The organism is Pseudomonas sp. NBRC 111132 (genome assembly GCF_001320565.1).
Lineage (GTDB): Bacteria > Pseudomonadota > Gammaproteobacteria > Pseudomonadales > Pseudomonadaceae > Aquipseudomonas > Aquipseudomonas putida_P.
The window spans coordinates 1-54,581 of sequence record NZ_BCBI01000038.1 but is presented as its reverse complement, the minus strand read 5'-3'; the positions used below and the strand labels follow the sequence as shown (position 1 = coordinate 54,581).

Genomic DNA, 54,581 nt, shown 5'->3' with positions numbered 1-54,581 from the left:
CAGATGACTGGCCACAACCGTGGTCTGGCACTGCGCGGTAGCAAAGTCAGCTTCGGCGAATTCGCTCTGAAAGCTGTTGCTCGCGGTCGCCTCACCGCTCGCCAGATCGAGTCCGCACGTCGTGCGCTGACCCGTCACGTTAAACGTGGCGGTAAGATCTGGATCCGTGTGTTCCCGGACAAGCCGATCTCCAAGAAGCCTCTCGAGGTTCGTATGGGTAAAGGTAAGGGCTCCGTGGAATACTGGGTTGCCCAGATTCAGCCAGGCAAAGTCCTGTACGAGATCGAGGGTGTTTCTGAAGAGCTGGCGCGCGAAGCTTTCGCCCTGGCTGCTGCAAAGCTGCCTCTCGCCACCTCCTTTGTTAAGCGGACGGTGATGTGATGAAAGCGAATGAACTTCGTGAAAAATCGGCACAGCAGCTGAACGAGCAACTGCTCGGCTTGCTGCGCGACCAGTTCAATCTGCGTATGCAGAAAGCAACTGGCCAGTTGGGGCAGTCGCACCTGCTCTCGCAAGTTAAGCGTGACATCGCTCGCGTGAAAACTGTGCTCAACCAGCAGGCAGGTAAGTGATCATGGCTGAAGCTGAAAAAACCGTCCGTACGCTGACTGGCCGTGTCGTCAGCGACAAAATGGACAAGACCATCACCGTACTGATCGAGCGTCGCGTAAAGCACCCGATCTACGGTAAATACGTTAAGCGTTCGACTAAGCTGCACGCGCACGACGAATCCAACCAGTGCAAGATCGGCGACAAGGTTTCCATCCGTGAAACCCGTCCGCTGGCCAAGACCAAGTCCTGGGCACTGGTTGAAGTCCTCGAACGCGCTGTTGAAGTCTAAGGGCTAGGGGTCGGAGAAATTTTATGATTCAGACTCAATCCATGCTCGATGTGGCCGATAACAGCGGCGCTCGTCGCGTCATGTGCATCAAGGTGCTCGGCGGTTCGCACCGTCGTTACGCCGGCATCGGTGACATCATCAAGGTTACCGTCAAGGAAGCAATTCCACGCGGTAAGGTCAAAAAAGGCCAAGTGATGACCGCTGTTGTCGTGCGCACCCGTCACGGTGTTCGTCGCGCTGACGGTTCCATCATTCGTTTCGACGGCAACGCTGCTGTTCTGCTGAACAACAAGCAAGAGCCGATCGGCACTCGCATCTTCGGGCCAGTGACCCGTGAACTTCGTACTGAGAAGTTCATGAAGATCGTCTCGCTCGCCCCTGAAGTGCTGTAAGGAGATCCGACATGCAAAAGATTCGTCGTGACGACGAGATCATCGTGATCGCCGGCAAAGACAAAGGTAAGCGCGGTAAGGTGCTGAAGGTTCTCGCTGATGACCGTCTGGTCATCGGTGGTGTGAACCTGGTCAAGCGTCATACCAAGCCTAACCCGATGGCGGGCGTACAGGGCGGTATCGTCGAGAAAGAAGCGCCTCTGCACGCTTCCAACGTTGCCATCTTCAACGGCGAAACCAACAAGGCTGACCGCGTTGGTTTCAAAGTAGAAGACGGTAAAAAAATTCGTGTCTTCAAGTCGACCCAAAAAGCGGTTGATGCTTGAACACTGCTAGGTAGAAGACCATGGCACGACTGAAAGAGATTTACCGGAACGAAATCGCTCCTAAGCTTAAGGAAGAACTTAAGCTGTCGAACGTGATGGAAGTTCCGCGCGTTACCAAGATCACCCTGAACATGGGTCTGGGCGAAGCGATCGGCGACAAGAAAGTCATCGAGCACGCTGTTGCCGACCTGGAAAAGATCACCGGTCAAAAGCCGGTCGTGACTTTCGCTCGCAAATCCATCGCTGGCTTCAAAGTCCGCGAAGGCTGGCCGATCGGCGTCAAGGTGACCCTGCGTAGCGACAAGATGTACGAATTCCTGGACCGCCTGCTGGCGATCTCCCTGCCTCGGGTTCGCGACTTCCGCGGCCTGAATGCCAAGTCCTTCGATGGCCGTGGCAACTACAGCATGGGCGTGAAAGAGCAGATCATCTTCCCGGAAATCGATTACGACAAGATCGATGCTCTGCGCGGTTTGGACATCACCCTGACCACCACTGCTCGTTCGGACGACGAAGGCCGCGCTCTGCTGCGTGCTTTCAAGTTCCCGTTCCGCAACTGATTGGAGTAGGAAAATGGCCAAGAAGAGCATGAAAAACCGCGAGCTGAAGCGTCAGCTCACGGTAGCCAAGTTCGCTAAGAAGCGTGCTGAGCTGAAAGCGACCATCGTCAACGTTAACGCCTCTCCAGAAGAGCGTTTCGCTGCCGTTGTCGCTCTGCAGAAGCAGCCGCGTGATGCCAGCGCTGCGCGCCTGCGCAACCGTTGCCGCCTGACCGGTCGTCCTCACGGTGTATACCGTAAGTTCGGCCTGGGCCGTAACATGCTGCGTCAAGCTGCAATGCGCGGTGACGTACCAGGTCTGGTTAAAGCCTCCTGGTAATCGCTGCAGGCAAGATCCTGGTGGAAGGGGAGCAATCTTCCGACCGCCGGTGACCTTGCCATCAAACAAGCCCCTATATGGGGCTTGTTTCGTTTCTGCCTTGTGTCTAGAATGACCGGCTCACCTGAGCCTGGGTTTTTTGCCCAATCCGCTCGGGTGGTTGTCATAGCCGCAAGGCTAATAATTCTTGTATCAGGAGCATCTAGCCCATGAGTATGCAGGACCCGTTAGCGGACATGCTAACTCGCATCCGTAATGCCCAGATGGCTGAAAAGTCCGTCGTAAGCATGCCTTCCTCTACCCTGAAGGTCGCGGTTGCCAAAGTTCTGAAGGACGAAGGTTACATCGCTGGCTACCAGGTAACTGGTGAGGCCAAGCCTTCCCTGTCGATCGAACTGAAGTACTTCGAAGGCCGTCCGGTCATCGAGGAACTGAAGCGCTCCAGCCGTCCAGGCCTGCGCCAGTACAAGGCCGTCACCGATCTGCCGAAAGTACGTGGCGGTCTGGGCGTGTCTATCGTCTCCACCAACAAAGGTGTGATGACTGATCGCGCTGCGCGCGCTGCCGGTGTCGGCGGCGAAGTTCTGTGCACAGTGTTCTAAGGGGGGATAGACATGTCTCGCGTCGCTAAGAACCCCGTTAAGCTGCCATCCGGTGTCGAAGTCAAATTCGCTGGCCAGCAGCTTTCGGTGAAGGGTGCTAAAGGCACTCTCGAACTGAACGTTCACTCGTCTGTTGAAGTTACCGAAGAGTCTGGTGAGCTGCGTTTCGTCGCTCGCAATGGTGACCAGCAAGCTCGTGCCATGGCCGGTACTACCCGTGCCCTGGTCAACAACATGGTCCAAGGCGTAAGCCAAGGCTTCGAGCGTAAGCTCCAGCTGGTCGGTGTTGGTTACAAGGCACAGGCCAAGGGCACCGTCCTGAACCTGGCCCTGGGCTTCTCTCACCCAGTGGACTACGAACTGCCAGCCGGTATCACCGCTGAAACACCTAGCCAGACCGACATCCTGATCAAGGGTATCGATAAGCAGCTGGTAGGTCAGGTGGCCGCTGAAATCCGCGACTTCCGTCCGCCAGAGCCTTACAAAGGTAAAGGTGTGCGTTACGCGGACGAAGTAGTCCGTCGTAAAGAAGCCAAGAAGAAGTAGGGCCTAGTAAATGACCGACAAAAAAGTTATTCGACTGCGTCGCGCTCGCAAAGCACGTCTCAAGATGCACGAACTCGAAGTCGTGCGCCTGTGCGTGTTCCGCTCCTCGCAGCACATCTACGCCCAGGTCATTTCGGCCGACGGCAGCAAGGTTCTGGCAAGCGCCTCGACCTTGGACAAAGACCTGCGTGATGGCGCCACTGGCAACATCGACGCGGCCACTAAGGTTGGCAAGCTGGTAGCTGAGCGTGCGAAAGCCGCCGGTGTATCTCAAGTTGCCTTTGACCGTTCCGGCTTCAAGTACCATGGCCGCGTCAAAGCGCTGGCTGATGCTGCTCGTGAAGGCGGGCTGGAGTTCTAAGTTATGGCAAATAACGATCAAAAGCGCGACGAAGGCTACATCGAGAAGCTGGTTCAAGTTAACCGCGTTGCCAAAACCGTAAAAGGCGGCCGTATCTTCACCTTCACCGCGCTGACCGTGGTAGGTGATGGTAAAGGTCGTGTTGGCTTCGGCCGTGGCAAGTCGCGCGAAGTACCAGCCGCGATCCAGAAAGCCATGGAAGCTGCTCGCCGCAACATGATTCAGGTTGACCTGAAGGGCACCACCCTGCAGTACGCCACCAAGGCTGCCCACGGCGCCTCGAAGGTTTACATGCAGCCTGCCTCGGAAGGTACCGGTATCATCGCCGGTGGCGCAATGCGTGCTGTCCTGGAAGTTGCTGGTGTTCAGAACGTTCTGGCCAAGTGCTACGGTTCGACCAACCCAGTGAACGTGGTTTACGCCACCTTCAAGGGTCTGAAAGCCATGCAATCTCCTGAATCCATTGCTGCCAAGCGCGGCAAGAGCGTCGAGGAGATCTTCTGATCATGGCAACCGTAAAAGTAACGCTGATCAAGAGCGTCTCGGGCCGTCTGCCTAACCACAAGCTGTGCGTTAAAGGCCTGGGTCTGCGTCGTATCGGTCACACTGTAGAAGTCCAGGATACTCCCGAGAACCGCGGGATGATCAACAAGGCTTACTACATGCTGAAGGTCGAGGGCTAATCGATGAAACTCAATGATCTGAGTCCAGCGCCGGGTTCCCGTCGCGAGAAGCATCGTCCAGGTCGTGGTATCGGTAGCGGTCTGGGTAAGACCGGCGGCCGTGGCCACAAAGGTCAGACTTCCCGTTCGGGTGGTTCGATCGCTCCTGGCTTCGAAGGCGGTCAACAGCCGCTGCACCGTCGTCTGCCGAAGTTCGGCTTCGTTTCCCTGAAAGCCATGGACCGCGCAGAAGTGCGTCTGTCCGAGCTGGCCAAAGTGGAAGGCGACGTGATCTCCGTGCAATCCCTGAAGGATGCCAACGTGATCAACCAGCACATTCAGCGTGTGAAAATCATGCTGTCTGGCGAAGTTACTCGCGCAGTCACCATCAAGGGCATCGCAGCCACCAAGGGTGCGCGTGCGGCTATCGAAGCAGCTGGCGGCAAATTCGAGGAATAAATGGCTAAGCAAGGTGCTCTCTCTTCGCTCGGTAAGGGCGGGATGTCGGAACTCTGGGCTCGTCTGCGCTTTCTGTTCATGGCGATCATCGTCTATCGGATAGGTGCGCATATCCCGGTTCCCGGCATCAATCCGGACCGTCTGGCGGATCTGTTTCGGCAGAATGAGGGGACCATTCTTAGCTTGTTCAACATGTTTTCCGGTGGCGCGCTCGAGCGCATGAGCATCTTTGCACTGGGGATCATGCCGTACATTTCGGCATCGATCATCATGCAGCTGATGACCGCGGTCAGCCCGCAACTGGAGCAGTTGAAGAAGGAAGGTGAAGCTGGCCGTCGCAAGATCAGCCAGTACACCCGCTACGGCACCGTTATCCTGGCACTGGTTCAAGCCATTGGCATGTCCATTGGCCTGGCCAACCAGGGCGTGGCGTTTTCTGTGGGCCTGGGCTTCCATGTCGTCGCCGTCTCCACCTTCGTGGCAGGCGCGATGTTCATGATGTGGCTGGGCGAGCAGATCACCGAGCGCGGTGTGGGCAACGGTATCTCGATGTTGATCTTCGCAGGTATCGTTGCCGGTCTTCCGAGAGCAATCGGGCAGTCTTTCGAGTCTGCACGCACAGGCGATATCAACATTTTCGCCTTGGTCGCTATCGGTTTGCTGGCAGTAGCGATTATCGGTTTCGTGGTGTTCATTGAGCGTGGTCAGCGTCGTATCGCCGTTCACTACGCCAAGCGTCAGCAGGGCCGCAAGGTCTTCGCTGCGCAGACCAGCCACTTGCCGTTGAAGGTGAACATGGCGGGGGTTATCCCGGCCATTTTCGCGAGCAGCATTTTGCTGTTCCCGGCTTCGCTGGGTGCCTGGTTCGGTCAGTCCGAAGGTATGGGCTGGCTGCAGGACATCTCGCAGTCGATCGCTCCTGGTCAGCCGTTGAACATTCTGCTGTTTAGTGCAGGGATCATTTTCTTCTGCTTCTTCTACACAGCATTGATGTTCAATCCGAAAGACGTAGCGGAAAACCTGAAGAAGTCCGGTGCCTTTATTCCGGGTATCCGTCCTGGTGAGCAGTCGGCGCGCTACATTGATGGCGTTCTGACCCGTTTGACCATGTTCGGTGCTCTTTACATGATGGCCGTCTGCCTTCTGCCCCAGTTCCTGGTGGTGGCAGCAAATGTGCCGTTCTACCTTGGCGGGACCTCGTTGCTGATTGTGGTAGTGGTTGTGATGGACTTCATGTCCCAAGTACAATCGCACCTCGTTTCGCACCAGTACGAATCCCTGATGAAGAAAGCCAACCTGAAAGGCTACGGTGGCAGCGGTCTGCTGCGCTGATACGCCCCTAAGGTTCGAGGAGTCGGTAATGAAAGTTCGTGCATCGGTGAAAAAGCTGTGCCGTAACTGCAAGATCATCCGTCGCGAAGGCGTCGTACGAGTGATCTGCAGCGCGGAACCGCGTCACAAACAGCGCCAAGGCTGAGTGTGATCTGCGCTTCAAACCCAGCAGCTAGTGTGCTGCTGGGTTGATTATTCGTTTCTACAGCGATATTATCTCGCGCCCTATTTCTTGGCTTCCGGGGCGTAGGTAGCTGTCAATTGGAGTCCCACTGAATGGCCCGTATTGCAGGCGTCAACATTCCAGATAACAAGCATACTGTTATCTCGCTGACCTACATCTATGGTGTCGGTCGCACAACTGCACAGAAGATCTGTGCAGACGCTGGTGTAAATCCAGCCGCTAAGATCAAGGATCTGAGCGACGAGCAAATCGAAACCCTGCGTGGCGAAGTTGCGAAGTTCACCACCGAAGGTGACCTGCGTCGTGACATCAACATGAAGATCAAGCGCTTGATGGACCTGGGTTGCTACCGCGGCCTGCGTCATCGTAAAGGTCTGCCGGTTCGCGGTCAGCGCACCAAGACCAACGCACGCACCCGTAAGGGCCCGCGTAAGCCGATCCGCAAGTAATCGCCCAGGAATATAGACATGGCAAAACCTGCTGCTCGTCCTCGTAAGAAAATCAAAAAGACAGTGGTTGATGGCATCGCCCACATCCATGCGTCTTTCAACAACACCATCGTGACCATCACCGACCGTCAGGGCAATGCTTTGTCCTGGGCGACCTCCGGTGGTTCGGGTTTCCGTGGTTCGCGCAAATCCACCCCGTTCGCAGCTCAGATCGCTGCTGAGCGTGCTGGTCAAGCTGCGCTGGAATACGGTCTGAAGAACCTTGACGTTAACGTCAAGGGTCCAGGTCCAGGTCGTGAGTCCGCCGTTCGTGCATTGAACAGCTGCGGCTACAAGATCGCCAGCATCACCGACGTGACGCCTATCCCGCATAACGGGTGCCGTCCGCCGAAGAAGCGTCGCGTGTAATCAGGAGACAGAAGAATGGCACGTTACATTGGTCCAAAATGCAAACTGTCTCGTCGTGAAGGCACCGATCTGTTCCTGAAGAGCGGCGTTCGCGCTCTGGAATCGAAGTGCAACATCGAAGCAGCCCCAGGTATCCACGGCCAGCGCCGTGGCCGTCAGTCCGACTACGGCACCCAGCTGCGTGAGAAACAAAAAGTCCGTCGTATCTACGGTGTTCTGGAGCGTCAGTTCCGCGGTTACTACCAAGCTGCTGCCTCGAAAAAAGGCGCAACCGGTGAGAACCTGCTGCAACTGCTCGAGTGCCGTCTGGATAACGTCGTTTACCGTATGGGCTTCGGCTCGACTCGTTCCGAGTCGCGTCAGCTGGTTTCGCACAAAGCGATCAGCGTCAACGGTAAGACTGTAAACATTCCATCCTACCAAGTTCGTCCGGGTGACGTGGTCGCGGTCCGCGAGAAGTCGCTGGCCCAGCTGCGCATTGTTCAAGCCCTTGAACTGTGCGCCCAGCGTGGCCGCGTTGAGTGGGTTGACGTGGATGCTGCTAAAAAGTCGGGCGTTTTCAAGAACGTTCCTGCTCGCAGCGACCTGTCTGCCGACATCAACGAAAACCTGATTGTCGAGCTCTACTCCAAGTAAGGGCTAGAAAATAGGTGCATCCATGCAGATTTCGGTAAATGAGTTCCTGACTCCCCGCCACATTGATGTGCAGGTAGTCAGTCCGACCCGCGCCAAGATCACGCTCGAGCCTCTCGAGCGTGGCTTTGGCCACACCCTGGGCAACGCGCTGCGCCGCATCCTGTTGTCCTCTATGCCTGGCTGTGCAGTAGTCGAGGCCGAGATCGATGGCGTACTCCACGAGTACTCCGCGATCGAAGGTGTTCAGGAAGACGTAATTGAAATCCTGTTGAACCTGAAAGGCCTGGCTATCAAACTGCACGGTCGTGACGAAGTTACGCTGACCTTGTCGAAAAAGGGTTCGGGGGTGGTTACCGCTGCCGATATTCAGCTGGATCACGATGTCGAGATCGTCAACCCCGATCACGTAATCGCGAACCTGGCGTCGAATGGCGCCCTGAACATGAAGCTCACCGTAGCTCGTGGTCGTGGTTACGAGCCGGCCGACTCCCGTCAAACCGACGAAGACGAAAGCCGTAGCATTGGCCGTCTGCAGTTGGACGCTTCGTTCAGCCCGGTGCGTCGTATCGCCTATGTGGTCGAAAACGCCCGTGTTGAACAGCGTACCAACCTGGACAAACTGGTCATTGATCTGGAAACCAACGGCACCCTGGATCCTGAAGAGGCTATCCGCCGCGCTGCGACCATCCTGCAACAGCAGTTGGCCGCGTTCGTCGACCTCAAAGGTGACAGCGAGCCTGTCGTAGTCGAGCAGGAAGACGAGATCGATCCGATCCTGCTGCGTCCGGTTGACGACCTGGAACTGACTGTACGTTCGGCCAACTGCCTCAAGGCGGAGAACATCTACTACATCGGCGACCTGATTCAGCGTACCGAAGTAGAGCTGTTGAAGACTCCTAACCTGGGCAAGAAGTCCCTGACTGAAATCAAGGACGTGCTGGCCTCTCGTGGTCTGTCTCTCGGCATGCGCCTCGACAACTGGCCGCCTGCAAGTCTTAAGAAAGACGACAAGGCGACCGCCTGATCGTCGTAATCACCGAACGTAGTGTTTGGTAAGGAATGAATCATGCGTCATCGTAAAAGTGGACGTCACCTGAGCCGTACCAGCTCTCACCGCAAGGCTATGTTCCAGAACATGGCAGTGTCGCTGATCGAGCACGAGCTGATCAAAACCACCCTGCCGAAAGCCAAGGAACTGCGCCGCGTTGCCGAGCCGCTGATCACCCTGGCCAAGGAAGACAGCGTTGCTAACCGTCGTCTGGCCTTCGATCGTACCCGTTCGAAGTCCGCTGTTGGCAAACTGTTCAACGACCTGGGCAAGCGTTACGCCACCCGTCAGGGCGGCTACCTGCGCATCCTGAAGTGCGGTTTCCGCGCTGGCGACAACGCGCCTATGGCGTACGTCGAGCTGGTTGATCGTCCGGTCGGCGGTGCTGTAGAAGCTGCTGAGTAAGACGTTCTGTCTGCTACAAAGAACCGGGCCTAGTGCCCGGTTTTTTGTTTCTACGTACATTGTTTATTTCTATTGATTCAAGTCATGTAATGAATTTGTCCCTGTAACCTTGCTCGTCAATACTCTCTCCAAGCCGATTAGCCGGCGCTTGAAGACCGATAAGGAGAGCCCATGAGCAAGATTCTTACTACCGCCAGCGGTGCGCCAGTAGCCGATAACCAGAACTCCCGCTCCGCCGGCCCGCGTGGCCCATTGTTGCTCGACGACTTTCACCTGATCGAGAAACTCGCCCACTTCAACCGCGAGAACATTCCTGAGCGCCGTGTGCACGCCAAGGGCTCGGGCGCCTATGGCACCTTTACTGTTACCCGCGACATTACCGGCTATACCAGCGCCAAGCTGTTTGAACAGATCGGCAAACAGACCGAGACCTTCCTGCGCTTCTCCACTGTCGGTGGCGAGCGTGGCTCTGCGGATACCGAGCGCGACCCGCGTGGTTTCGCGGTCAAGTTCTACACCGAAGAAGGCAACTGGGACATCGTTGGCAACAACACGCCCGTGTTCTTCATTCGCGACCCGCTGAAGTTCCCGGACTTTATCCACACCCAGAAGCGCCACCCGCAGTCCAACCTGAAGAATGCCCAGATGATGTGGGACTTCTGGTCCCACTCCCCTGAGGCGCTGCACCAGGTCACCATACTGTTTTCCGACCGTGGTATCCCGGATGGCTATCGCCACATGCACGGCTTCGGCAGCCACACCTACAGCCTGATCAATGCCAAGGGTGAGCGTACTTGGGTGAAGTGGCACTTCAAGACCCAACAAGGCATCAAGAACCTCGCTCCGGCAGAAGCAGCGCGCCTGGCGGGTACTGACCCGGACTACGCCCAGCGCGACCTGTTCGAAGCGATCGAGCGTGGCGACTACCCGCGTTGGACGGTTTGTATCCAGGTGATGAGCGAAGCCGAGGCTGCGAGTCGCGACGAGAACCCCTTTGACGTGACCAAGACTTGGTCGCAGAGGGACTACCCGCTGATCGAGGTGGGCGTGCTGGAGCTCAACCGTAACCCGCTCAACTACTTCGCGGAAGTCGAGCAAGCAGCGTTCGGGCCCAGCAATATGGTGCCAGGGGTCGGCCTGTCGCCGGACCGGATGTTGCAGGGCCGTGTATTCGCCTACGCCGACGCGCACCGTTACCGCGTGGGCACCAACCACCAGCAGTTGCCGGTGAATGCGCCTCGCTGCCCGGTTAATAGCTACCAGCGCGACGGTTCCATGGCCACCGGCAGCTACGGCAGTGCACCAAACTACGAGCCCAATAGCCACGCTGATGCGCCGAAGCAGTCGCCACGCCATGCCGAGCCAGCGCTGGCCTTGAACGGTTCGGCGGACCGTTACGATCACCGTGAGGACACCGACTACTTCAGCCACGCCGGCGCGCTGTTCCGCTTGATGAACGCTGAGCAGAAAGCCCTGTTGATCAGCAACATCGCCGGTACCATGGTGGGTGTCAGCGAGGACGTGATTCAGCGTCAGTTGCAGTACTTCTTCAAGGCCGATCCGGCCTATGGCGAAGGGATTGCCAAGGCGTTGGGCGTCCATCTCGCCTAACTCTAAGTGATAAGCAGAACCGCCCTCATTTGGGCGGTTTTTCAATGAATATCACTACTGTTTAACCGATTTTTTGCGTCTAATTGCGCGTTTTTCAGTGACCGCAGGCAAAAGCTGGTTCACACTATGTGGCATAGTCGTTTTCACATGGAGAATCAGGGCGATGCAAGGCCACCCGGACGTAATCAACTACCTCGTCACGCTGCTGAAGGGCGAACTGGCGGCACGCGACCAGTACTTCATTCATTCGCGCATGTACGAAGACTGGGGCCTGTCCAAGCTCTACGAGCGCATCAACCACGAAATGGAAGAAGAGACCCAGCACGCCGATGCTCTGATGCGTCGCATCCTCATGCTTGAAGGCACCCCCGACATGCGTGCGGACGATCTGGAAGTCGGCAGCACCGTACCGGAAATGATCGAGGCTGACCTCAAGCTCGAGTACAAGGTGCGCGGCGCGCTTTGCAAAGGTATCGAGCTGTGTGAACTGCACAAGGACTACATCAGCCGTGACATCCTGCGTGCACAGTTGGCCGATACCGAAGAAGATCACACCTACTGGCTGGAGAAGCAGCAGGGCCTGATCAAGGCCATCGGCCTGGAAAACTACCTGCAGTCGCAGATGTAAGTTATCCACAGACTCAAGAAAAAGCCCCTGGCACCAACGGTACCAGGGGCTTTTTCATCGCATCGGCGGCAGTCAGGCTCGGTCCCGCTCCAGCAGCGGTTTCAGGTAATGGCCGGTGTACGACTGTTTCATCTCGCTCAGCTCTTCCGGCGTGCCGCAGGCAATGATCTGCCCACCCTTGGAGCCACCCTCGGGTCCCAGGTCCACCAGCCAGTCGGCGGTCTTGATCACATCCAGGTTATGCTCGATCACCACCACGGTATTGCCGTGGTCGCGCAGGCGATGCAACACGTCCAACAACTGCTGGATGTCGGCGAAGTGCAGGCCCGTGGTCGGCTCGTCGAGGATGTACAGGGTCTTGCCGGTATCGCGCTTGGACAGCTCGCGTGACAGCTTCACCCGCTGCGCTTCACCACCGGACAGCGTGGTTGCCGACTGCCCCAGCTTGATGTACGACAAGCCCACATCCATCAGCGTTTGCAGCTTGCGCGCCAGCGCCGGTACCGCATCGAAGAACTCGCGGGCATCCTCGATGGTCATTTCCAGCACCTCGTGGATGTTCTTGCCCTTGTACTTGATCTCCAGCGTTTCTCGGTTGTAGCGCTTGCTCTTGCACACGTCGCACGGCACGTAGATGTCCGGCAGGAAGTGCATTTCCACCTTGATCAGGCCATCGCCCTGACAGGCCTCGCAACGGCCGCCTTTGACGTTGAACGAGAAGCGCCCTGGGCCATAACCACGTGAACGCGATTCCGGCACCCCTGAGAACAGCTCGCGGATCGGCGTGAAGATACCGGTGTAGGTCGCCGGGTTGGAACGCGGGGTGCGGCCGATCGGGCTCTGGTCGATGTCCACCACTTTGTCCAGGTGTTGCAGGCCGTCCATGCTGCCATGCGGTGCGGCTTCCAGGCTGCTTGCGCCATTGAGGGCGGTGGCGGCCAAGGGGAACAGGGTGTTGTTGATCAGCGTCGATTTGCCCGACCCGGACACCCCGGTCACGCAGGTCATCAGGCCCACCGGGATTTCCAGGTCGACGTTCTGCAGGTTGTTGCCTCGCGCGCCCTTGAGCTTGAGCTGCAGTTTCTTGTTGCGCGGCGTGCGCTTGGCCGGTACGGCGATCTTCTTGCGCCCGGACAGGTACTTGCCCGTCAACGAATCGGGATGGTCCATGACCTCCTGTGGCGAGCCCTCCGCGACGATCTGCCCACCGTGCACACCGGCACCTGGGCCGATGTCGACGACGTAGTCGGCCAGGCGAATGGCGTCCTCGTCGTGTTCCACCACGATCACCGTGTTACCCAGGTCGCGCAAGTGGTTGAGGGTGGCCAGCAAGCGGTCGTTATCGCGTTGATGAAGGCCGATGGACGGTTCATCAAGAATGTACATCACCCCCACCAAGCCCGCGCCGATCTGGCTAGCCAGGCGGATACGTTGTGCTTCACCACCTGACAGGGTGTCAGCGCTACGGTCCAGGGTCAGGTAGTCGAGGCCGACATTGACCAGAAACTGCAGGCGCTCGCAGATCTCCTTGAGGATCTTCGCCGCGATTTCGCCACGGCGCCCGGTCAGGGTCAGCTCGCCAAAGTAGTTGCTGGCTTCACCGATCGGCAGGTTGGTGACGGCTGGCAGGGTCTTTTCGCCCACCCATACATGGCGTGCCTCGCGGCGCAGGCGTGTACCTCGGCAATCTGGGCAAGGTTGCGTGCCGAGGAACTTGGCCAGTTCTTCACGCACGGTGGCCGATTCGGTTTCGCGGTAGCGGCGCTCCAGGTTTGGCACAATGCCTTCGAACGGGTGTGAGCGCTTGACGATATCGCCACGGTCGTTGAGGTACTTGAAGTCGACACTCTGCTTGCCACTGCCCTGCAGAATCACCTTCTGGTGTTCGGCCGACAATTCGCCGAATGGCTCTTCGAGGCTGAAGCCATAATGTGCGGCCAGCGAGCCGAGCATCTGGAAGTAGTACACGTTACGCCGGTCCCAGCCGCGGATCGCGCCTTCGGCAAGGGTGAGTTCGGCATTGACCAGGCGCTTGGTGTCGAAGAACTGTTTTACCCCCAGGCCATCGCAGGTCGGGCAGGCACCGGCCGGGTTGTTGAAGGAAAACAGCTTCGGCTCCAGCTCGCTGATCGCGTGGCCGCACACCGGGCATGCGAAGCGCGCGGAGAAGATCATTTCTTCGCCTTGCTCGTCGTCCATCGGCGCCACCAGAGCGATGCCGTCCGCCAGCTTCAAGGCGGTCTCGAACGACTCCGCCAGGCGCTGCTGCAGGTCGGCGCGGACCTTGAAGCGGTCCACCACCACATCGATGCTGTGCTTTTTCTGCTTGTCCAGCTTGGGCAGCTCATCGAGCTCGTAGAGCTTGCCGTTGACCCGGGCCCGCACGAAGCCCTGGGCCCGCAGTTCGTCGAACACCGCCAGATGCTCGCCCTTGCGTTCGCGCACTACCGGTGCCAGCAGCATCAACTTGCTGCCTTCCGGGCGCTCCAGCACCAGGTCGACCATCTGGCTGATCGTTTGCGCCTCCAGCGGGATGTCGTGGTCCGGGCAGCGGGGGGTGCCGACTCGGGCGTACAGCAGGCGCAGGTAGTCGTAGATTTCGGTAATGGTGCCGACCGTGGAGCGCGGGTTGTGCGAGGTCGACTTCTGCTCGATGGAAATCGCCGGCGACAGGCCTTCGATGGTGTCGACGTCGGGCTTTTCCATCATCGACAGGAACTGCCGGGCGTAGGCCGACAGCGATTCGACGTAGCGGCGTTGGCCTTCGGCGTACAAGGTATCGAACGCCAGGGAAGACTTGCCGGAACCGGACAGGCCGGTGATCACGATCAGCTTGTCCCGGGGCAGGGTCAGGTCGATGTTCTTCAGGTTGTGGGTACGTGCCCCACGAATCAGGATCTTGTCCACTGCGGCCTCGCTCGGCGGGCATAAACAAGGAAGTATACGGCGCGCCAGTATGACGCGGCAAAGCGTCGCGTAGATGCCGTCAAGCTGTCGGACTGATAGAATCGCCGCCGGTTCACACGAGGTTAATCCATGCACGACACCCACAACGAGCGCATGAGTGGCGGCGAAACCCGCGCCGCTGGCGGCCTTGCCCTGGTCTTTGCCTTTCGTATGCTGGGCATGTTCATGGTCTTGCCGGTACTGGCCACCTACGGCATGGACCTGGCCGGCGCCACACCTGCGCTGATCGGCCTGGCCATTGGTGCCTATGGCCTGACTCAGGCGGTACTGCAGATTCCATTCGGGATGATTTCCGACCGCATTGGCCGTCGTCCAGTGATTTACCTGGGGTTGGTGATCTTCGCCCTCGGCAGTGTGCTGGCAGCCCAGGCCGACTCCATCTGGGGCGTGATTGCCGGGCGCATCCTGCAGGGCGCCGGGGCGATTTCTGCCGCAGTCATGGCGTTGCTGTCCGACCTCACCCGCGAACAACACCGGACCAAGGCCATGGCCATGATTGGCATGAGCATCGGCTTGTCGTTCGCTGTCGCCATGGTCGTCGGCCCCTTGCTGACAAGTGCCTTTGGTTTGTCAGGTTTGTTCTTCGCCACGGCAGGGCTTGCCCTGGTTGGCATAGCGCTGATCGCGTTCGTCGTGCCCAACACCCACAGCATCCTGCAGCACCGCGAGTCGGGTGTGGCCCGCAAGGCACTCGGCCCAACCCTGCGCCACCCGGACCTTCTGCGCCTGGACGTGGGCATCTTCATCCTGCACGCCATCCTCATGGCCAGCTTCGTCGCGCTGCCGCTGGCCTTCGTCGAGCGTGGCGGCCTGCCCAAGGAAGAGCATTGGTGGGTGTACCTGACCGCGCTGTTCATCTCATTTTTTGCAATGGTCCCGTTCATCATCTACGGCGAAAAAAAGCGCAAGATGAAACGCGTGTTGGCTGGCGCGGTCAGTGTCCTGCTGCTGACAGAGATATACTTCTGGGAGTGGGCTGACGGTTTGCGCGGACTGGTGATTGGCACCGTGGTATTCTTTACCGCATTCAACCTGTTGGAGGCTTCGTTGCCTTCGCTGGTGAGCAAGGTGTCGCCTGCCGGTGGCAAGGGGACGGCGATGGGGGTGTATTCCACCAGCCAGTTCCTCGGTGCGGCACTGGGCGGAATCCTCGGTGGCTGGTTGTTCCAGCACGGTGGGCTGGACACGGTGTTCCTTGGTTGCGCGGTGCTGTGTGCCATCTGGCTGATCGTCGCCTTGCGCATGAACGAGCCGCCGTATGTGACCAGCCTGCGTATGCCGCTGACGCCCGAAGCAGTCCGTGAAGCCGGCCTGACCGAGCGCCTGATGGCCGTGCCGGGTGTGACCGACGCTGTGGTGGTGGCAGAAGAAGCCGCCATCTATATCAAACTGGATACGAAAATTTTGGACCGTGCGACCCTTGAGCGACTGGTGAACCCAGCCTCTTCGGCGTGCGAAGCCTAGGAGAACGTTATGGCCCGTGGGGTTAACAAAGTCATTCTGGTCGGCACCTGTGGCCAGGATCCCGAAGTCCGCTACCTGCCCAACGGTAACGCCGTGACCAACCTGAGCCTGGCTACCAGCGAGCAGTGGACCGACAAGCAGTCGGGCCAGAAGGTCGAGCGTACCGAGTGGCACCGTGTGTCGCTGTTCGGCAAGGTTGCCGAAATCGCCGGCGAGTACCTGCGTAAAGGTTCGCAGTGCTACATCGAAGGCAAGCTGCAGACTCGCGAGTGGGAAAAAGACGGTATCAAGCGCTACACCACCGAGATCATCGTCGACATCAACGGCACCATGCAGCTGCTCGGCGGTCGTCCGCAGGGTCAGCAGCAGGGCGGCGACCCGTACAACCAGGGTGGCGGCAACTACGGTGGCGGTCAACAGCAGCAGTACAACCAGGCCCCGCCTCGTCAGCAGGCCCAGCGCCCGCAACAGGCCCCTCAGCGCCCAGCGCCACAGCAGCCTGCACCGCAGCCGGCCGCTGACTTCGACAGCTTCGATGACGATATTCCGTTCTGATCAGAACAGTCAGGCGTCTAGCAAGACCAGAAACCCAGGGCAGTTGCCCTGGGTTTTTTATTGCTTTCGGGGCATGCCAATAGAAAGGTGAATGCCACACGTTGCTTGTCGCAGCATCGGCACCGCTATGAAATCGAGCGCCGCTCGAACGCCGCTCGATTTCACAGACACAAAAAACGCTGAGGCAGGTGCCTTAACTCCTGACTCAAGTCATCGCACCTTCTCGATTCTTGACTAGTCTTATCTATTGGCGGCCGTCAAAACCGCCACCGTGACTACCAAGAGGCGCCGGCCATGTTCCGCGCGTCCACCACCTGATCAGGAGTGCACGATGGACCTCAACCGTCGGCAATTCTTCAAGGTCGCCGCTGTCGGCCTTGGAGGCTCGAGCCTGGCGGCGTTGGGCATGGCCCCGACGCCGGCCTTCGCCGAGCAGGTGCGTCACTTCAAGCTGGCGCATACCAAAGAAGCCCGTAATACCTGCCCCTACTGCTCGGTCGGCTGCGGCCTGATCCTGTACAGCCAGGGCGATGCAGGCAAGAACGTCAAACAGAACATCATCCATATCGAAGGTGACGCCGACCACCCGGTCAACCGTGGCACCCTGTGCCCGAAAGGCGCCGGCCTGCTGGACTTTATCCACAGCCCGAGCCGCCTGCAGTACCCCGAGGTACGCAAGCCGGGCAGCAAGGAGTGGGTGCGGGTGAGCTGGGACGAGGCGCTCGACCGCGTCGCCGACCTGATGAAGCAGGACCGCGACGCCAACTTCATCGAGAAAAACGCCCAGGGGCAAACCGTCAACCGTTGGCTCACCACCGGTTTTCTGGCTGCCTCCGCTGCCTCCAGCGAGGCTGGTTACCTGACCCACAAGGTCGTCCGCGCAACAGGCATGCTGGGGTTCGATAACCAGGCACGTGTCTGACATGGCCCGACGGTGGCAAGTCTTGCCCCGACGTACGGCCGTGGCGCCATGACCAACCACTGGTCCGATATCGCCAACGCGAATCTGGTCCTGGTGATGGGTGGCAACGCAGCAGAAGCGCATCCGTGCGGCTTTAAGTGGGTGACCGAGGCCAAGGCGCACAACAAGGCGCGGCTGATCGTGGTCGACCCGCGGTTTACCCGTACCGCTTCGGTCGCGGACTACTACGCGCCAATTCGCACCGGTACCGACATCGCCTTCATGGGCGGGCTGATCAACTACCTGCTGAGCACCGACAAGATCCAGCACGAGTACGTGCGCAACTACACCGACGTGTCGTTCATCGTCAAAGAGAACTATGGCTTCGAGGATGGGCTGTTCAGCGGCTACGACGAAGCCAAGCGTGTGTACGCCGACAAGTCCGGCTGGGGTTACGAGCTGGGTGAGGACGGCTATGCCAAGGTCGACCCGACCCTGCAGCACCCGCGCTGCGTGTTCCAGCTGATGAAGCAGCATTACAGCCGCTATACCCCGGAACTGGCGAGCATGACCTGTGGCATGCCGCAGGACGCCATGATGAAGGTCTGGGAAGAGATCGCCACATGCTCGGCACCGGGCAAGACCATGACGATTCTCTATGCACTGGGCTGGACGCAACACTCGATCGGTGCGCAAATCATCCGCAGTGCAGCCATGGTCCAGTTGCTGTTGGGCAACGTCGGCATGCCGGGTGGCGGGGTCAACGCCCTGCGGGGGCACTCCAACATCCAGGGCCTGACCGACCTCGGCCTGCTGTCCAACTCGCTGCCGGGTTACCTGACCTTGGCCGGCGATGCCGAGCAGGATTACGCCACCTATATCGACAAACGCGCTTCCAAGCCGCTGCGTCCTGGGCAGCTGTCGTACTGGCAGAACTACGGCAAGTTCCACGTCAGCCTGATGAAGGCCTGGTACGGTGCCAACGCCACGGCGGAAAACAACTGGGGCTATGACTGGCTGCCGAAGCTCGACGTACCGGCCTACGACGTGCTGCGCATGTTCGAGATGATGGGCCAAGGCAAGGTCAACGGTTACATGTGCCAGGGTTTCAACCCAATCGCCGCGCTGCCGGACAAGAACCGCGTCACGGCGGCGCTGGGCAAGCTCAAGTGGCTGGTGATCATGGACCCGCTGGCCACCGAGACCTCGGAGTTCTGGCGCAACGCCGGGCCGTTCAACGATGTCGACACGGCCAACATCCAGACCGAAGTGATACGCCTGCCCACCACTTGCTTCGCCGAGGAAGACGGCTCGCTGGTCAACAGCAGCCGTTGGCTGCAGTGGCACTGGAAGGGCGCCGACGGGCCGGGCGAGACCCGTACCGATGTGCAGATCATGAGCGAGTTGTTCCTGCGCCTGCGCCAACGCTACCAGGCTGAAGGCGGCGCCTACCCAGACGCGATGATGAACATCAGCTGGCCGTACAAGATTCCTGACGAGCCGTCTCCAGAGGAACTGGCCAAGGAAATGAACGGCTGGGCGGTCACCGACCTTACCGACGCTACCGGCGCCACGCTCAAGGCCGGCCAGCAGCTGTCGGGCTTTGCCCAGATGAAGGACGACGGCAGCACGGCATCCGGTTGCTGGATCTTTGCTGGCTGTTGGACCGAGCAGGGCAACCAGATGGCCCGTCGCGACAACAGCGACCCATACGGCATGCACCAGGTGCAGAACTGGGCCTGGGCCTGGCCGGCCAACCGCCGCATCCTCTACAACCGTGCCTCCAGCGACCCGCAAGGCAAACCGTGGGACCCGGAGAAAAAGCGCCTGGTGTGGTGGAACGGCAAGGCCTGGACCGGCACCGACGTGCCGGACTTCAAGGTCGATTCGCCGCCCGAGGCGGGCATGAACCCGTTCATCATGAACCCCGAAGGTGTGGCGCGTTTCTTCGCCATCGACAAGATGGCCGAAGGCCCGTTCCCCGAGCACTACGAGCCATTTGAAACGCCAATCGGCATCAACCCGCTGCACCCGCAGAACAAGAAGGCCACCAGCAACCCGGCCGGGCGCATTTTCGACTCGGTGTGGGACACCCTCGGCACGCACGACGAGTTTCCCTATGCGGCGACCACGTACCGGCTGACCGAGCACTTCCACTTCTGGAGCAAGCACTGCCGGCTCAACGCCATTGCCCAACCCGAGCAATTCGTCGAGATCGGCGAGGTGCTGGCCAACGAGAAAGGCATCAAGGCTGGCGACCGAGTGCGGGTGTCGAGCAAGCGTGGGCATATCGACGCGGTGGCGGTGGTGACCAAGCGGATTCGTCCGCTGCAGGTCAACAACCAGACCGTGCACCAGATCGGCATCCCGCTGCACTGGGGGTTCACCGGCGCTACCCGGCATGGCTACCTGACCAACACCCTGGTGCCGTTCCTCGGTGATGGCAATACGCAGACCCCAGAGTCCAAGTCGTTCCTCGTCAAAGTGGAGAAACTCTGATGGCCAGCCAAGACATCATCGCCCGCTCGGCCACCACCACCGTGCCGTCCTCGGTACGCCAGCAGCAGGAGGTCGCCAAGCTGATCGACACCACCAAGTGCATCGGCTGCAAGGCCTGCCAGGTGGCGTGCTCGGAGTGGAACGAACTGCGCGACGAGGTGGGCCACAACCACGGCACCTACGACAACCCCCAGGACCTCACTGCCGAGACCTGGACGCTGATGCGCTTTACCGAGCACGAGCGCGACGACGGCAACCTGGAGTGGCTGATCCGCAAGGATGGCTGCATGCACTGCGCCGACCCAGGATGCCTGAAGGCCTGCCCGAGCCCAGGGGCGATCATCAAGCACGCCAACGGTATCGTCGACTTCAACCAGGATCACTGCATCGGCTGCGGCTACTGCATTACCGGCTGCCCGTTCAACATCCCGCGCATTTCGCAGAAGGACCACAAAGCATACAAGTGCACCCTGTGTTCCGACCGCGTGACCGTGGGCCTGGAGCCGGCTTGCGTGAAAACCTGCCCGACTGGGGCGATCGTGTTCGGCAGCAAGGACGAGATGAAGGTGCACGCTGCCGAGCGCATCGTCGACCTGAAGTCACGGGGTTACGACAAGGCCGGGTTATACGACCCTGACGGGGTCGGTGGTACCCACGTGATGTACGTGCTGCACCATGCCGACACGCCGAAGCTGTACGCCGGCCTGCCGGACCAGCCGGTGATCAGCCCGCTGGTGGGCCTGTGGAAGGGCTTCACCAAGCCGTTGGCGCTGCTGGCGATGGGCGCGGCGGTGCTGGCCGGGTTCTTCCATTACGTACGGGTCGGGCCACAGCGGGTAGAGGACGATGAGCACCCCACGGCGCCCGATGACAGCGTCCACCAGGTGGACCCGGCGGTGCATGTCTACGATCCGAAGCAGCCCGGTGGGCAAGGGGAGCAGCGGCCATGAGCGACAACAAACCCATCCTGCGCTACAACGCCAACGAGCGGACCAACCACTGGATCGTCGCCATCCTGTTATTCATGGCCGGGCTTTCCGGGCTGGCGCTGTTCCATCCGGCGCTGTTCTGGCTTAGCCACCTGTTCGGCGGCGGGCCGTGGACACGCATCCTGCACCCGTTCATGGGGGTGGCGATGTTCGTGTTTTTCCTCGGCTTGGTGATTCGTTTCTGGCGGGCTAATTTCATCACCGCCAACGATCGCTTGTGGCTGCGCCGCATCGATCGGGTGATGGTCAATCGTGAAGATGGCGTGCCGCCGATCGGCAAATACAACGCCGGGCAGAAGCTGCTGTTCTGGACCCTGCTGGTGTGCATGCTGGTGCTGCTGGTCAGTGGCGTGGTGATCTGGCGCGCCTACTTCAGCCATTGGTTCGGCATCGATGCCATTCGCCTGTCTGCGCTGCTGCATGCGCTGGCGGCGTTCGTGCTGATCCTCAGCATCATCGTGCACATCTACGCCGGTATCTGGATCAAGGGCTCGATCGGCGCCATGCTGCATGGCTGGGTCAGCCGCGCCTGGGCACGCAAGCACCATGAGTTGTGGTACCGCGAAGTGACCGGTGACAAGACGCCGGGCAATCACGGACGAAAAGAAGGATGAGCGCTTGAGCACGATACTTGAACCCGGGCAGATCGAAGCGTCGGCGGTGACGCCGCCGTTTCTGCACCTGCCCCCCGTCAATCTGTTCGAGCTGCGCGCCTTGCGCCTTGAGCACCTGGTCGAGGGCAACGCCCTTGGCGACTACCTGAAACTGGTCGCACGGTTGTGCCGCATCCAGCAACAGCTTGTGGATAACCCGCCCGGCGGCATGCCGGTGGCCGAGGAGCGTCAGCGCCTGTGCATAAGTCATGGATTGCCGCCGTTGGCGGCTGACAGCCTGGTGCGTGAGGGGCCTTGGTTGGTCTGGCTGCAGGCCCTGCTACAGCAATTGAGCGGAGAAACCAGCGGCCCGCTGGGTGAGGCGCTGCAGGTACTGCGCGGCAGTGATGACGAACAACGCAAGGGCTGGGGCATCGCTTTGCTAGCTGGCCAGTACGACGCGGTGCCGGCAGCATTGGTGCCGTTCCTCGGGGCTGCGCTTCAGGCGGCCTGGTCCAGTTGGTTGCTGGCGTTGCCGGCGCCTGAGCTCAAACCTGCCGGCAGCCTGGCCCAGTGCCCGGCCTGTGGTTCGCCGGCGATGGCCGGGGTGGTGCGCAACCGTGGCAAGCACAATGGCTTGCGTTACCTGGCGTGTTCGCTGTGTGCCTGTGAATGGCACGTGGTGCGGGTTAAATGTGTGTACTGCGAGTCGAGCAAGGACTTGCGCTACACCAGCCTCGAGGATGACCGCCATGCCCCGGGCAAGGCGCCGCTGCGCGCCGAATGCTGCCCAGGGTGCGAAAGCTACCTGAAACAGAACTACCTGGAGAACGATGCGGCGGCCGAGCCGCTGGCCGACGACCTGGCCAGCCTGGCGCTGGATATGCGCCTGGACGAGGAGGGTTTTCATCGCCTGGCACCCAACTTGATGCTCGCACCTGGGTAGAGGGTAAGTGTCTACACTGACGTTTCGAGTTGCCCTTTTCGCGGCCGGCCCGCGAAGAGGCCAGTACAGACACCGGATTAGCCAAGGTAGTACCGCATGTCTTCCAGCCTCGCCAGCGACACCCCACGCCTGCCTTCAATCGATACCCTCCTGCGCCACCAGGCCTGCCTTCCGCTGATCGACCGCCACGGTCGCGAAGGCGTCCTGGCCACCCTGCGGCAATTGCTCGACGACCTGCGCAACCTTGTCCGCAACGGTGAGCTCACCCCCGCCGAACTGGCCCCCGAAATCCTCCTGGGCCGCACGGGCGAACGCCTTGCCGCTCAGCAACGCAGCCAGGTCCGCCGCGTGTTCAACCTCACCGGTACTGTGCTGCACACCAACCTCGGTCGCGCCCTGTTGCCTGAAGCGGCCATCGAGGCCATGCAGACTGCCGCCCGCTATCCACTCAACCTGGAATTTGACCTGGCTACCGGTAAGCGCGGCGACCGTGACGATTTGATCGAGGGTTTGATCCGTGAGTTGACCGGCGCCGAGGCCGTCACCGTGGTCAACAACAATGCCGCCGCCGTGCTACTGGCGCTCAACAGCCTGGGCGCGCGCAAGGAGGGCATCATCTCTCGTGGCGAGCTGATCGAGATCGGCGGCGCCTTCCGCATCCCCGACATCATGGCCCGTGCCGGCGTGAAGCTGCACGAGATCGGCACTACCAACCGCACCCACGCCCGCGACTACGAGGCCGCCATCGGCCCACGTACCGGCTTGCTGATGCGCGTGCATTGCAGCAACTACAGCATCCAGGGCTTCACCACCCAGGTGCCCACGGCCGAGCTGGCGAGCATCGCCCACCAACGTGACCTACCGCTGCTTGAAGACTTGGGCAGCGGCAGCTTGCTCGACCTTACCCGCTGGGGCCTGCCCGCCGAGCCGACCGTACGCCAGGCCTTGGCCGACGGCGCCGATATCGTCACCTTCAGTGGCGACAAACTGTTGGGCGGGCCGCAAGCCGGGATCATTGTCGGCCGCAAGGACTTGATCGCCAGGATCAAGAAAAACCCGCTCAAGCGTGCGCTGCGCGTCGACAAGATCACCCTCGCCGCACTCGAAGCGGTCCTAGCGCTGTACCGCAACCCTGACCGCTTGGCCGAGCGCCTGCCCAGCCTGCGTCTGCTGACCCGTAGCCAGGCCGAGATCCAAGCCCAAGCCGAGCGTCTGGCGCCTGAAGTCAAGGCGCACCTCGGCGAGCAATGGGCCGTCAGCGTAGCGCCTGCTTTGGGCATGATCGGCAGTGGCAGCCAGCCGGTGGCGCGCTTGCCCAGCGCTGCACTGTGTCTGCGCCCGCAGGTGTCGAAGAAGTTGCGCGGGCGCAGCCTGCATGTGCTGGAGCGAGCCCTGCGCGACCTCCCGGTGCCGGTGTTGGGCCGCCTCGACGACGATGCCCTCTGGCTGGACCTGCGCCAACTGGATGACGAAGCCCAGTGGCTCGCTCAATTGCCAGCCCTGCAGTTGGGGCCGGTGCAGTGATCGTTGGTACAGCCGGCCACATTGATCACGGCAAGACCGCGCTGCTGCAGGCGTTGACCGGCCAGGCCGGTGACCAACGCCAGGAAGAGCGCGCCCGTGGCATGACCATCGACCTTGGTTATCGCTACGCGGCGTTGAGTGAAGGCGCGCCGTTGACCGGCTTCATCGATGTGCCGGGCCACGAGCGTTTTATCCACAACATGCTGGCCGGCGCCCATGGCATCGACTTGGTGCTGTTGGTCGTGGCTGCCGACGATGGGGTCATGCCGCAGACCCGTGAGCACCTGGCGATCATCGAACTGCTGGGCATTTCCCAGGCCCTGGTGGCGATCAGCAAGTGCGACCGGGTCGAGCCGTCGCGCCTGGCCGAGGTGCAGATACAAGTTAGTGAACTGCTGGCGCCTGGGCCGTATGCCGGGGCGCGGCAGTTCCCATTGTCGAGCATCAGCGGGGAAGGCATCGAAGCGCTACGTCAGGCGCTGCTGGAAGCCGAAGCAGGTGTGCGACAACGGAGTGCGCGCGGTGGCTTTCGCTTGGCCGTCGACCGTGCCTTTGCGGTTACCGGCGCCGGTGTGGTGGTCACCGGCACGGCACTGGCCGGGCGGGTCAGTGCTGGTGATACGTTGTTGCTGGGTAAGGCCGGCAAGCCGGTGCGCGTGCGTGGCCTGCATGCACAGAGCCAGGCCGCGCTGGTGGCTGAGGCGGGTCAGCGGGTGGCGCTGAACATCGCTGCCGAGCGCCTGACCGTGGAGCAGGTGCACCGGGGCGACTGGCTGGTACCCGAATGGTTGCACGCACCCAGTGTAAGGGTGGATATCGAGCTGAACCTGTTGCCGGGCGAAACGCATACCTTCGAACACTTCAGCGCCGTGCATGTGCACCTTGGCACCCAGGATGTAACCGCCAGGGTCGCCTTGCTTGAAGGCCAAAGCCTGGCGGCCGGCCAACGCATGTTTGCCCAGTTGCTGCTGAATGCGCCGCTGCAAGCGGTGCACGGCGACCGCCTGGTGCTGCGCGACCAGCGTGCCCAGCGCACACTGGGCGGCGGCAAGGTGCTCGACCCGTTCGCCCCCAGCCGCCAACGCCGCACCGATGAGCGCCTACGGCAGTTGCAGGTGCTGCGTGATGCCGTGGATCTGGAGCAGGCGCTGCCAGCGCTGCTCGCCAGCGCCCCGGCCGGTATCGACCCACAGCGACTAGAGCGGCAGTTCAATCGCCTGCGCGAAACCTGGCATTTGCCGAAGGATGTACTGGTGGTGGCTACGCGGCAGGGCCAACTGTTGTTCGCCAACGCCCAATGGCAGGCGCTCAAGCAGCAGGTGCTGGCGCAACTGGCGCGTTTCCATGAGCAAGAGCCCGACCAGCTCGGCCCGGACCGTGACCGCCTGCGCCGCTTCGTAGCCTTGCCCCTGGAACGGCCGGCGTTCGTCAGCCTGCTGGATGAATTGCTCGAAAACGGCGCCCTGGCCAGCAGCGGGCCCTGGCTGCATCTGCCCGATCACAAGGTGCAGTTGAGCGAAGCCGACAGTGCATTGTGGGCACGTTTGCAGCCCAGGTTGCTGGCAGGGCAATACGATCCACCCTGGGTCCGGACGCTGGCGAGTGAGGAGAGTTGCGCCGAAGCCGATGTGCGCCTGTTGCTGCGCAAGTTGGCTCGGCTGGGCTTGGTGCATCAGGTGGTGCGTGACCTGTTCTACCCAGAGGCGACGCTACAGCGCATGGCAGAGCTGCTGCTGGGGCAGGCCCGCGAAACGCCAATAGTGCAGGTTGCCGCGTTTCGCGATATGTTGGGCATCGGTCGCAAGCGCAGTGTGCAGATTCTGGAGTACTTCGACCGCATCGGCCTGACCCGGAGGGTGGCCGACCAGCGTCACATCCGCGCCGACAGCGCCCTGGCCCAACAGCAGGCCAGGCACTGAATTCAAGGAAGGCAATCGCGCCCGGTGGCGCGGCCGGGCTTCAAACCCGGTTGGGGACGGCAGCCGTTCCCGGGCAGGTTCGACTCCCGCTGCCTTCCGCCATTTTTCTGGGTACCAAGGCCGCTTCTACGCCCGTTCCCCACACAGGTCCAGCGCAAACCACTGCTCGGCGGCTTCGACATCCAACCCAGCCCCCAGCAGCGCAACCATCTTGCCCAGCGCTGCCTCACGGGTCATGCCGCCACCACTGATCAGGCCGGCCCCGCGCAAGCGGTTACCTGCCGCATAGGTATCGAACACCACGGAGCCTTCTGGGCACTGGCTGATAGCCGCCAGCATCACGCCGCGCTGGCGTGCCGCGCTCAGCACATCAAGCAGCGCTTGGTCATCCGATGGACCCGTACCGCTGCCATAGCACTCCAGCAGAACCCCTTGTACACCGCTGTCGATCAGCCCCTGCAAGTGCTCGGCCTGCAGCCCTGGGAACACCGGCACTACGGCCAGGTTGACCGGCTGGCGTGGATGCATGTAGCCAAGTTCGGCGGGAATCGCCGAGGCCCGCTCACCACCCCGATGGCGCGGTAGAGCGGCAAAGGCATCGAACGCTTCGCTGCGCAGCTTGGACGCCCGGCAGCCATGCAGCAGTTGGCCGTGGAAGTACAGATGCACCCCACCTTCCAGGCCTTGTTCGAACTGGCGCAATGCGCCGCACAGGTTGGCCCAGGCATCGCTACCCGGTGCACCAGCAGGCAGCATCGAGCCGGTCAACAGCACCGGTACGGGCAGGCCCAGCAACAGGAACGACAACGCTGCAGCGCTGTAAGCCATGCTGTCGGTGCCATGCAACACCAACACGCCATCATGGCCTGCAACATCCACGGCTTCGACGATGGCATCGCGCATCGCCAACCAGTTGTGCTGTTGCATGTTGGCGCTGTCCAGCAGCGGGTTCAGCTCTTGCAGCGCCCATTGCAGCTTGGGTGCATCGGCCATCTGGGCAAAGTGTTCACGCATCCGCGCTTCGAAGCCACCGGCCGGCGCCAGGCCTTCCGGGGTTTCGAGCATGCCGATGGTGCCACCGGTATAGAGAACGAGAAGATTCTTTACTGCACGCATGGCAAGCATCCGTAGCGGTGAGCGGAGAAAGAAAAGCCGCCCGCGGAAGGGGCGGCTGGGCAGGGAGGATATCAGCGCTGCGGCTGAGCTTGGCCGGCTGCTTTGTCAGCGGCTGTTTCCACCTGCGGATTGGCAGGCCAGGCATTACGGTCCAGGTCCAGGTCGGCGAACTTGGATGAGTCGAACACTGGCTGATGCACACCGGCCTTGCGCTGGTCGTCGTAGTCGCGCATGACGCGCAGGCCGACCTTGAACAGCAGGGCCAGGGCGACCAGGTTGACGAAGGCCAGGCAAGTCATGGTGATGTCGGCGAAGGCGAACACAGTCGACAGGTCTTGCATCGACCCCCAAACCACCAACGCCAGCACCAGGCCACGGAACACCATCAGCACCACACGGTTGCGGCTCAGGAACTGCAGGCTGTTCTCGCCCAGGTAGTAGTTGTAGAGGATGCAGGTGAACACGAACAGCGACAGCGCCACGCTGACGAACACGCGGCCCCAGTCACCCACCACGGCGGCCAGCGAGTTCTGGGTCAGGACAATGCCGTCGCCCTCGAAACCAGGGGTGTAGAAGCCCGACAGAAGAATCAGCAGTGCGGTGCAGGTGCAGATCACGAAGGTGTCGAGGAACACGCTGAAAGCCTGCACCACGCCCTGCGCACCCGGGTGTTTCACGGCCGCCACGGCCGCCACGTTCGGCGCACTGCCCAGGCCCGCTTCGTTGGCGAATACGCCACGTTTGACGCCCATGACGATGGCGCTGCCGAGCAGGCCACCGAAGGCCGGGTCGAGGCCGAAGGCGCTCTTGAAGATGGTTTCAAGCATGGCCGGCACATGTTCGATCTGGGTGCCGATCACGTACAGGGTCACGCCGATGTAGGCCAGGGTCTTGACCGGCACCAGCAGGTCCGACACCGCAGCGATACGCTTGATGCCGCCGATGAAGGTGACGGCCAGCAGCACGGCCAGGACGATACCGGTGTGTTTCGGGTCGAAGGCGAAGGCGTTCTGCAGCGAGTGAGTCACGGTGTAAGACTGCAGGCCGATGAAGGCGAAGCCGTAGGTGACCAGCAGCAGGATCGAGAACACGATGGCCATGCTTTTCAGCTTCAGCCCGTGCTGGATGTAGTAGGCCGGGCCACCGCGGTACAGGCCATCGCCATCCGCGCGCTTGTACACTTGGGCCAGGGTACATTCGAAGAAGCTGCTGGACATACCCACCAGTGCGGTGACCCACATCCAGAACACGGCACCTGGGCCACCCAGGGTCACAGCGATACCGACACCAGCGATGTTACCGGCACCTACGCGGCCGGCCAGGCTCAGCATCAGCGCCTGGAAGGAGCTCAGCTGGCCTGCCTGGCCACGCAGCGATTCCTTGAACACGCTGAACATATGGGCGAAATGGCGGAACTGGACGAACCGGGAGCGGAGGGTGAAGTAGCTACCCAGCCCTACGATCAGCACGATGAGGAGTTTCCCCGAAAGGAAATCGTTGATTACTTCGAGCATTGGAAAATGACCTCGATTCTTATTCTTCGTGTGGAAAGACCAGCGGACGGCAGGCGCACCGCTATTCGTTGGGGCGCATGGTTGGCTATGACAAGAGTGGTTACAATTTCGCGGGTTGCTCTGAGTTGATGCGACTTGATGCTACAATGGCGTCATTCGCGTCACCTGGATTCCGCTATGAGCGATCATTTCGCTACCAACCTCAAGTTGGCCTGCAGCCACTACCGCTCTATTTCCGAAGTTTGCCGCCAGCTGTCGATCAACCGCGCACAGTTCAACAAGTACCTGAGCGGGCAGAGCCGTCCGACGGCTTTCAACCTGAAGCGCATCGGCGATTTCTTCGGCGTTGAGGATTACGAGTTGAACCTGCCGGCCGAGCAGTTTGCCCGGCTGATTGGCGCACGGGTGTCGACCCTGGCCGAGCAGCCCAGCGACCCGATCAGTGAACTGTTCCGCCCGCTGCACGATCATGCCGGCAACCTGTCGCGCTATTGCGGTTACTACTTCGAGTATTCCAACTGCATGTCGGTGCCGGGCACGATCCTGGTGTCACTGGTGCACCTGTGGGAGGAGCGTGGCCGCTTCCTGTTCGAGCGCCAGGAGCGTCAGGAGCGCTCCAGCGCCACTGACCAGCATGCCGAGGTGCGTTGCCGTTATCTGGGGGCGGCGTTCCAGCTGCAGGACCGTTTGTTCCTCATCGACTACGAGTCGCTGACGTTCAACGAAATGAGCCAGACCATCCTCATCCCCAGCTTCAAAAGCCGAATCACTCGCCTGAACGGCCTGAAGGCCGGTGTGTCCAGCGGCGACCGGCGCAACCCGGCCTGCACCAGGGTGGTGTGGGAGTACCTGGGTGAGGAGATCAATCGCATCAATGCTTACCGGCAAGTGAAACTGTACCGGCCGGATGATCCGCGTATCGATGATGATGTACGTGAGCGGCTAAGCGTGAGGCCACTGAGTAACGGTTTGTTTGAAATCGAGTAACTGCCTACGGTCAGGCGTCTTCGAGGATGAAGGTTTCCACGGCGCTCGCAACCTGATCCGCAATCGCTGGCGTACTGCGTAAATGGGCGGCGATGCCATGGTCGCAGTCTGTAAGAAACACGCATTGCAAACGCGCGGCTGCAACTGATTGCATCAGGGCCTGGGTGACCTCCTCAGGAATCGGGCTGTAGCGCTCGGCGCCGGTCAGCCACAGGCTGCCTGCGCTGGTGCCTGGGCCTTTGCCGAATCGCTGTGAGTTGAGCCCGTCATATTCGCCTATCACCATCAGCACTCTGCCTTGGAACTGCTTGAGGAAGGCGTAACTGTCGCAATCGAGAAAGCCATAGGGTTTTCTGATGGCGGCTGTGAATGCCGGACCGAAGGGGGCCTGGTGAGCATGGTCTGGATAGACTGCTGGGCAGACCAGCACGATGCTGTTCACCTGCGGCAATTGTGCTGCAAGTTTCAGCGCAATTGCCGCGCCCAGGCTGTGGCCAATTATCGTTCGGCATTGAGGTGCGATATGCGCGTGGAAGCGTCGTGCCTCATCAAGGTTCGTAGCCAGTGAAGGCGAAGCTGCACCAGGTTCACTGGCAAGGCTATGGCCTGACAGATTAGCAGTGAGCGAACCTATGCCTGCGGCTTGCAAGCGATAGAGCAGGGGGTTGAGCCGGGTAAAGTCGGAGCGCGCGCCACCCAGGACGAATGCAGGCCCTGCGCGCTCGATATCGGGTACCAGCAATCGGGCCTGTTGCTGGTAGGTTCCGAATACTTCGTCGATGAAAAGTTCTTTGCCTGGGGCGGGTTCGTCAAACTGCCATTTCAGGCGCTGAGAAGATCCCGTTTGCAAGTGCATGGTGCCCTCTAAAGTAACAGGTTAAGCCACTCGCCGAGTGGATTGCTCGTGTCGAGCAGTAATTTGAGTGCCATGAGGATGCAGACACTGACCAGCAGCGGCCTTATGAGCCTCGTGCCGAAACGAACTGCGCAGCGTGCACCCAATTGCGCGCCCAGAAAGGCGGCAAGCGCCATTGCCAGCGCCAGCGACCAGATAATCGCTCCGCTGAGTGAAAAGACTGACAGTGCGCCCAGGTTGCAGGCCGCGTTCAAAAGCTTGCTGGTGCACACGGCCTGTATCAAGTGCTGGCCCAAGAGAATTACGCAGGCCAGCATGAAGAACGAGCCGACGCCAGGGCCAAATACTCCATCATAAAACCCAATGAACGGTGTAACCGCCACACAAAACAGGCTAGTCGACATCTTCGCCTTGCGCGCTTGTTCATTCGGGCTTGGACTAAAGGCAAAGTAGGCTGCTATCAGGATCAGCAGCGGGGGGACGCATGCCTGTAAAAGGCTTTTGGGCACATACGTTATCGACAAGGCTCCCAGAGCGCCGCCAATAAACGACATGACCGCCATCGAGCTGCCTCGTCTCCAGTCGATCATGCCTTTGCGGGCAAAGGCGCAAGTAGCCGAAACCGTCGCTGAAGCTGCCTGGAATTTATTAGTGGCAATTGCCGCCAAGGGCTCTATACCGGCGATGAACAGTACGGGGAGCGTGATCAGGCCACCGCCTCCGGCGATAGCGTCGAAAAAGCCGGCCGTGAGTGCCACGAGTGCCAGTATCAGGACAAGCGTTAAATCGATTTCAATCATTGGGTATTTTTCGCTAATCAGCCACGCACCAGCAGCGGATCCTCAACAAGTACCAACGGTGCTGCGAAGGGGGAGTATCCGAATTGACGAAGGAGAAGGCGCCGGTTGTCCTCAACTGTCTGGCGACCGTGCAACGCTCTGCTGTTGTTGATTAACAATGCACGGTCGGGCTGCAAGACAAACACCAGTGGTTGTACGCTACTCAGCATTTTCCGAAAAGTACTGAACGCGCGTGCTGCAGCGCTGCAAGCACGCTCATTCAAACTGAAGCGGTAACTGTTGAAGCGTACAGAGAAGCCACCGTTAGGCTCGAACTGAAGCATTGAAACTGCTTCACCTGCTTTGCCTTTTCCGTCAGCAAGCACTCACTGCGAGTGAAGTTGAAAGATTTTGAGGTCAGTGCGAGCGCATCCAGGCTGCTCAAGCGCTCGATGATTTCTTGTAGGGGAAAGACATGCGTAGGGTCATTGGCGGGGTTCCAGCGAGCAGTGAGGATAAGTGCAGAGGGAGCAGGGGAGTGACCATCACTGGAGACTGTTGAACAGTTGTAAGGCGCTTCAGTGTGCGGCCCCAAGCACAAGCCTGCATGCGAGCTGGTTTCAACTTCCAGGCGTGGGTGTTCGCCAACCCGTGGAATTCGGCCTCCTCCCTTGAAGTTGCCAACCAGACGGACCTGCTTGCCCTCGTTGTCGATATCAAAAGCGAAATTTCGGTGTCGTGCGAGCTCCAGCAGCAGCTGATTGCGCGAGGCGAGGTATGTGCAGCGAGGGTTTTGCGCCAAGGCGGTGATATCGGGAAGGTTTTCAGGTATCGGCTCGTCGGCATAAGGCATGTGCCTGTACATCAGCGTAGACAATCTGCCTTCGCCGAAGCGCTGTAGCAGCGAACGCTGCTCGTCAGTCAAGGATTTCTGGATTTGGTCGGTCAATATACGTGCCTGGATTGCAACCCCCTTTGCTTCCGGGCCGCCGGAGTCTGCAAGGGTTTGGCTTGCAAAGGCTATGGCCCGACTTTGCTCGGGGGAAAAATCCAGGTATGCGGCTTGCGAGTGAGGCATTGAACGTTCCTTGTACTTATTTTTGTGGGGCTCCCCTGTTGGCAAGGGGGGAACTATTGAATGCAGTTATGCTTTTGCGTGGTAGTCAGCTCGTTCCTGGTATGCCGTAGGAAATATCTGTGTGTCGCGATAGTGAGCTTTGGCAGCTCGGAAACCGCACCGCCTGAAGCAGTCACAGGGCCAGACGTTGGACTTCCCGCAGCGGAAACCGCAAAATGCCCCTTTCCTTCATCAACCTCTCCGGATCTGCTGACTCTATGCGTATGCGCCTAATGCTGTTGGGTGGTGGCAATGCCCTCGGGCAAGCGCTGATTCGTCTTGGGGCCGAGGAGGACATCGCATTCCTGGCGCCACGCCCGCCCGAGAACGGTTGGACGCCGGCCAGCCTCACTCAGTTGCTCGACGATCACCGCCCCGACGCGCTGGTCAACCTGGCCTATTACTTCGACTGGTTCCAGGCCGAGTCGGTCAGCGAGCAGCGCCTGGCTCAACAGGAGCGGGCGGTGGAGCGGTTGGCGGAGCTGTGCCAGCACCACCAGATCACCCTGGTGCAGCCTTCCAGCTACCGGGTGTTCGATGGTTCGCGGGCCACGGCCTACAGTGAAAAAGACGAGCCCGTGCCGCTGGGCCTGCGTGGCCAGGCCTTGTGGCGCATCGAGCAGAGCGTGCGTGCGGCCTGCCCACAGCATGTACTGCTGCGCTTTGGCTGGCTGCTCGACGAGAGCATCGACGGCTCGTTGGGCCGCTTCCTGACACGTGCCGAGCAACCACAAGAGCTGCTGCTGGCCGATGATCGACGTGGCAACCCGACGCCTGTCGATGATGCCGCCCGGGTGATCCTGTCGGTGCTCAAGCAGCTCGATTGCAATGCGCCGTTGTGGGGCACCTACCATTACGCTGGCAACGAGGCGACCACGCCGCTGGCGCTGGGCCAGGCGATCCTCACCGAGGCCGGCCAGCACCGCCAACTGGCCGTGCAGGCCCCCACACCGCAAGCCCATGCCGCGCGCCCGGATGCCAGCGAAGAGCCGCAACATGCGGTACTGGCCTGCAAGAAAATCCTTCATACCTTCGGTATCAAGCCGCGTGCCTGGCGCGCTGGCTTGCCGCCTCTACTGGACCGGTTCTACCGCCATGGCTGACGCCCCCATCCTGATCACCGGCGGTGCCGGCTTCATTGGCTCCCACCTGTGCGATGCGTTGTTGGACAAAGGCTACGCCGTACGCATTCTTGATGACTTTTCCACAGGCCGCAGGAGCAACCTGCAGGTCGACCACCCACGGTTGGAGCTGATTGAAGGCGATGTAGCCGATGCCGGGTTGGTTACACAGACAGCGGCTGGCTGCCGTGCTGTAGTGCACCTGGCGGCGGTGGCCTCGGTGCAGGCCTCGGTCGAGGACCCGGTACGCACCCATCAGAGCAACTTCATCGGCACCCTCAATGTCTGTGAAGCCATGCGCGTGCATGGCGTGCGTCGGGTGCTGTTCGCTTCCAGTGCGGCGGTGTATGGCAACAATGGCGAGGGCGAGTCGATTGCCGAAGAGACCCCCAAGGCGCCGCTGACCCCCTATGCCGTGGACAAACTGGCCAGTGAGCAATACCTGGACTTCTACCGCCGCCAGCATGGTCTGGAGCCGGTGGTGTTTCGCTTCTTCAATATTTTCGGGCCACGTCAGGACCCGTCCTCACCGTATTCCGGTGTGATCAGCATTTTCTGCGAGCGCGCTGTACAGGGCTTGCCGATCACGGTGTTTGGCGATGGCGAGCAGACCCGTGATTTCCTCTACGTGGGTGATCTGGTGCAGGTGATGGTGCAAGCATTGGAGCAGCCGCAGGTCGAGGAGGGGGCGGTGAACATCGGCCTCAACCAGGCGACTTCGCTGAACCAGTTGCTGGCAGCGCTGGAGAAGGTGGTGGGGAGCTTGCCAGCGATCAGCTATGTCGCGGCCCGTTCGGGGGATATTCGCCATTCGCGGGCGGATAATCAGCGGTTGCTGGCGCGGTTCAAGTTCGCGCAGGCGACGCCGATGGTCGAGGGGCTGGCGCGGCTTCTGGGCAAGGCCTGATAACCGGGGGCTGCGCAGCAGCCCCAAATCATTCATGCCGCACCATTCTGCGCAGGCAGTCTTCGGCATGCAAAACCCGCCCATCCTGGGCACGCACCTGCAACGTCTCAAGCGCCTGCCCGGTAGCTCCCTCCACCAATTCCGAACGCGCCTCACCCGCCTCGAACAGAAACCGCTCCCCCCATTGCCTCAAGCCAACCACCACTGGAAACACCGACCGCCCTTTCGCGGTCAGCACATATTCCTTGTAGGCACTGCCATCCGATGCCGGCTGCAAGGCCAGCAACTCGCTCTCCACCAGTAGTTTGAGCCGCGAGGCGAGGATGTTCTTCGCCAGCCCCAGGTTCTTGTGAAATTCACTGAACCGGTGCAGGCCGTCAAAGGCATCGCGCAGGATCATCAGCGCCCAACGGTCACCCAGCACCTCCAGGGCCCGGGCTACGGGGCATTGCGCATTGTGTTCATCGAGCATGGTGCAAACCTGTCTTAACGTCTGGTTGCAGATTAAAACCACATTTGCTAAATAGCCAGTGTGTGGTTTCAAATCGAAACCAGATTGACGAGGTTGGTCCGATGGCACCTTCACTGACACGCTGGACAACCCTGTTGCTTGCCATTACCAGCGCCATGGCCGTCGCGACGGTGTACTTCGCTCAGCCTCTGCTTGAGTCGATGGCTGCCGAGCTGGGGGTAGGGCAGCAGCAGATTGGCTGGGTAGTTGGCGCGACCCAGGCGGGCTATGCCCTGGGGTTGCTACTGATCGTGCCGCTGGGTGACTTGGTCGATCGCAAGCGCCTGTTGCTTGGCCAGTTGCTGTTCTCGGCTCTGGCGCTGATCGGCGTCGGCATGTCGCAAAGTTGGGCAATGCTGCTGGTGGCTCTAGCCGTCACCGGGTTGATGGCCGTGATGGTGCAGGTGATGGTGGCGCATGCCGCGAGCCTGGCCTCACCGGGCCAGCAAGGGCAGGCGGTAGGCGCCGTCACCAGTGGTGTGGTGCTGGGCATTCTGCTTGCGCGCCTGGTCTCGGGCGGGTTGGCCGACCTGGCCGGTTGGCGCAGCGTGTACTGGATGGCCGCAGGCGTCTTGATAGTGCTGGCACTGGTGATATGGCGTAGCTTGCCCTCGGTGCAGCCCGTCATGCATCGGTCTGGCTACCGGGCGCTGATTGTGTCCCAGTTCAACCTGTACCGGCACGACAGGTTGCTGCGCCAGCGAGGCATGTTTGGAGTGTTGATCTTCGCCGCGTTCAGCGTGCTATGGAGTGCCATGGTCATGCCGCTCAGTGCTGCGCCGTTGGCGCTGAGCCATACCGAGATCGGCCTGTTCGGCCTGGCAGGTGTCGCGGGTACCTTGGCAGCTTCGCGTGCCGGTCGTCTGGCTGACCAGGGGCAGGGTGAACGCACTACTGGGTTGGCGCTGGCCTTGCTGACGCTGTCGTGGTTGCCCACGGCGTTTGTCGGGGCTTCACTGATGGCCTTCGTGCTGGGAGTGCTGATGCTGGACTTTGCCGTGCAGGCGGTACATGTCACCAACCAGAGCCTGTTGCTGGCCGGGCGTGGCGCGATGGCCAGCCGGTTGATCGGTGCCTACATGTGTTGCTACTCGCTTGGCAGCGGGCTGGGAGCGGTGTTGGCGGCCTGGGTGTTTGCCCATTGGGGGTGGGTCGCAGTGTGCGGGCTTGGCATGGCCATCAGCGCGGTAGCGCTGGGCTACTGGCTATGGCTGCAACGTGCGAGGGCGGCCGAAGCCGCCCTGCCGTGTTCAGGTCAGAACTTGTAGCCAAGGCCGACCATGTACACCCACGGGTCGACATCGACGTCGACCTTGGTCTTGCTGTAGCCCAAAGCGGTCGGGCCGTTGACGCTGGCCTTGGTGTCGATGTCGACGTACCAGACCGAGGCGTTGACCAGCAGGTTGTCGGTGATCATGTAGTCCATGCCCAGCTGGCCGGCGATCCCGATCGAGTCCTGCAGTTTCAGGTTGCTGAAGCCTTGCTGCTTGCGGGCACTGCTGAGGTCTTCATCGAAGAACAGGGTGTAGTTGATGCCCACGCCGGCATAGGGCTGGAACTTGGAGTTCGGTTCCATCGGGTAGTACTGCAGCGACAGGGTCGGTGGCAGTTGCTTGATGTCGGCCAGCTTGCCGTCCAGGCCGCCGCCCAGGCCTTTTACGCCTACGGTGTGCTTGAACGGGGTGGCTGCCAGCAGCTCCAGGCCGATGTGGTCGGTGAGCATATAGGCAAAGGTCAAGCCCAGCTGGGTGTCGCTGTCCAGGGTTGCCTTGGTGCCCGAAACCTTGTTGCCATCGAATTTCAGGTCGCCGCTGCTTTCGTTAGGGGCGGTGGTGATGGCGCCTGCGCGGACGATGACATCGCCTGCCTGGTGAGCGTGGGCAACAGGGGCGGCGAGCGCAAGGGCCACAAGCGAGGCGCCGAGCAAGGACTTGTTCATGGAAGCTCCCAAAGGACGTTATTAATCGAGTAGTCCAATGGTACGGAGCTGGTTAGACAGAAAGTTTGACCCAGCTCAAAGAAGCGTCTTCACGAATTCGAAACAGTTCTCATCTCAGCTCATACGCGTATATTTTCTCGGCCTCCATTTGGTAGCCAGCGTCGGCCAGTTCGCTGCTGGAGGCTCTAACCTGCATCTTTCCCTCGATCCAGTAAGGTTGGTAGAGGTCTTCGACGCGCACGCCCATCTCACTGAAAATGTGCACGATCTGGTTCGACGGTGGGGGTGGCACGTGGATACACGCACCGTAGTAAGGGACCAGCAGGAATTCGGTGGTGCGGCCTTCTTCGCTGACCTCCAGTGGCACGATGTAGCCCGGCAGCTTGACCTGCTGGCCGTCGAGACCTTTCACCACCGGGGCATCGGGGGCTTGCTGGCGCGCGGGTGGGGCAGACTCGGCAGACAGGGCGTTGCTTAGCTGCGACATGTCGTGCAGCGGCGCCAGTTGTGGTGGGATGACCGGGGCGCCTTCGGGGATCAGGGCGGGCCAGTCCAGTTCACGGGGTTCTGAGGCCCAGGCAGGCAATGTCAGCGAGAGCAATATGACCAGTAGAAATTGTGTTGCCTTTACTGGCCTCTTCGCGGGTGAACCCGCGAAGAGGGCGATGAGGTGTTTGATCATTACGCGCACTCAGAGGTGTATGGACAAACCATCGGCCAGCGACTGCCGATACGCCCGCCACGCAGGCACGCTACCCATCAGCAACGCAGCCCCCAGGATGATAGCCAGCAAGGTCCATTCATGAGCGCTAGGTAGGGCCAGTGGCAGATACAAGCCATAGTTCGCCTGTACATACCCCTGCGCAAGGGCAATCCCCGCGTACAGCAAGCCAAGCCCGGCCACGATCCCGACCGCCGCCAGTGACAGTGCCTCCAGTACCAGCAGCCCCGCGATATGCCAAGGCCTGGCACCGACCGAGCGTAAGATCGCCATCTCCCGGCGGCGCTCGTTGAGGCTGGTAAGAATCGCCGTGAGCATGCCAATCAGGCCGGTCAGCACCACGAACAGCGACACCACGAACAGTGCTTGTTCGGCAGTGCCCATCAGGCTCCAGAGCTCCTGCAGGGCCACCCCAGGCAGGATCGCCAGCAGCGGCTCGCTGCGGTACTCATTGATCTCCCGCTGCAGGCTGAAGGTCGCGATCTTGCTGTTCAGCCCCAGCATGAATGCAGTGATGGCGGCAGGTTGCAGGTCCATCGCGCGTGCTTGCTCGGCGCTGATGCGCCCGGCGCCACGGGCGGGTACGCCGTTGTGCCAGTCGATATGGATCGCTTCCATACCCCCCAGGCTGATATGCAGGGTGCGATCGACCGGTGTGCCGGTGCGTTTGAGCACACCGACCACGGTGAATGGTTTGTCGTCGTGCTTGACCAGGCTGATGGCGGCCACGCCGTGGGCCAGTACCAGCTTGTCACCCAGCTTGTAATGCAGCGCCTCGGCCACTTCGGCGCCGAGCACCACTTCGAAGGGGTCGCTGGCGAACTCACGTCCCTGGCTCAGTTCCAGGTGCTGGCGGCGACCGTACTGGTAATGGCTGAAGTAATCCGCCGTGGTGCCCATCACCCTGTAGCCACGGTGGGAGTCGCCCAGCGAGATCGGGATTGCCCACTTTACCCGTGGGTCCTGGGCATAGTGCTGGAAGCTGTCCCAACGGATGTTGTTGGTGGCGTTACCAATGCGAAACACCGAATACAGCAGCAGGTTCACCGAGCCAGAGCGGGCGCCGACGATCAGGTCGGTTCCGCTGATGGTGCTGGCGAAGCTGGCGCGAGCTTCGGTGCGAACGCGTTCCACGGCCAGCAGCAGGCACACCGACAAGGCAATGGCAAATGCAGTCAAAAACGCAGTGAAACGGCGGTTGGCCAGGCTGGCCAGGGCAAGGCGGAGCAGGTACATCAGGCCTCCCGGGGCTTGGCGGCGCGGTTGAGGTCGGCCAGGGAAAGGTGGCGGTCGAACAGCGGTGCCAGGCTTTGATCGTGGCTGACGAACAACAAGCTTGCGCCGGCGGCGCGGCACTCATCGAACAGCAGGCGGATGAACGCTTCGCGGGTGTCGGTATCCAGTGCCGAAGTCGGCTCGTCGGCAATCACCAACTCGGGCTGGCCGATCAGTGCGCGGGCGGCGGCGACCCGCTGCTGCTGGCCGATCGACAGGCTGTCGGCGCGGCGGGCGAGCAGGGCGGGGTCGTCCAGGCCCAGGTGCGCCAACAGCGTGCTGGCTGCCTGGTCGACACCGCCATGGCGCTGCTCGGCGCGGGCCTTGCGGCTGCGCGAGAAGCGGCAGGGCAGCTCGACGTTTTCACGTACCGACAGAAATGGCAGCAGGTTGAACTGCTGAAAGATGTACCCCGTGTGATCCACCCGAAAACGGTCGCGGGCGCCCTGACTCAGCCCGCCGAGGTCCTGGCCGAGCAACTCGATACGGCCCTGGGCGGGCACGCTCACCCCGCCCAGCAGGCCCAGCAAGGTGGTCTTGCCACTGCCGCTGGGGCCCTTGAGGAACAAGGCTTCACCAGCGTTCAGGCGCAAGGCTGGAATGTCCAGCAGCGGCGGCTGACCTGGCCAGGCGAACACCAGGTCACGCAGTTCGATCAACGGCTGGCTCATTCAGAAGGCGACCGTTGCCTGGGCCGGCGTGGTTTCCACACCTTTCTGGCCATTGGGGCCGATCAGTTGCACGTTGATTTTCTGGGTGGCCGGGAAGGCCTTGAACAGTGGTGCCAGGTCCACCTGTGTCAGTTTCTCGGGGTTGGCGCAGGTCAGCTGGTAATGGGCGCCAATGTCGCTGTGTTGGTGCCCATGCTCATGATCGTCGCCATCCTCGTCGGCTTTCGGGGCGTCACCGAACAGCGGGCTTTCCAGCGCCTGCTGTTCTTCTTTGCAGCCTGCGGCAGCAGCCAGGCCGACCAGCGTCAACGGTTGTTCGAGCTGCTGGCGTACGGCGGCGACCTTGGCCTTGTCAGCATCGCTGCTGGCCGCGTGCTCGAAACCGACCAGGTTCATGGCCGGGCTGTCCAGCTCAAGCTCCAGGGTGTTGCCATCGAGTACGACGTTGAGCTTGGCTACGCCATGCTCATGGGCGCCGAGTGTGCCATGGGCGTGGTCGTGATCATGGTCATCGTGGGCATGGGCCACGGCCAGTGGCAGCAAGGCGAAGGGCAGGGCGAGCAGCAGGCGACGCATGGACGACTCCGGAGCGGGCTGGAAGGTTGAGTTATGTTATAACAATTTTTCTGCGCGCCGCCAGCCTGCGTGGCTAAGGTTTCATGTTGCGGTAGCATGGCTGCATTGACCTGGGCTCAAGGAATGCATCATGAGAATTCGCGGACAGATTGGTGAATGGCCAGTGGACCTGACCATTGAGCTGGCGCCAGAAGAGTGGGCGCAGCTGGGGCAACGGGTGACGGGGCGTGAGGCGTCTGTAGACGCAACCGCAGTGGTCCACGCCCCGCCAAGTCAGGATGATGGGCAATGGGCAACAGCACGTGAGTTACTGCAACGGGCCGGGCACGTCGCAGGGCCTCAGCTGTTGGAGCAATTGGAAGCGCTGGTAGGAAGTGTCGCGGCAGGTAAACGATTGTTGGTCAGGTTGCGCCATAGTCCAGATGTGCGGGTTGAAAACGTGGGTGATGCGCCGGTTTACCATTGGGTGGGGCCACGAAAAGCCGAATGACCTGTCATTTCTGCCAGTTGTGACGCTTTGGGTGATACGTGACAGTCACCTGAACGGCACTACCGCGGGTGGAAAGAATGGATATCAGCAATGGCGCAAACGATGAAGTCCGCTCCGGCGAGGATAGCCTTTACGGCTGGCCCTTCATGGTGTTCTTCGATTGGCGCAAACTTAATGAGTATTGGAAGGCTCATGCGCTAGAACCGCAGGGCGACGGGTTCTGTGCGCAGGATATTGAGTTTGAAATCGACACGACAATGGAATCGGCACAGTTCTTTCGATGCTCATTGGGGCCATTGAAATTACAGGTGACGGGCGGTGACGGTAGCCCGTTACGGTTGGTGGTCAGACGCAGAATCCTGTCGTGTGTGGTTATTCACCTGGTCCGCTCATTGGGCGGACGGACAAGGACCATCACTCAAGTACGGCATGTGATAGAGGAACAGGGTGTTGAGCTCTGCCTGGAAATAGACCTCGAAGCCAACGCAGGACGCTATGACAGTGAGCAGCGTGTATCACTAGGGTGGGCTAAGTATCCCGTTTTCTATCTCTCCAATGCCTATCAAACATCCACTCGCGATGAACTGGGGGCATTGCCCTATGCCCTCTTTTTCCGGGGGCATGCTGATTCCAGCAAATTCATTCAGCTGGGTAAAATCCAGCCGTTGAGCACCCGAGTACTCAAGCCCATGCATTTCTGGCTTCGCTCGATAAGCGCGGTAGAGAATCAATCATCGTTTCTAGCCTTGTATCCTGTGATTGGGGAGCACGGTATCGCTTTCTTTCCCAACCTCTATCCGCCTATTCCTGTATCAACGGCAGGCGTGTCCATGGTGCTGGATGCGACACGCTATCCTGGGGCTGCGCTTGCCCAGCAGGATATACAAGACTGCCCCAGCCTCCTCATGCCACCGGGGCTCGTGCGTAGTGGGGTTTTGGAAACGGATGGCTCAATTGTTAGGAGTCGCTTTGAACTTCAATCGAGTGAGCCCCCACTCGCACACGTGCAAGTTGAGGGCCAGTCGTTCGGCCTTGAACCCAGGGTGCGGGTGATTAATGGGGCGCAAACGGTAACGCTGAGCCTTTTGCCCAGTAATGCAGGTGAGCCTCCACGCTGGTGGAGTCAATATGGAGGTCGGATAGAGCCAAAGGGTTGGGGGTGTACCTTCCTGCCTGACGAACGAGAAGCATCTAGTATCGAGACACTGTGCGAGTATTGCGTCATTCAGGCCGCAGTGGAAAACAGCACGTTCACGTCCACAGTTATGGTTCTTCGTGGCGTTCCGACCGGCTATATTCGCTTGACGCCGTCATTACATGGTCATGTAAAGCTGTGCTATCGAAAGGGAGGTCAGGAAGTCGTGATCCCCTATGAAGATACCTATTGGAGCGGGTTTAACTGTTTTATTGCCAGCAACGGAGCTATCGAACGGTTTGATAATGAGCCCTTTTGTATCATTCGGGCGTACAGCGATCTGGGCGAGGCGTTTATCTGGGCAGTGTTGATCCTGCCTGTCCCACTGATCGACCTGCAGACGGCGCTGAGCCTTGATATTGGCTAATACCTGTAGAATCGATCGATGCAGCCGCCCGATGTCGGGCGGCCGTACCTGGCATTGGCTATCAATACATCGCAGCGAACAGCTTGCGTCGGTAAACGTTGACCAGCGGGTGATCATTGCCCAGTAGCTCGAACACCTGCAGCAATGCCTTATGCGGCAGCCCGTTCTCATAGGCACGGTTACGCTGGAACAGCTTCAGCAACCCCTCCAACGCCGCCTCATACTGTTGGCGCGCCAGCTGCTGGATGCTCAGCTGATAAGCCGCCTCGTCATCCTGCGGGTTCTGCGCCAGGCGGCTTTTCAGGTCAGCCACTTCCGGCAGGCTGGCAGCCTGGCGCAGGAAGGTCAGCTGTGCCTTGGCACCCGCCAGTGCAGCTTTGTGTTCGTCAGTCTTGACCGCGTCCAATACCACCTGCGCTTCGCCCAGCTCACCGCGCTCGGCCAGGCAGCGAGCGTATAGAATCAGCGCTTCGGCATTGCTGTTGTCCTCACCCAGCAGCACCTGCAGCAGTGCTTCGGCTTCCGCGAAGCGGCTTTCGGCAAACAGTGCCTTGGCCTGCTCCAGCGGCGAAGCGGCGGGTGCGGCGGGCATTTGCACATGCGGCTCGAGCATGGCGCGAATCGCCGATTCCGGCTGTGCTCCGGCGAAACCGTCCACCGGCTGGCCGTCCTTGAACAGGACCACGGTCGGCAGGCTGCGGATGCCGAACTGGGCAACCACCTGTTGCTCCACGTCGCAATTGATCTTGGCCAGCAGCAGTTCGCCCTGGTAACCCTCGGCGATCTTGGCCAGCAACGGCATCAGCGCCTTGCACGGCGCGCACCACTCGGCCCAGAAGTCCACCAGCACCGGCTTGTGGAAGGAGTTCTCGATCACCAGTTGCTGGAAGGTGGCATCGGTGGCGTCGAAAATGTAAGGCGTGTCTTGGCTCATTGCGACTCTCGCAAACTCGTGAATGGCACCACTATAAGGCGTCGCGGCTGGCGTGGTACAGGCTGACCCGGCGGAATTCGTGCGGCTCGGCCAGGTCTGGCAGGGTGAGTGCTTCAAGCACGCCCAACTGCCGGTACAGCGGGTGGCTGAAATCGCGTACCCGTGAGTCGGCCACCAGGGCCTGGCGACCGCGGCCAAGGAAGGCATCCAGTAGTGGCAGGTTGGCGCGGTCGTACAGCACGTCGGCAACCAGGATCAGGTCGAAACGGTCGCCTTCGGCGAAGAAATCGCTGCTGTAGTTCAGCTCGACGCCGTTCAGCGCGGCATTCGCGCGGCAGGCGTCGAGGGCCAGCGGGTCGAGGTCGCACGCCACCACTTCCAGCGCGCCAGCGCGTGCTGCGGCAATGCCAGCGATACCGGAGCCTGCGCCGAAGTCCAGCACGCGCTTGCCCGCCACCCATTCGGGGCGCTCGGCCAGGTAGCGGGCCATGGCCAGGCCGCTGGCCCAGCAGAAGCTCCAGTAGGGCGGTTCTTCCAGAATGCGCCGGGTTTCTTCGCTGCTGAAGGCCCGGTCCATGTTCTGGTCATCGATCAGCCACAGCTTCAGGTCGCAGCCGGGCAGTTCGTTGACGACCAGGCGCGCTTCGCCTATCAGGCCGCTGAGCGCCTGTTGCAGGGCCAGCGGTGCCACTTACGGCGCCTTCTCGAAACGCAGCGGGCCAGTGGCTTGGGTTTGGGCCTGGGTAATGCGCACGGGGGGCAGGTGCATGATCAGTTGGCCGGAGCTGCTGGCACGGCCACGCAGCTCGACCCGCGCATCGGCCGGGAAGGCTTCGGGGTTGAAGCGCAGGTGATAGGGCAGGGCCTGGCCGGTACCGGTCAGGGTGCTGCTGGCCAGCAGGCCTTGCGGGCGGTCGCGTTCGTCGATGACCAGCAAGGCCAGCTCCACGTTGGCACCGGCCGGAATTTCCAGCAAGGTGCCGCTCAGCTCGCGCTGGTAGGCCGGCAGCGGGCCCAGTACTTCGGCCTGCTTGGCCGAGCGGGCGGGCGCGGGGGCCGGGAGGTTGTCGGTCTTCGGCCTGTCGCTGCCGCAGGCGGCGAGCAGGGCGGCGCAGCACAGCACGACGAGCGCTCGGTAGTGCATGGGGGAGTCCTTAACGGGCAGATTTCCCATGGATGTTAACCCCTTTGGCTTGTCTTGCCAGTGCAATGCGCTACCATGGCCCTCCCTTTTTTTGTTGCCTGCCACCATGCACTGTCCCTTTTGCGGTGCCAACGACACCAAGGTCATCGACTCTCGCCTCGTTGCCGAGGGCGAGCAGGTGCGCCGCCGCCGCGAATGCGTGGCCTGTGGCGAGCGCTTCACTACCTTCGAAACCGCCGAGCTGGTGCTGCCCCGGCTGATCAAGCAGGACGGCACGCGCCAGCCTTTCGACGAAGAAAAGCTGCGCGCCGGCATGCAACGGGCTCTGGAAAAGCGCCCGGTCAGCGTCGAGCGCCTGGAAGCGGCGCTGGCGCACATCAAGAGCCGCCTGCGCGCGACCGGCGAGCGCGAAGTCAAATCGCTGGTGGTAGGTGAAATGGTCATGGCCGAGCTGCGCAAGCTCGATGAAGTGGCCTATATCCGCTTTGCCTCGGTGTACCGGCGCTTCCAGGACCTCGACGAGTTCCGCGAAGAAATCGACCGCCTGGCCCGTGAGCCTGCTAGAGAGTGAACATGCCCAGCCAAGCTGCCGTCCTCGACGCCCATTACATGGCCCGCGCGCTGGAGCTGGCGCGCAAAGGCCTGTACACCACTCACCCGAACCCGCGCGTGGGCTGCGTGATCGTGCGCGATGGCGAAGTGGTCGGTGAAGGCTGGCACGTGCGTGCCGGCGAGCCGCATGCCGAAGTGCACGCCCTGCGCCAGGCTGGTGAGCGCGCCATTGGCGCCTGTGCCTACGTCACCCTTGAACCGTGCAGCCATCATGGCCGCACGCCGCCGTGCGCCGAAGCACTGGTCAAGGCCGGTGTGGCGCGAGTGGTGGCGGCCATGCAGGACCCCAACCCGCAAGTGGCAGGCCAGGGCTTGCAGCGCTTGGCCGAGGCAGGCATTGAAGTCGCCAGCGGTGTGCTCGAAGCCGAAGCCCGCGCGCTCAACCCGGGCTTCCTCAAGCGCATGGAGTACGGCCTGCCGTTCGTCCGCGCCAAGCTGGCCATGAGCCTGGATGGCCGCACCGCGATGGCCAGTGGCGAAAGCCAGTGGATCACCGGCCCGGCTGCCCGTTCGGCGGTGCAGCGCTTGCGCGCCCGTTCCAGCGTGGTGCTGACCAGCGCTGCCAGTGTGCTGGCCGACAATGCACGAATGACCGTGCGTGGCACCGAGCTGGGCCTGGATGCCGAAACCACCGCCCTGGCACTCAGCCGTACACCGCTGAGGGTGCTGGTCGATAGTCGCCTGCGCCTGCCGCTGGATGCGGCTTTCTTCCAAGCCGGGCCGGCGCTGGTGGTGGCTGCTGTCGCAGATGACCCGCGTTATGCCGCTGCCGGCCACGAGTTGCTCAGCCTGCCGGGTGACAATGGCCAGGTCGACTTGCCGGCGCTGCTGCAAGCCCTGGCGGCCCGAGGTGTCAACGAAATCCTGCTGGAAGCCGGTGCCGGCCTGGTCGGCGCCTTTGCCCAGCAAGGCCTTGTCGATGAGTACCAGCTGTTTGTCGCCGGCACCTTCCTTGGCTCCCAGGCCCGGCCGCTGCTGGACTGGCCGCTGGGCAAGATGAGCGAGGCACCAAGGCTGAAAATTACCGAAATGCGCGCAGTGGGCGATGACTGGCGGGTCACGGCCATCCCCTTGCCGGCGCCCGGCGTATAATGCCGGGCTTGCCCCGCGCAAACCGCTTTTTGAGGAAGACCCCATGTTCACCGGCATCATCGAATCCATCGGCACCATCCGCAGCCTGACCCCCAAGGGTGGCGACGTGCGCGTCTACGTCGAAACCGGCAAGCTCGACCTGGGTGACGTCAAGCTCGGCGACAGCATCGCCGTCAACGGTGTGTGCCTGACCGCCGTGGAGCTGCCGGGCGACGGCTTCTGGGCCGACGTCAGCGTCGAAACCCTCAAGCGCACCGCCTTCATCGACCTCAAGAGCGGCAGCAAGGTCAACCTGGAAAAGGCCCTGACTCCCACCACCCGTCTGGGTGGGCACCTGGTCAGCGGCCACGTCGACGGGGTCGGCGAAATCATTTCGCGCAGCGATAATGCCCGCGCCATCCAGTTCCGCGTACGCGCACCCAAGGAACTGGCCAAGTACATCGCCCACAAGGGTTCGATCACCGTCGACGGCACCAGCCTGACGGTCAATGAGGTCAATGGCGCCGAATTCGAGCTGACCATTGTCCCGCACACCCTGTCCGAAACCATCATGGCCGACTACCGTGCAGGGCGTCGGGTAAACCTTGAGGTCGACCTGCTGGCCCGTTATCTGGAGCGTTTGCTTTTGGGTGACAAGGCCGCCGAGCCGAGCAAGGGCAGTGGCATTACCGAAAGCTTCCTGGCCGCCAACGGCTTCTTGAAATCCTGATTGAGAAGGGGGTGCCGCGTGGCGCTCAACAGCATCGAAGAACTGGTCGAAGACATCCGCCAGGGCAAAATGGTCATCCTCATGGATGACGAAGACCGCGAGAACGAAGGCGACATCATCATGGCAGCCGAATGCTGCCTGCCCGAGCACATCAACTTCATGGCCAAGCACGCCCGTGGTCTGATCTGCATGCCGATGACCCGCGAGCGTTGCGAAACGCTGAAGCTGCCACTGATGGCACCGCGCAACGGCTCGGGCTTCGGCACCAAGTTCACCGTATCGATCGAAGCCGCCGAAGGCGTCACCACCGGTATTTCCGCCGCTGACCGCGCACGCACCGTGCAGGCCGCCGCAGCCAAGGATGCCAAGGCCGAAGACATCGTCAGCCCTGGCCACATCTTCCCGTTGATGGCCCAGCCAGGTGGCACCCTGGCTCGCGCTGGCCACACCGAAGCCGCCTGCGACCTTGCGCGCATGGCTGGTTTCGAGCCAAGCGGCGTGATCTGCGAAGTGATGAACGACGATGGCACCATGTCGCGTCGCGCCGAGCTGGAGGTGTTCGCCGCCGAGCACGGTCTGAAGATCGGCACCATCGCCGACCTGATCCACTACCGCATGATCCACGAGCGCACCGTGCAGCGTGTTTCCGAGCAGCCGGTGGAGAGCGAGCTGGGTGAATTCAACCTGGTCACCTACCGTGATGCGGTGGAAGGCGACGTGCACATGGCCCTGACCCTGGGCAAGATCTGCGCCGAAGAGCCGACCTTGGTGCGTGTGCACAACATGGACCCGCTGCGCGACCTGCTGCTGGTCAAGCAGCCGGGCCGCTGGAGCCTGCGCGCAGCCATGGCTGCCGTGGCCGAGGCTGGCAGTGGCGTGGTCTTGCTGCTGGGCCACCCGCTGGATGGCGACGTGCTGCTGGCGCACATTCGTGAAAGCGCGGGTGATGCACCGACCAAGGCACCGACCACCTACAGCACCGTGGGTGCCGGTTCGCAGATCCTGCGCGACCTTGGTGTGCGCAAGATGCGCCTGATGAGTTCGCCGATGAAGTTCAACGCGATATCCGGATTCGATCTGGAAGTTGTAGAATACGTGCCCTCCGAGTGACTTGAGGCGGCATTGACGCCCTCTGCTCGAGTCCAGACCCCTGTCGAGGCCGCTTGTATGCGGCCTCGCTCTTGAAGATGAGAATATCGGAATGACCCTGAAGACCATCGAAGGTACCTTCATCGCCCCCAAAGGTCGCTATGCTTTGGTGGTTGGCCGCTTCAACAGCTTCGTCGTCGAAAGCCTGGTAAGCGGTGCCGTTGATGCCCTGGTTCGCCACGGTGTCAGCGAAAGCGACATCACCATCATCCGTGCCCCCGGTGCATTCGAGATCCCGCTGGTAGCACAGAAGGTCGCCCAGCAAGGCGCCTACGACGCGATCATCGCCCTGGGCGCCGTGATTCGTGGTGGTACCCCGCACTTCGAATACGTGGCGGGCGAATGCACCAAGGGCCTGGCCCAGGTGTCCATGGAGTTCGGTGTACCGGTGGCCTTCGGCGTACTGACCGTCGACTCCATCGAGCAAGCCATCGAGCGTTCCGGCACCAAAGCTGGCAACAAAGGTGCTGAAGCTGCCCTGTCCGCTCTGGAAATGGTCAGCCTGCTGGCGCAGTTGGAGGCCAAGTGATTAGCGACGAAAGCGATCGTTTCAACCCGCGCGATCCAAAACCTGCGGATGCCGGCAAGCCCTCCAAGAGCGCCAAGCGCCGCGAAGCCCGCAAGCTCGCGACCCAGGCCCTCTACCAGTGGCACATGGCCCAGCATTCGCTGAACGAGATCGAAGCGCAGTTCCGGGTCGATAACGATTTCACCGATGTCGACGGTGCCTATTTCCGCGAGATCCTGCACGGGGTCCCGGCAATCAAGGGCGAAATCGACAAGGCACTGGTGCCTTGCATGACCATCGCACTGGAAGAGCTCGACCCGGTCGAGCTGGCCGTGCTGCGCCTGTCCACCTGGGAGCTGATCAAGCGCGTCGACGTTCCGTACCGCGTGGTGATCAACGAAGGCGTGGAGCTGGCCAAGGTCTTCGGTGCCACCGACGGCCACAAGTTTGTCAACGGCGTGCTGGACAAGCTCGCCCCGGCCCTGCGTGAAGCAGAAGTCAAGGCGAACAAGCGCTGATCCTGGCGCAGCCTGGCCATGGGTGAGTTCGAGCTGATCAACCATTACTTCGCCGCCGCGCCCTGTGCGCAGGGCGGCGAGGGCGTGGCCCTGGGGATCGGCGACGACTGCGCCCTGCTGGATCTTCCCCCCGGTGAGCAACTGGCGGTGTCCACCGACACCCTGGTCGCCGGGGTGCATTTTCCTGTTGCTTGCGATCCGTTGCTGCTCGGCCAGCGTTCGTTGGCCGTGGCGGCCAGTGACCTGGCAGCCATGGGCGCGACTGCAATCGGCTTTACCCTCGCCCTGACCCTGCCTGACGTTGGCCCTGGCTGGCTGTCGGCCTATGCCGACGGCCTCAGCCGCATGGCCCAGCGTTGCCGCATGAGCCTGATTGGTGGCGACACCACTCGCGGCCCGTTGAGTATCACTGTGACCGTGTTTGGTCGCGTGCCGGTAGGCCAGGCCTTGCGCCGCAGCGGCGCACGGCCTGGCGACCTGCTGTGTGTCGGTGGTTCGCTGGGCAAGGCTGCCGGTGCATTGCCGCTGGTACTCGGTGAGCGCGAGGCGCCGGCTGCGCAAGCCGAGCCGTTGTTGGCCCACTACTGGTCGCCAATGCCACAGCTCACCCTTGGTGCACTGCTGCGTGGCCGGGCCACAGCGGCACTGGATATCTCCGACGGGTTGCTCGCCGATTGTGGGCATATCGCCAAGGCGTCCGGCGTTGCGCTGGAGGTGAACCTGGCGCAAGTACCAGTGTCTCCTGCTTTGGAAGCCTTCCTCGGTCGTGAAGCTGCGGTGCGGGCAGCGCTCACCGGTGGCGACGATTACGTACTGGCCTTCACTTTGCCGCCCGAGGCGCTCGCGCCCCTGGCTGCCTTCGACACTATCGAAGTGCATACCATCGGCCGAGTGCTCGAAGGGCAGGGCGTGACCTTGCGCGACGCGCAAGGCCAGGACATCACCCCCGTTCAGCGGGGCTATCAACACTTTAGGGAGACACCGTGACCGATCACCCCAATCAGGTGCCTGCGGAGTTCGTTCCGCCCTCGGTCTGGCGCAACCCATGGCACTTCATCGCGTTTGGCTTCGGTTCCGGCACCTTGCCCAAGGCACCGGGTACCTGGGGCTCGCTGGTTGCCATACCGTTCATCCCGCTGTGGCAGATGCTGCCCGACTGGGGTTACTGGCTGTTGCTCGGCGTCAGCATGCTGTTTGGCTTCTGGTTGTGCGGCAAAGTTGCCAATGACTTGCGCGTACACGACCATGAAGGCATTGTCTGGGACGAGATTGTCGGCATGTGGATCACCCTCTGGCTAGTGCCGGAAGGCTGGCAGTGGCTGCTGGCAGGGTTCCTGATGTTCCGCTTCTTCGACATCCTCAAGCCGTGGCCAATCCGCTGGATCGACCGCCATGTGCACGGGGGTGTCGGCATCATGCTCGACGATATCCTGGCCGGTGTTTTCGCCTGGCTGGGCATGCAGGTTCTGGTGTGGGCGGTTGCCTGAAACAGGGAGCGCGTGAATGGCCATAAGGACTGTGCTGCTGGCAATGCTGCTGAGTGTCGCCCCGTGGGTGAGCGCTGCCGAAGGCGTACCCAAGCAGATCCATCTGGTCAGCGAGGAGTGGCTCGACTACACCAACGCCGACGGTACCGGGGTGGCCTGGGACGTGTTGCGCAAGGTGTTCGAGCCGGCCGGAGTCAAGGTGGTTACCCAGAGCGCGCCCTACAGCCGTGCGGTCGGCCTGGTGAAGCGCGGCGAGGCTGATGCCTGGGTTGGCTCGTACAAGGAAGAAAACGACGACAATCTGTACCCGCGCTGGCACTTCGACATGGACCATATCTACGCCCTGGGGCTGGCCAGCAAGCCAGTGCCTACACCGCAGAACGTGGGCAAATATCGCTTGGCCTGGGTGCGTGGCTACGACTACGGCAGCTACTTGCCTGATGTGCACGAATTTCGCGAGATTCAGCGCCGTGAAGGCATCTTGCCGATGCTCGAGCATGATCGCGTGGACTTCTACATCGATGCGCAGACCGAAGTCGATTATGTCCTGAGCCAGTCTTCGCAGCCCGAGCGCTTCCGTCGTACCCATGTGGCCGAACTGCCGCTGTACCTGGCTTTCGCCCGCAACGACCAGGCCAAGGCTCTGTGCGACCTGTTCGACAAGCGCATGGCCGAGCTGGTACGCAGCGGCGAACTGAAGCCGATCTTCGAACGCTGGAAGCAGCCGTATCCGTTCAGTGCCGATAGCAAACCCCATTGAATCCGGGCCTGCTTGACCTAAGCATCGAACTTTTCGATCTTAACCCACGGTATTGAGCCGGCCCACATTCCGCTACCTGCTGATACAATCGGCCCACGAGAAATTTTCAACTTATTCCAGGAGCACAACGTGCCCGTCGTCTTTGTTGCCGCCTCTAAACTCCCGACTCCCTTCGCGACCTTCACCATGCATGGCTTTCTCGACGAAGCCACTGGCCGTGAGCATGTGGTGCTCAGCCTGGGTGATATCGCGGACGGCCAGCCGGTGCTGGGGCGCCTGCACTCCGAGTGCCTGACCGGCGATGCCCTGTTCAGCCAGCGCTGCGATTGCGGCTCGCAGCTGGAAGCCGCGCTGCAGGCCATCGCCCGCGAAGGCCGTGGCGTGCTGCTGTACCTGCGTCAAGAAGGCCGTGGCATCGGCCTGCTGAACAAGATCCGTGCCTACGAACTGCAGGATGGCGGCGCCGACACCGTCGAAGCCAACGAGCGTCTGGGCTTTGCCGCCGACCAGCGTGACTACGCCATGTGCCTGCCGATGCTCGAGCACTTGGGCGTGAAGGCGCTGCGCCTGATGACCAACAACCCACGCAAGGTCAAAGCCCTGACCGACATGAATATCGTGGTTGCCGAGCGTGTGCCGCTGCACACCGGGCACAACCCGCACAACCGTTACTACCTGGCGACCAAGGCCGGCAAGTTGGGCCACATGCTGGGCAACGAGCACCAGGGCGAGGCGCCACAGGCGTGACACGCGCCGAGGTCAAGCGGCGCCTGGCGCTGGCCTGGTGGCAGTACCTGGCCGTGGGCCTGGTGCCGCTGCCGGTCATGGCCTGGGCCTTTGGTGGTGGTGATGCGCTGATACCGGTGCTGGCCATGCCACTGTTCATTGCCGGTGCGGCCACCATGTTCCTCAGCTTGCCGCGCTTCGGCGCCTACAAGCGTGCACTGATCGCCACCTCCAAAGTGCTCGGCACGGGCGAAGAACCTGGCGCCTGGATCGAACTGGCGCGGGTACGGCGCGTGGCCATGCTGTATGCCTGCTTCCCAGCCTGGGTCGCAGCGCTGACGGTGCTTGTCGGTCTGGAGGCGGTGCCGCAGATCCTGCTGGCATTGTCCACGGTGGTAGTGCTGTACCTCTATCGTATTCCGCGTCAGCTCGGCTGATGCGCCTGCTGCCTGGCCTGCTGGCGCTGTTAGCCTGCACCGCGCTGGCCGCCGACCCCTTGCGGGTGGTCAGCCTGGCCCCCTCGATGACTGAAATCATGCTTGAGCTGCAGGCCGACGACTTGTTGGTGGGCGTGCTCGACGGTGGCGAACGGCCGGCTGCCCTGGGCGACTTGCCCTCGGTCGGGCGCCAAGGGCAGCTGGACATGGAGCGTTTGCTCAGCCTGCGCCCCGACTTGTTGTTGCTGTGGCCTGGCAGCGTACCGCCCGCCCAGCGCGACCAGCTCAAGCGCCTGGGCATTGCCACCTTCAGTGCCGAACCCCATGACATCGACCAACTGATCGAGCAGATCGAGGCCATTGCCGGGCGCATTGGGCGTGCCGAGCAAGGCCACGCTTACGCTCAAGCACTGCGCAAGCGGCTGCAGCAGCTGCGCCAGCAGTATGGGCGAGACGAACCCTTGCAGGTGTTCTATCAAGTGTGGGATAGGCCGTTGTACACGCTCGGTGGCCGCCAGGTGGTGAGCGACGCCCTGGCCGTGTGCGGGGCGCGCAACGTATTCGCCGACCTCAGCCAGCCGGCACCGCAGGTGAGTGTGGAGTCTGTACTGCTGCGTGATCCGCAGGTCATCCTGGCCGGCGATCAGGCACAGTTGGCCAGCTGGAAGGCCTGGCCGCAGCTTCGAGCCGTGGCTGATGGGCGCCTGCTGGTGGTGCCTGACAAAGGCCTGGAGCGCCCCAGCGGGCAGATGATCGAGGCCACCGCCCGCCTGTGCGCGTTGCTCGCGGCTAAAGCACCGGCGTCCAGGTAACGCTGAACAGCAGCGTGCGGCCTTCTTCGCGGTAGCCGTACTGGCTGCCATCGAAGCTGTACATGGCTCGGCTGTACTGTTTGTCCAACAGGTTGTCGAGCTTCAGTTCAAGCTTTACATCCGTCGTCAGGCGCATGCCGCCTCGTAGGCCTACAAGTCCATAGCCACCTATGCGCTCATTGTTCGATGGATCGTCGTAGCTGCCGCTGACAGCCTGCCAGCTCGCGCCCACGCTGAAGCGTTCGAACTGACGATCCAGGTCAAGGTTCAACGTGCGGCGGGCGCGTCGCTGCAGGGTATGTCCGCTTTCGCGGTCTCGGGGATCAATCATGCTCACCCCCAACTGAGAGGTCCAGCCAGCCCACTCCTGCAGCAACGACAACTCGAAGCCATTGATGCGTGCATTGTCGACATTGCCGGGTCGCCTGAGCGTTGGGTCGTAGTTGATCGCATCGCGTAGGTCGGTGCGATACAGCGAGGCTTCCAGTCGGGTATGGCTGGCCAGTTGGCTGCGCCATTGCAGCTCGTAACTCTTCGAGTGCTCGGGGCGCAGGTCCGGGTTACCGTACTGTACGTCGTAGAGGTCATTGAAAGTGGGGGCGCGAAACCCTTCGCTGTAAGACGCCAGTAGGTCGTTGCGGGAATTCAATGGAAGGGTAAGGCTGGCGTTCCAAGTGGTCTGGTCGCCGTACTGTTGGTTGCGGTCGTGACGTACGCCGAGCTCGCTCGAGAAGTGTTCCCCGGTAAAACGGTACTGGGCGAAGGCGGCGCGGTTCCAGCGGCTGTCTTCGCTGAAGTTCGCCGTGCCATGGAAGCGTTCCTCGTACCAATCGCCACCGAGCATCAGTTGGTTTTGGTCGTCGAAGGCGAGATCGTTCTGCCAGGTGACCTGATCACGATAGGTGTTGTAAATGAAGCGCTGGTCGCTGAGTTTGTCGCGTTTGTCGTCGCGGTTTTCGCTGTGGCCCAGTTCCAGCCTCGAGTGCCAGGCGTCGTTGAGTTGGGCATCGAACCAGCCGCCCAGGCTGCTGACGCTGAAATCGGTGTAGGGCTGTTGTGGATAACTCAGCCAGGTATCTTCATCGAGTCGCCCGTACGGATTGTCGTATTCACTGCGCCCGCGGCTGTCGAGCAGGTTTACACCTGCCTCGAAACGTTCGTTGAACGTATGGCTCAGGCTCAGGTTGAGCGATCGGTTGCGGTAGGCATCGTGGTCGCCATCGCTGTCGAAGGACGGCCCGGTCGAGTCGATGCCGGCAGTTTCATCCAGGCTGGCGCCCAGGTTGAAGCGGGTCGCATCGTTGCCGCCAGAAAGCCCCAGGCTGCGTTGAAAGGTCTGGTTGCTGCCAGCGGCCATGCGCAGGCGCGGCTGCAGGCCGGGGCCATTGCTACGGCGGGTGAAAATCTGGATCACCCCGCCTATGG

63 protein-coding genes, 1 tRNA gene and 1 pseudogene (1 of these 65 running past the window's edge) are annotated in these 54,581 nt (G+C 61.3%); 49 read left to right on the top strand and 16 right to left on the bottom strand.

Annotated features, from left to right (window positions below; translation table 11 throughout):
- The 22 genes from rplP to bfr form a co-directional block, all read left to right on the top strand.
- A protein-coding gene (gene rplP / locus APH35_RS18370; RefSeq protein ID WP_003255479.1) for a 50S ribosomal protein L16 crosses the window boundary here: on the top strand, positions 1-381 show its 3' portion. 33 nt of this gene lie to the left of the window's left edge; 381 of the gene's 414 nt are visible here — the last part of the coding sequence; the start codon falls outside the window, past its left edge; its stop codon occupies positions 379-381.
- Complete coding sequence (gene rpmC / locus APH35_RS18365; RefSeq protein ID WP_002555481.1) at positions 381-572, top strand: 50S ribosomal protein L29; 192 nt, start codon at positions 381-383, stop codon at positions 570-572. The genes rplP and rpmC overlap by 1 nt, the downstream gene beginning before the upstream one ends.
- 2 nt (positions 573-574) lie before the next feature.
- Positions 575-841, top strand: a complete 267-nt coding sequence (gene rpsQ / locus APH35_RS18360) for a 30S ribosomal protein S17 (protein WP_008089812.1) — start codon at positions 575-577, stop codon at positions 839-841.
- Positions 842-864: 23 nt separating this feature from the next.
- Complete coding sequence (gene rplN / locus APH35_RS18355) at positions 865-1,233, top strand: 50S ribosomal protein L14 (RefSeq protein ID WP_002555479.1); 369 nt, start codon at positions 865-867, stop codon at positions 1,231-1,233.
- 11 nt (positions 1,234-1,244) lie between these two features.
- Complete coding sequence (rplX, locus tag APH35_RS18350) at positions 1,245-1,559, top strand: 50S ribosomal protein L24 (protein ID WP_003255476.1); 315 nt, start codon at positions 1,245-1,247, stop codon at positions 1,557-1,559.
- Positions 1,560-1,579: 20 nt separating this feature from the next.
- A complete protein-coding gene (rplE, locus tag APH35_RS18345; protein ID WP_003255474.1) occupies positions 1,580-2,119 on the top strand; it encodes a 50S ribosomal protein L5 in 540 nt (179 codons plus the stop codon).
- Between the two features lie 13 nt (positions 2,120-2,132).
- Positions 2,133-2,438: a 30S ribosomal protein S14 gene (rpsN, locus tag APH35_RS18340; RefSeq protein ID WP_008089807.1), complete on the top strand. Its 306-nt coding sequence runs from the start codon at positions 2,133-2,135 to the stop codon at positions 2,436-2,438.
- Positions 2,439-2,647: 209 nt separating this feature from the next.
- On the top strand, positions 2,648-3,040 hold the full coding sequence (gene rpsH, locus APH35_RS18335; protein WP_003255471.1) for a 30S ribosomal protein S8: 393 nt from the start codon (positions 2,648-2,650) through the stop codon (positions 3,038-3,040).
- A gap of 12 nt (positions 3,041-3,052) precedes the next feature.
- Entirely contained in the window at positions 3,053-3,586 is a 534-nt protein-coding gene (gene rplF, locus APH35_RS18330) for a 50S ribosomal protein L6 (RefSeq protein ID WP_003255469.1), read from the top strand.
- Positions 3,587-3,596: 10 nt separating this feature from the next.
- The gene (gene rplR, locus APH35_RS18325) at positions 3,597-3,947 is read left to right on the top strand and encodes a 50S ribosomal protein L18 (RefSeq protein ID WP_003255467.1); all 351 of its coding nucleotides are present in this window, start codon (positions 3,597-3,599) and stop codon (positions 3,945-3,947) included.
- 3 nt (positions 3,948-3,950) lie between these two features.
- Positions 3,951-4,451 carry a 30S ribosomal protein S5 gene (gene rpsE / locus APH35_RS18320; protein ID WP_003255465.1) on the top strand — a complete coding sequence of 167 codons (501 nt, stop codon included), beginning with the start codon at positions 3,951-3,953 and terminating at the stop codon, positions 4,449-4,451.
- 2 nt (positions 4,452-4,453) lie between these two features.
- Entirely contained in the window at positions 4,454-4,630 is a 177-nt protein-coding gene (rpmD, locus tag APH35_RS18315; protein ID WP_003255463.1) for a 50S ribosomal protein L30, read from the top strand.
- A 3-nt stretch (positions 4,631-4,633) separates the two neighbouring features.
- Positions 4,634-5,068, top strand: coding sequence for a 50S ribosomal protein L15 (gene rplO / locus APH35_RS18310; protein WP_003255461.1), 435 nt, complete (start codon positions 4,634-4,636; stop codon positions 5,066-5,068).
- The gene (gene secY / locus APH35_RS18305; protein WP_003257108.1) at positions 5,069-6,400 is read left to right on the top strand and encodes a preprotein translocase subunit SecY; all 1,332 of its coding nucleotides are present in this window, start codon (positions 5,069-5,071) and stop codon (positions 6,398-6,400) included. It begins immediately after the preceding gene.
- Positions 6,401-6,428: 28 nt separating this feature from the next.
- On the top strand, positions 6,429-6,545 hold the full coding sequence (rpmJ, locus tag APH35_RS18300) for a 50S ribosomal protein L36 (RefSeq protein ID WP_002555468.1): 117 nt from the start codon (positions 6,429-6,431) through the stop codon (positions 6,543-6,545).
- A gap of 131 nt (positions 6,546-6,676) precedes the next feature.
- The gene (gene rpsM / locus APH35_RS18295; RefSeq protein WP_003255457.1) at positions 6,677-7,033 is read left to right on the top strand and encodes a 30S ribosomal protein S13; all 357 of its coding nucleotides are present in this window, start codon (positions 6,677-6,679) and stop codon (positions 7,031-7,033) included.
- 18 nt (positions 7,034-7,051) lie between these two features.
- A complete protein-coding gene (rpsK, locus tag APH35_RS18290) occupies positions 7,052-7,441 on the top strand; it encodes a 30S ribosomal protein S11 (protein ID WP_012270237.1) in 390 nt (129 codons plus the stop codon).
- A gap of 15 nt (positions 7,442-7,456) precedes the next feature.
- Positions 7,457-8,077 (top strand): 30S ribosomal protein S4, encoded by a 621-nt coding sequence (gene rpsD, locus APH35_RS18285; RefSeq protein WP_012270238.1) that lies wholly within the window; start codon positions 7,457-7,459, stop codon positions 8,075-8,077.
- Between the two features lie 22 nt (positions 8,078-8,099).
- The gene (locus APH35_RS18280; protein WP_003255452.1) at positions 8,100-9,101 is read left to right on the top strand and encodes a DNA-directed RNA polymerase subunit alpha; all 1,002 of its coding nucleotides are present in this window, start codon (positions 8,100-8,102) and stop codon (positions 9,099-9,101) included.
- A gap of 42 nt (positions 9,102-9,143) precedes the next feature.
- Positions 9,144-9,530, top strand: coding sequence for a 50S ribosomal protein L17 (gene rplQ, locus APH35_RS18275; RefSeq protein WP_003255451.1), 387 nt, complete (start codon positions 9,144-9,146; stop codon positions 9,528-9,530).
- Between the two features lie 171 nt (positions 9,531-9,701).
- The gene (locus tag APH35_RS18270) at positions 9,702-11,141 is read left to right on the top strand and encodes a catalase (protein WP_060515231.1); all 1,440 of its coding nucleotides are present in this window, start codon (positions 9,702-9,704) and stop codon (positions 11,139-11,141) included.
- 163 nt (positions 11,142-11,304) lie between these two features.
- Positions 11,305-11,769 (top strand): bacterioferritin, encoded by a 465-nt coding sequence (gene bfr, locus APH35_RS18265; RefSeq protein ID WP_003257116.1) that lies wholly within the window; start codon positions 11,305-11,307, stop codon positions 11,767-11,769.
- Between the two features lie 72 nt (positions 11,770-11,841).
- On the opposite strand, the gene uvrA is transcribed toward bfr, so the two are convergent.
- Positions 11,842-14,676 carry an excinuclease ABC subunit UvrA gene (gene uvrA / locus APH35_RS18260; RefSeq protein WP_012270240.1) on the bottom strand — a complete coding sequence of 945 codons (2,835 nt, stop codon included), beginning with the start codon at positions 14,674-14,676 and terminating at the stop codon, positions 11,842-11,844.
- 129 nt (positions 14,677-14,805) lie between these two features.
- On the opposite strand from uvrA, the gene APH35_RS18255 reads away from it, so the two are divergent.
- From APH35_RS18255 to APH35_RS18210, 9 genes are all read left to right on the top strand, one after another.
- The gene (locus tag APH35_RS18255) at positions 14,806-16,200 is read left to right on the top strand and encodes an MFS transporter (protein ID WP_012270241.1); all 1,395 of its coding nucleotides are present in this window, start codon (positions 14,806-14,808) and stop codon (positions 16,198-16,200) included.
- 9 nt (positions 16,201-16,209) lie between these two features.
- Complete coding sequence (locus tag APH35_RS18250; protein WP_003255446.1) at positions 16,210-16,755, top strand: single-stranded DNA-binding protein; 546 nt, start codon at positions 16,210-16,212, stop codon at positions 16,753-16,755.
- Between the two features lie 331 nt (positions 16,756-17,086).
- Positions 17,087-20,155, top strand: coding sequence for a formate dehydrogenase-N subunit alpha (gene fdnG, locus APH35_RS18240; RefSeq protein ID WP_156341227.1), 3,069 nt, complete (start codon positions 17,087-17,089; stop codon positions 20,153-20,155).
- A complete protein-coding gene (fdxH, locus tag APH35_RS18235) occupies positions 20,155-21,105 on the top strand; it encodes a formate dehydrogenase subunit beta (RefSeq protein ID WP_012270260.1) in 951 nt (316 codons plus the stop codon). Before fdnG ends, fdxH begins: the two co-directional genes overlap by 1 nt.
- A complete protein-coding gene (locus APH35_RS18230; protein WP_060515229.1) occupies positions 21,102-21,758 on the top strand; it encodes a formate dehydrogenase subunit gamma in 657 nt (218 codons plus the stop codon). Before fdxH ends, APH35_RS18230 begins: the two co-directional genes overlap by 4 nt.
- Before the next feature lie 4 nt (positions 21,759-21,762).
- Entirely contained in the window at positions 21,763-22,683 is a 921-nt protein-coding gene (fdhE, locus tag APH35_RS18225) for a formate dehydrogenase accessory protein FdhE (protein WP_012270262.1), read from the top strand.
- A 96-nt stretch (positions 22,684-22,779) separates the two neighbouring features.
- The gene (gene selA, locus APH35_RS18220; protein WP_060515228.1) at positions 22,780-24,207 is read left to right on the top strand and encodes an L-seryl-tRNA(Sec) selenium transferase; all 1,428 of its coding nucleotides are present in this window, start codon (positions 22,780-22,782) and stop codon (positions 24,205-24,207) included.
- Entirely contained in the window at positions 24,204-26,126 is a 1,923-nt protein-coding gene (selB, locus tag APH35_RS18215; RefSeq protein ID WP_060515232.1) for a selenocysteine-specific translation elongation factor, read from the top strand. Before selA ends, selB begins: the two co-directional genes overlap by 4 nt.
- A 6-nt stretch (positions 26,127-26,132) precedes the next feature.
- A tRNA-Sec gene (locus tag APH35_RS18210) sits at positions 26,133-26,228 on the top strand.
- Positions 26,229-26,252: 24 nt separating this feature from the next.
- On the opposite strand, the gene APH35_RS18205 is transcribed toward APH35_RS18210, so the two are convergent.
- Both APH35_RS18205 and APH35_RS18200 read right to left on the bottom strand, forming a co-directional pair.
- Positions 26,253-27,242: an asparaginase gene (locus tag APH35_RS18205; RefSeq protein ID WP_060494064.1), complete on the bottom strand. Its 990-nt coding sequence runs from the start codon at positions 27,240-27,242 to the stop codon at positions 26,253-26,255.
- A gap of 71 nt (positions 27,243-27,313) precedes the next feature.
- Positions 27,314-28,756 carry an alanine/glycine:cation symporter family protein gene (locus APH35_RS18200; RefSeq protein ID WP_060494063.1) on the bottom strand — a complete coding sequence of 481 codons (1,443 nt, stop codon included), beginning with the start codon at positions 28,754-28,756 and terminating at the stop codon, positions 27,314-27,316.
- 177 nt (positions 28,757-28,933) lie between these two features.
- On the opposite strand from APH35_RS18200, the gene APH35_RS18195 reads away from it, so the two are divergent.
- The gene (locus tag APH35_RS18195) at positions 28,934-29,743 is read left to right on the top strand and encodes a helix-turn-helix domain-containing protein (RefSeq protein WP_012270267.1); all 810 of its coding nucleotides are present in this window, start codon (positions 28,934-28,936) and stop codon (positions 29,741-29,743) included.
- Between the two features lie 10 nt (positions 29,744-29,753).
- Here APH35_RS18195 and APH35_RS18190 read toward each other — a convergent pair whose 3' ends face one another.
- From APH35_RS18190 to APH35_RS18180, 3 genes and pseudogenes are all read right to left on the bottom strand, one after another.
- Positions 29,754-30,599 carry an alpha/beta hydrolase gene (locus APH35_RS18190; protein WP_060494061.1) on the bottom strand — a complete coding sequence of 282 codons (846 nt, stop codon included), beginning with the start codon at positions 30,597-30,599 and terminating at the stop codon, positions 29,754-29,756.
- 8 nt (positions 30,600-30,607) lie between these two features.
- Positions 30,608-31,399: a TSUP family transporter gene (locus APH35_RS18185; RefSeq protein ID WP_060494060.1), complete on the bottom strand. Its 792-nt coding sequence runs from the start codon at positions 31,397-31,399 to the stop codon at positions 30,608-30,610.
- Between the two features lie 17 nt (positions 31,400-31,416).
- Positions 31,417-32,456 (bottom strand): annotated as a pseudogene (locus tag APH35_RS18180) (hypothetical protein).
- 257 nt (positions 32,457-32,713) lie between these two features.
- Between APH35_RS18180 and APH35_RS18175 the strand changes: the two are divergent.
- Both APH35_RS18175 and APH35_RS18170 read left to right on the top strand, forming a co-directional pair.
- The gene (locus tag APH35_RS18175) at positions 32,714-33,598 is read left to right on the top strand and encodes a sugar nucleotide-binding protein (RefSeq protein WP_041166360.1); all 885 of its coding nucleotides are present in this window, start codon (positions 32,714-32,716) and stop codon (positions 33,596-33,598) included.
- On the top strand, positions 33,591-34,523 hold the full coding sequence (locus tag APH35_RS18170; protein WP_012270273.1) for an NAD-dependent epimerase/dehydratase family protein: 933 nt from the start codon (positions 33,591-33,593) through the stop codon (positions 34,521-34,523). The genes APH35_RS18175 and APH35_RS18170 overlap by 8 nt, the downstream gene beginning before the upstream one ends.
- A gap of 28 nt (positions 34,524-34,551) precedes the next feature.
- Here APH35_RS18170 and APH35_RS18165 read toward each other — a convergent pair whose 3' ends face one another.
- Positions 34,552-34,995, bottom strand: coding sequence for a winged helix-turn-helix transcriptional regulator (locus tag APH35_RS18165; protein WP_012270274.1), 444 nt, complete (start codon positions 34,993-34,995; stop codon positions 34,552-34,554).
- Positions 34,996-35,096: 101 nt separating this feature from the next.
- On the opposite strand from APH35_RS18165, the gene APH35_RS18160 reads away from it, so the two are divergent.
- Positions 35,097-36,302 carry an MFS transporter gene (locus APH35_RS18160; RefSeq protein WP_060494626.1) on the top strand — a complete coding sequence of 402 codons (1,206 nt, stop codon included), beginning with the start codon at positions 35,097-35,099 and terminating at the stop codon, positions 36,300-36,302.
- On the opposite strand, the gene APH35_RS18155 is transcribed toward APH35_RS18160, so the two are convergent.
- From APH35_RS18155 to APH35_RS18135, 5 genes are all read right to left on the bottom strand, one after another.
- Positions 36,290-36,973, bottom strand: coding sequence for an OmpW/AlkL family protein (locus APH35_RS18155; protein WP_012270276.1), 684 nt, complete (start codon positions 36,971-36,973; stop codon positions 36,290-36,292). The genes APH35_RS18160 and APH35_RS18155 overlap by 13 nt on opposite strands.
- 109 nt (positions 36,974-37,082) lie before the next feature.
- Complete coding sequence (locus tag APH35_RS18150; protein WP_012270277.1) at positions 37,083-37,655, bottom strand: DUF3299 domain-containing protein; 573 nt, start codon at positions 37,653-37,655, stop codon at positions 37,083-37,085.
- Positions 37,656-37,664: 9 nt separating this feature from the next.
- Positions 37,665-38,930, bottom strand: a complete 1,266-nt coding sequence (locus APH35_RS18145) for an ABC transporter permease (protein WP_012270278.1) — start codon at positions 38,928-38,930, stop codon at positions 37,665-37,667.
- Positions 38,930-39,640 (bottom strand): ABC transporter ATP-binding protein, encoded by a 711-nt coding sequence (locus tag APH35_RS18140; RefSeq protein ID WP_012270279.1) that lies wholly within the window; start codon positions 39,638-39,640, stop codon positions 38,930-38,932. The genes APH35_RS18145 and APH35_RS18140 overlap by 1 nt, the downstream gene beginning before the upstream one ends.
- Positions 39,641-40,216 (bottom strand): DUF2796 domain-containing protein, encoded by a 576-nt coding sequence (locus APH35_RS18135; RefSeq protein ID WP_060494624.1) that lies wholly within the window; start codon positions 40,214-40,216, stop codon positions 39,641-39,643.
- Between the two features lie 130 nt (positions 40,217-40,346).
- Here APH35_RS18135 and APH35_RS18130 point away from each other — a divergent pair, with 130 nt between their 5' ends.
- A complete protein-coding gene (locus APH35_RS18130) occupies positions 40,347-40,706 on the top strand; it encodes a hypothetical protein (RefSeq protein ID WP_012270281.1) in 360 nt (119 codons plus the stop codon).
- Positions 40,707-40,783: 77 nt separating this feature from the next.
- Positions 40,784-42,268, top strand: coding sequence for a hypothetical protein (locus APH35_RS18125; RefSeq protein WP_060515227.1), 1,485 nt, complete (start codon positions 40,784-40,786; stop codon positions 42,266-42,268).
- A gap of 61 nt (positions 42,269-42,329) precedes the next feature.
- On the opposite strand, the gene trxA is transcribed toward APH35_RS18125, so the two are convergent.
- From trxA to APH35_RS18110, 3 genes are read right to left on the bottom strand one after another with little or no spacing between them, the layout of a single operon-like run.
- Positions 42,330-43,202 (bottom strand): thioredoxin, encoded by an 873-nt coding sequence (gene trxA / locus APH35_RS18120; RefSeq protein WP_012270283.1) that lies wholly within the window; start codon positions 43,200-43,202, stop codon positions 42,330-42,332.
- A 31-nt stretch (positions 43,203-43,233) separates the two neighbouring features.
- Positions 43,234-43,893 carry a class I SAM-dependent methyltransferase gene (locus tag APH35_RS18115; RefSeq protein ID WP_060515226.1) on the bottom strand — a complete coding sequence of 220 codons (660 nt, stop codon included), beginning with the start codon at positions 43,891-43,893 and terminating at the stop codon, positions 43,234-43,236.
- On the bottom strand, positions 43,894-44,346 hold the full coding sequence (locus APH35_RS18110; RefSeq protein WP_060515225.1) for a YbaY family lipoprotein: 453 nt from the start codon (positions 44,344-44,346) through the stop codon (positions 43,894-43,896).
- 106 nt (positions 44,347-44,452) lie between these two features.
- Here APH35_RS18110 and nrdR point away from each other — a divergent pair, with 106 nt between their 5' ends.
- The 12 genes from nrdR to APH35_RS18050 all read left to right on the top strand — a co-directional run bounded on the left by nrdR (position 44,453) and on the right by APH35_RS18050 (position 53,156).
- Positions 44,453-44,917 (top strand): transcriptional regulator NrdR, encoded by a 465-nt coding sequence (gene nrdR, locus APH35_RS18105; RefSeq protein WP_012270286.1) that lies wholly within the window; start codon positions 44,453-44,455, stop codon positions 44,915-44,917.
- A gap of 2 nt (positions 44,918-44,919) precedes the next feature.
- Positions 44,920-46,050, top strand: coding sequence for a bifunctional diaminohydroxyphosphoribosylaminopyrimidine deaminase/5-amino-6-(5-phosphoribosylamino)uracil reductase RibD (gene ribD, locus APH35_RS18100; RefSeq protein WP_060515224.1), 1,131 nt, complete (start codon positions 44,920-44,922; stop codon positions 46,048-46,050).
- Between the two features lie 43 nt (positions 46,051-46,093).
- Entirely contained in the window at positions 46,094-46,759 is a 666-nt protein-coding gene (locus APH35_RS18095) for a riboflavin synthase (protein ID WP_003255399.1), read from the top strand.
- A gap of 18 nt (positions 46,760-46,777) precedes the next feature.
- Positions 46,778-47,869 carry a bifunctional 3,4-dihydroxy-2-butanone-4-phosphate synthase/GTP cyclohydrolase II gene (ribBA, locus tag APH35_RS18090; protein WP_012270288.1) on the top strand — a complete coding sequence of 364 codons (1,092 nt, stop codon included), beginning with the start codon at positions 46,778-46,780 and terminating at the stop codon, positions 47,867-47,869.
- Between the two features lie 91 nt (positions 47,870-47,960).
- Positions 47,961-48,437 carry a 6,7-dimethyl-8-ribityllumazine synthase gene (gene ribH / locus APH35_RS18085; protein WP_003255395.1) on the top strand — a complete coding sequence of 159 codons (477 nt, stop codon included), beginning with the start codon at positions 47,961-47,963 and terminating at the stop codon, positions 48,435-48,437.
- Positions 48,434-48,934, top strand: coding sequence for a transcription antitermination factor NusB (nusB, locus tag APH35_RS18080; RefSeq protein ID WP_003255393.1), 501 nt, complete (start codon positions 48,434-48,436; stop codon positions 48,932-48,934). The genes ribH and nusB overlap by 4 nt, the downstream gene beginning before the upstream one ends.
- Before the next feature lie 18 nt (positions 48,935-48,952).
- A complete protein-coding gene (gene thiL / locus APH35_RS18075) occupies positions 48,953-49,921 on the top strand; it encodes a thiamine-phosphate kinase (RefSeq protein WP_012270289.1) in 969 nt (322 codons plus the stop codon).
- Positions 49,918-50,421: a phosphatidylglycerophosphatase A family protein gene (locus APH35_RS18070; RefSeq protein ID WP_003255391.1), complete on the top strand. Its 504-nt coding sequence runs from the start codon at positions 49,918-49,920 to the stop codon at positions 50,419-50,421. Before thiL ends, APH35_RS18070 begins: the two co-directional genes overlap by 4 nt.
- 16 nt (positions 50,422-50,437) lie before the next feature.
- Complete coding sequence (locus tag APH35_RS18065; protein WP_012270290.1) at positions 50,438-51,181, top strand: substrate-binding periplasmic protein; 744 nt, start codon at positions 50,438-50,440, stop codon at positions 51,179-51,181.
- 129 nt (positions 51,182-51,310) lie between these two features.
- Complete coding sequence (gene ribA, locus APH35_RS18060) at positions 51,311-51,928, top strand: GTP cyclohydrolase II (RefSeq protein WP_060515223.1); 618 nt, start codon at positions 51,311-51,313, stop codon at positions 51,926-51,928.
- Positions 51,925-52,344 (top strand): hypothetical protein, encoded by a 420-nt coding sequence (locus tag APH35_RS18055; RefSeq protein WP_012270292.1) that lies wholly within the window; start codon positions 51,925-51,927, stop codon positions 52,342-52,344. The genes ribA and APH35_RS18055 overlap by 4 nt, the downstream gene beginning before the upstream one ends.
- Positions 52,344-53,156, top strand: a complete 813-nt coding sequence (locus APH35_RS18050; protein WP_060515222.1) for a cobalamin-binding protein — start codon at positions 52,344-52,346, stop codon at positions 53,154-53,156. Before APH35_RS18055 ends, APH35_RS18050 begins: the two co-directional genes overlap by 1 nt.
- Here APH35_RS18050 and APH35_RS18045 read toward each other — a convergent pair.
- On the bottom strand, positions 53,134-54,581 hold a 1,448-nt coding region (locus tag APH35_RS18045; RefSeq protein ID WP_060515221.1), incomplete at its 5' end, for a TonB-dependent receptor domain-containing protein. The two genes, APH35_RS18050 and APH35_RS18045, sit on opposite strands and share 23 nt — an antisense overlap.

Excerpts from the sequence above, each read along its gene's own strand:
- rpmC (WP_002555481.1), top strand. The coding sequence starts at position 381 with ATGAAAGCGAATGAACTTCGTGAAAAATCGGCACAGCAGCTGAACGAG.
- rpsQ (WP_008089812.1), top strand. The coding sequence starts at position 575 with ATGGCTGAAGCTGAAAAAACCGTCCGTACGCTGACTGGCCGTGTCGTC.
- rplN (WP_002555479.1), top strand. The coding sequence starts at position 865 with ATGATTCAGACTCAATCCATGCTCGATGTGGCCGATAACAGCGGCGCT.
- rplX (WP_003255476.1), top strand. The coding sequence starts at position 1,245 with ATGCAAAAGATTCGTCGTGACGACGAGATCATCGTGATCGCCGGCAAA.
- rplE (WP_003255474.1), top strand. The coding sequence starts at position 1,580 with ATGGCACGACTGAAAGAGATTTACCGGAACGAAATCGCTCCTAAGCTT.
- rpsN (WP_008089807.1), top strand. The coding sequence starts at position 2,133 with ATGGCCAAGAAGAGCATGAAAAACCGCGAGCTGAAGCGTCAGCTCACG.
- rpsH (WP_003255471.1), top strand. The coding sequence starts at position 2,648 with ATGAGTATGCAGGACCCGTTAGCGGACATGCTAACTCGCATCCGTAAT.
- rplF (WP_003255469.1), top strand. The coding sequence starts at position 3,053 with ATGTCTCGCGTCGCTAAGAACCCCGTTAAGCTGCCATCCGGTGTCGAA.
- rplR (WP_003255467.1), top strand. The coding sequence starts at position 3,597 with ATGACCGACAAAAAAGTTATTCGACTGCGTCGCGCTCGCAAAGCACGT.
- rpsE (WP_003255465.1), top strand. The coding sequence starts at position 3,951 with ATGGCAAATAACGATCAAAAGCGCGACGAAGGCTACATCGAGAAGCTG.
- rpmD (WP_003255463.1), top strand. The coding sequence starts at position 4,454 with ATGGCAACCGTAAAAGTAACGCTGATCAAGAGCGTCTCGGGCCGTCTG.
- rplO (WP_003255461.1), top strand. The coding sequence starts at position 4,634 with ATGAAACTCAATGATCTGAGTCCAGCGCCGGGTTCCCGTCGCGAGAAG.
- secY (WP_003257108.1), top strand. The coding sequence starts at position 5,069 with ATGGCTAAGCAAGGTGCTCTCTCTTCGCTCGGTAAGGGCGGGATGTCG.
- rpmJ (WP_002555468.1), top strand. The coding sequence starts at position 6,429 with ATGAAAGTTCGTGCATCGGTGAAAAAGCTGTGCCGTAACTGCAAGATC.
- rpsM (WP_003255457.1), top strand. The coding sequence starts at position 6,677 with ATGGCCCGTATTGCAGGCGTCAACATTCCAGATAACAAGCATACTGTT.
- rpsK (WP_012270237.1), top strand. The coding sequence starts at position 7,052 with ATGGCAAAACCTGCTGCTCGTCCTCGTAAGAAAATCAAAAAGACAGTG.
- rpsD (WP_012270238.1), top strand. The coding sequence starts at position 7,457 with ATGGCACGTTACATTGGTCCAAAATGCAAACTGTCTCGTCGTGAAGGC.
- APH35_RS18280 (WP_003255452.1), top strand. The coding sequence starts at position 8,100 with ATGCAGATTTCGGTAAATGAGTTCCTGACTCCCCGCCACATTGATGTG.
- rplQ (WP_003255451.1), top strand. The coding sequence starts at position 9,144 with ATGCGTCATCGTAAAAGTGGACGTCACCTGAGCCGTACCAGCTCTCAC.
- APH35_RS18270 (WP_060515231.1), top strand. The coding sequence starts at position 9,702 with ATGAGCAAGATTCTTACTACCGCCAGCGGTGCGCCAGTAGCCGATAAC.
- bfr (WP_003257116.1), top strand. The coding sequence starts at position 11,305 with ATGCAAGGCCACCCGGACGTAATCAACTACCTCGTCACGCTGCTGAAG.
- APH35_RS18255 (WP_012270241.1), top strand. The coding sequence starts at position 14,806 with ATGCACGACACCCACAACGAGCGCATGAGTGGCGGCGAAACCCGCGCC.
- APH35_RS18250 (WP_003255446.1), top strand. The coding sequence starts at position 16,210 with ATGGCCCGTGGGGTTAACAAAGTCATTCTGGTCGGCACCTGTGGCCAG.
- fdxH (WP_012270260.1), top strand. The coding sequence starts at position 20,155 with ATGGCCAGCCAAGACATCATCGCCCGCTCGGCCACCACCACCGTGCCG.
- APH35_RS18230 (WP_060515229.1), top strand. The coding sequence starts at position 21,102 with ATGAGCGACAACAAACCCATCCTGCGCTACAACGCCAACGAGCGGACC.
- selA (WP_060515228.1), top strand. The coding sequence starts at position 22,780 with ATGTCTTCCAGCCTCGCCAGCGACACCCCACGCCTGCCTTCAATCGAT.
- APH35_RS18205 (WP_060494064.1), bottom strand. The coding sequence starts at position 27,242 with ATGCGTGCAGTAAAGAATCTTCTCGTTCTCTATACCGGTGGCACCATC.
- APH35_RS18200 (WP_060494063.1), bottom strand. The coding sequence starts at position 28,756 with ATGCTCGAAGTAATCAACGATTTCCTTTCGGGGAAACTCCTCATCGTG.
- APH35_RS18195 (WP_012270267.1), top strand. The coding sequence starts at position 28,934 with ATGAGCGATCATTTCGCTACCAACCTCAAGTTGGCCTGCAGCCACTAC.
- APH35_RS18190 (WP_060494061.1), bottom strand. The coding sequence starts at position 30,599 with ATGCACTTGCAAACGGGATCTTCTCAGCGCCTGAAATGGCAGTTTGAC.
- APH35_RS18185 (WP_060494060.1), bottom strand. The coding sequence starts at position 31,399 with ATGATTGAAATCGATTTAACGCTTGTCCTGATACTGGCACTCGTGGCA.
- APH35_RS18175 (WP_041166360.1), top strand. The coding sequence starts at position 32,714 with ATGCGTATGCGCCTAATGCTGTTGGGTGGTGGCAATGCCCTCGGGCAA.
- APH35_RS18170 (WP_012270273.1), top strand. The coding sequence starts at position 33,591 with ATGGCTGACGCCCCCATCCTGATCACCGGCGGTGCCGGCTTCATTGGC.
- APH35_RS18165 (WP_012270274.1), bottom strand. The coding sequence starts at position 34,995 with ATGCTCGATGAACACAATGCGCAATGCCCCGTAGCCCGGGCCCTGGAG.
- APH35_RS18160 (WP_060494626.1), top strand. The coding sequence starts at position 35,097 with ATGGCACCTTCACTGACACGCTGGACAACCCTGTTGCTTGCCATTACC.
- APH35_RS18155 (WP_012270276.1), bottom strand. The coding sequence starts at position 36,973 with ATGAACAAGTCCTTGCTCGGCGCCTCGCTTGTGGCCCTTGCGCTCGCC.
- APH35_RS18150 (WP_012270277.1), bottom strand. The coding sequence starts at position 37,655 with ATGATCAAACACCTCATCGCCCTCTTCGCGGGTTCACCCGCGAAGAGG.
- APH35_RS18145 (WP_012270278.1), bottom strand. The coding sequence starts at position 38,930 with ATGTACCTGCTCCGCCTTGCCCTGGCCAGCCTGGCCAACCGCCGTTTC.
- APH35_RS18140 (WP_012270279.1), bottom strand. The coding sequence starts at position 39,640 with ATGAGCCAGCCGTTGATCGAACTGCGTGACCTGGTGTTCGCCTGGCCA.
- APH35_RS18135 (WP_060494624.1), bottom strand. The coding sequence starts at position 40,216 with ATGCGTCGCCTGCTGCTCGCCCTGCCCTTCGCCTTGCTGCCACTGGCC.
- APH35_RS18130 (WP_012270281.1), top strand. The coding sequence starts at position 40,347 with ATGAGAATTCGCGGACAGATTGGTGAATGGCCAGTGGACCTGACCATT.
- APH35_RS18125 (WP_060515227.1), top strand. The coding sequence starts at position 40,784 with ATGGATATCAGCAATGGCGCAAACGATGAAGTCCGCTCCGGCGAGGAT.
- trxA (WP_012270283.1), bottom strand. The coding sequence starts at position 43,202 with ATGAGCCAAGACACGCCTTACATTTTCGACGCCACCGATGCCACCTTC.
- APH35_RS18110 (WP_060515225.1), bottom strand. The coding sequence starts at position 44,346 with ATGCACTACCGAGCGCTCGTCGTGCTGTGCTGCGCCGCCCTGCTCGCC.
- nrdR (WP_012270286.1), top strand. The coding sequence starts at position 44,453 with ATGCACTGTCCCTTTTGCGGTGCCAACGACACCAAGGTCATCGACTCT.
- ribD (WP_060515224.1), top strand. The coding sequence starts at position 44,920 with ATGCCCAGCCAAGCTGCCGTCCTCGACGCCCATTACATGGCCCGCGCG.
- APH35_RS18095 (WP_003255399.1), top strand. The coding sequence starts at position 46,094 with ATGTTCACCGGCATCATCGAATCCATCGGCACCATCCGCAGCCTGACC.
- ribH (WP_003255395.1), top strand. The coding sequence starts at position 47,961 with ATGACCCTGAAGACCATCGAAGGTACCTTCATCGCCCCCAAAGGTCGC.
- thiL (WP_012270289.1), top strand. The coding sequence starts at position 48,953 with ATGGGTGAGTTCGAGCTGATCAACCATTACTTCGCCGCCGCGCCCTGT.
- APH35_RS18065 (WP_012270290.1), top strand. The coding sequence starts at position 50,438 with ATGGCCATAAGGACTGTGCTGCTGGCAATGCTGCTGAGTGTCGCCCCG.
- APH35_RS18050 (WP_060515222.1), top strand. The coding sequence starts at position 52,344 with ATGCGCCTGCTGCCTGGCCTGCTGGCGCTGTTAGCCTGCACCGCGCTG.